Below are 57671 nucleotides of genomic sequence, written 5' to 3' on the forward strand. Positions count from 1 at the left end.
GCCTGAGCTGTTCGGCGTAGCCGTCGGCTGGGACGAAGACGGAAGCGGCATGTACGTCCAAGCCGAGTAGACTTACGATGCATAAGACGGCCCTCGATTTAGGATGCTATAGCTAGGGGGGATAAGATGAACCGAGCGTTAACAACCGCCGTCTTTACGATCGGGCTGGCCCAGCTTGCGAAGGTTCCGCTGGCTTATCAGCAAACCGGGCGTTGGGATTGGTCGAATGCCTTTAGAACGGGAGGGATGCCGAGCTCTCATTCCGCAGGCGTCGCTTCGTTGGCCGCTTATGTCGGCTTGAAACGAGGGATCACCTCCGTTCATTTTGCTACGGCCAGCATGCTGGGCTTGATCGTCATGTTCGACGCAATGGGCATTCGCAGGCAGGCCGGTATTATTGCAACCGAAGTCAACGAGCTTGGCAATACGGTTGCGCAGTTAGCGGAAAGCGCCCCGCCTTATATTCAAGCGAAGCGGCAGAAGCGGCTGGAGGAACGATTGGGCCATCTGCCCGAGGAAGTTTTGGGAGGGGCGCTCATGGGGATGTTTACCGGCGCGTTCAGCTATGTGATGGAACCGCGTCCCCCTAAACGAAGATGGCTGCCATGGCTTTAGGGCAGACGCAAAAACAACCCTGCAGCGCTTTGCGCCAAGCGGCAGGGTTGTTTGCGTCCGGATTTTATACCGTCATCCGGTTGTTTCCCGGCATCATGGCGGAGGAGGATTCCGGCTGGGAAACGGGAACGGTGATCGTAAATTTGGTGCCTTTGCCCGCTTCGCTCTCCACTTCCATAGTCCCTTCATGATCTTGAACGATTTTATGGCAAATCGACAGTCCCAGTCCAGTCCCCGATTCTTTGGTCGTGTAGAAGGGCAGAAAGATTTTATCCAGCTCCGTTTCGGGAATGCCTTCTCCCGTATCGGAAATTTCGATTACCGCCTGCTGATCGGCCTGATATAACCGGATGCGCACCTGACCCTGCTCCGTCATGGCTTCGAATGCGTTCTTGATAAGGTTTAGCAGCAGCTGAAGCATCTTATCTTGATCCATTAGCATATGTATCGGGGTCGGGGAAGCGTTAAACTCAATATGATGCCCAAGCCGCGCAGTCTCCGAATCCAGTAGCGAGATGACTCTATGTATACAGTCGTTAATCGAGTGTACTTTGAATTGAGAGGCGTGAGGCTTGGAGAATTGAAGAAACTCCGCGGTCAACATGCTCATGCGGGTAATTTCATCCATGATTAAATCGTACCAGGGACGGATATTATAATTATCCGACTTCGATATTTGCAGAAAGCCTTTGATCGTCGTCAGCGGATTGCGGATTTCATGCGCCATGCCGGAAGCAAGCTCGCCCACGACGCGCAGCTTTTCCGATCGGAGCATATGTTCCTCGCGCTTGAGCCACGATTCTCTCTTCATCGTGTACAGATTGCGCTCCGCATTAAAAAACAAATCGTCCTTGGACGTCCCGTCATCCGGATAAAACGCCATGCCGTAATTGATTTCGATGCCCGTTAGCTTGGGAAATTCCGAAGCAAGCATCTGAGTAATCGTATTCATCGCATGCTGAGAATTATCGTATTCCAGCACGATGGCGAATTCGTCGCCGCCGTAGCGGGAGATGGCCAGAGCTTCGGGAAACATAATCCGCAGCAGCTGCGCGGCCTGTTTCAAAATCCGGTTGACGCCGTGAAACCCGTTGATCGTATTAAGCGATTTCAAGTCTTTGCAATCGATCAGCACGATAACGACCGATTTGCCCGCCTGGACAAGCTGCTCCAGCTGCCGGTGACATTCCTCGTAGTTGTACAGTCCGGTCAGCGCGTCGTGCGTGGTCAAACGTTTCTTTTCGTTGTCCAATGCCTGGGTTTGGTGCTCCATTACATGAATAAAGCGGTTGAATAGAAAAGCAAAGACGAGACAGCTGAACGTGCTGAACACCAGAGTGAAGATGCCGTATTCGGAGTAAGGAATGTAAGTGGCGGCCACCAGCGCGTAAGACACCGCGTACAGCAGGCTGATTGCCGTAACTGAGCGCATGTTATGGTTTTTCATCAGCTGCTTGCCCATCTGGGCAAGATAAAGCGGCAAGCATAAATCCATTTCGCTGACATAGTGAAAGGCGATAAGCAGCCCTATTTGCAGCAGCGAAGCGCCGGCAATTTTGTTCTCGATAACATGAACGCCGAAATAAGCAATTGCGATAACTATGAGCAGCAATGGATTTGACGTCGTCTCAAAAATGATGGAAGAGGTACAAATAACGGATGCGTATAGTAGCAGGATCCAATTATAGCTCATGCTTTCATACTCCTTATCACAATGTAGGAATGAAAGGTTATTAATGGAATTCTCTATCTTCCTTACAAATCCTGCTGCTTTAGGCGGAAAAACTGCTTTTCTTGCATAAATTCTTTTTAATGGACGCAAAATAGGAGATAAGCCTTTCCGAAAAAGCGGAGGGGTGCTTGAAACCAACGAATAGAGGAGGAAGAGAAGCATGCAGCGCGAGAGTTTTGTAGCTGTTCAGAAAAACGGCGACGGCGACATTACCGCCTTCAAAACGTCGAGTGGCCGTGTCCTGCAATACGAGCAGGCTCTTCATGAAGTCCGCGGCGGAAATATCGAAGGGGTAAACGTATTTAAAGGAAAAGACGGCGATTTCTATATTCGAGGCGATGCCGACGGCGATCCGACGAACAATTTGGATCAGCTCCCGATGTTTTAAAGCATAAAAACCTGACCTCCACAGTGAGGCCAGGTTTTTTGGTTGCTGCTTCAGCAATGCGGCGTGCCGGCTCTAGCGAATTAACGGGGTTTCTTCGAAACGGGGATGGTTCCATGCTCTTATGAAAATGTGTACCATTTATGCTGCTCTACGAACGTCATTTCCCCGGTCTTCCCTATGAATTGTTCCATCGTATCGTCATAGTGCATCAGGTGCACCGTTCGCTGCAGCTCGGGAGGCAGCGTCAGCAGTTCGTCCAAACTGGCGTGGACAAGACCGGGGGAGGAAAGCTGGCAATCGTGCATAATGTAGCGGCAGCCCCTATGTTCGTACAGCCGGGTCAACAATTCGGCGTCAAACTTGCAGTCGGCGCTGTAGAACAGCATGTCGTTAATAAACAAGGAGTAGCTGGGTTTCGCGGGAATATGCTCCGTACGAATCAGCTCCACTTGGAGATTGGGGAAGACGGCCGAAGCTTCGCCTTCGTCCAGAAGCACGACGTCAAAATAATCGTCCAAGCCGGACATGCCTTCGGCCAAATTTTCCAATCCGCCGCGAAGCGAATGATTCCATAAGGAATCTGCGATTGCGGAAGGCACGTACAGCCTTGTTTTCTTTTTATAAGCGTATTTGAGGCGAAAGGCGAACTCTTCCATCCCTCCGACATGATCCGCATGAATATGAGTAATCAGGATGGCGTCTATCCGATCCAAGGGTATATTCAGCTTATGTAAGGCTTGCGGAGCAGTCGCTCCGCAGTCGACCAGCAGCATGCTTCCGTCGACGGTTATCAAGGCATTGTTATTATAATACTTTTTGGAAAAAGCACTTCCCGTGCCGATCATCTGGATTTGCAGAGCCACGAACGATCCTCCACTCATTGTTGGAAAAGCACATGTGTCTTTTTTTAGACTACCATGCGGCGGAGCCTCATTACAAGGAAAAATTAACCTCGTAAAATGTTAATTATTTCACCTTTTTCTGCATCATTTGCTGCAAAATAACGCGATCCAGTGTCTGGCTGAGCGCAAGAACTTCAGGATGTCCGAAGTTATATTGATGTTTTAACGCGATTTGCTCCAGAAGTTGTTTGAGTCTCTCGATTTCCGATTCGATACGGATTGCGTCGGACATGCAGCCATCTCCTTAGGGAAGAATTCATGCCATAGATGAAATATACCATGTTTATTCGGATAAACCAAGCTTTACCAGCTTGATATGGGAACAAATGTTCTGTATAATCGAGTTAATACATTATCTTTTCGAGGTGCGGGTAAATGGGTATGCTGAATCCTTCTATAGAACATGGGGTCTATCAATATGTGGTGACGCTGCATCTGCTCAAAGCGCTGGAGCTGGATCGACGGCAGGCGGACGGAATGAAGCTCTCCCGGATCTGGAACGGCGTGTTCGAGCATTTGTCGAAGGCGGCGGAGCGGGAGCATAGGGAAGCAAAGCGCAGCTTGAAGAAGCAAGGCTGCCGGATCGTTCTGGAGGAGTTAACGCCGGAGCGTAACTATCATGTTATGTATGTGGTTCGTGGTTACGAATTTCACTGCTCCATCATGCCTGTCGTCCTCAAGGGCAAGTGCGAGGAGAAGCTTCAAGAGCTGCTAAGCGGAGGAAGAGCGCAGCCGATCGGCCCGTAACCAATATCGGGCATCGATTGTTCCGTTAACGTCTCCGGTTGTCGAAGAAAGCTATATGTTGGCATATTTTGAGCAATGATCTTGTTTTTTTAATATATCTAGTAAATTCCGGTAAGCGAGTTTATGTTTTTTTAGGAAATGAGCGCAACTCTTTCCATTCGCCGGAGTATAAGCATATGAACAAAGTACAGGACACGATGGAGGTTGCAGGAATGTTTAAAGTGCCACGGATGTTAACGCTGGTGCTCTCGCTTTCGTTGTTTGGAGCTACGGGGGCAATGGCCAGCTCTGTTTGGGGCGAGTTTGAAGGCTACAGTAAAGTAAAAACGGTGATCAATGATGTGGAGAAGCAGTTCACGGATAGTGAAGTGCCTGCATTTTTAGTTAAAGGCAGTGCGGTACTCCCTGTACGCGCATTGTCGGAGTCGCTTCAAGCGCTCGTTCGCTGGGATAACAATACCAAGACGGTATCGGTTTACAAGCCGAACGTTCATATGTTCGTGGCGGAGAAGGTGAATGATGACTATTCGATCAAATCTCCTTTCGGAAGGGTGCCCAAAGGGAAGAAGATCGATTTTGCCGTATTTGCTCAGGTAGACAGTATGAAGACGCCTTTCTATTCTTTTAAAATCTCGATTGAAACGCCAAGCGGAGAGCAGGCGGTAGCGCCGCATGAGAAGGTCGTCAACGGACAGAAAGAAAACTTCTGGTATCCGTGGCCGTTCTCCGTATCGTTCGACGAGGCGGGAGACTACGTGATCAAGTTCTCTATTAAGCTGGACGAAGACGGAGACTATACGGTCGTATCGCAAAAAGTGATCGTTTCCGAATAATGGATATCCGGGCGCCGCGCTGCATTTGCGTTGACCTGTGTTCATGAAAATGTTACGATACGAGGGATGACTATTAAATTTAGGAAATGAGGTTTTCCCATGAGCGATCACGTACATGACGAATCATGTAATCATGACCACGACCACGAAGACGATATTTTTATTGTTACAGATAAAGATGGTGTTGAGCACGAAATGGTGATGGTATACACATTCGAAGCAGGCGAACAGCCTTATGCGGTTTTGCTGGATCGTAACGATCCTGAAGCTGACGGCGTTATTTTCCGGATTGAAGAAGAAGATGACGAAGCGTTCTTGGCCAGCATCGAGGACGAAGAAGAATGGGACCGCGTCGTTCAAATCTACAATCAAATCGTAGAAGAACAAGAGGCTGAATAAGCTAGCGGCGAACAAAAAAACCTTCCTGCAGGAAGGTTTTTTTATTGTACCGCCATAGGCAGAACCCTCTTATTTACGAGGATTAAAGTACATAATCCGGCCGTTGAACAAATGCAGCTCCGCCTTCCAAAGCTTGGCCAAATATTTGCAGAACTCGTTGCCTTTGGCCTTGTCCCCGTGCGTACAATCGTCGGGAAGCACCACTTGCACATAATTTCGCTCGATATCGCCGCTTTGTTCCTTGCCGGCCCCCATAACGATATATTTGTACAATGCGTTTTTACCTTTGAGGTAAAACCATGAGCCATCGGCTCCCGGTTTGGTTTCGATAGTATAGGGGAAACCTGCGTCGCCGTAATCCCAGCCTAACTGTTTGCCCGTGAGGTTCAGCTGTTCCTCGTAATGCAGCAGCTGTTCTTTGAGTTCATCCAAGGTCAAGGAAGAAAGAGTAGAGCCGTCAACAAACTTGATATAAGCGCTTTGAGCCATTACCTATACACCTGCCTGTATTGTGGACTGGAAAGGTTTTCATATACCGTATGACCATCATAGCATTTCGGGTATGGATTGACAATATGATGAGCGGTTGTATCATTATGGAGGGATGGTCTTCCGCGTTAACCGTCGGAAGAGTCAGGAGAGGGGAAGAGACGATGAGCAAAAGATTCGCAGGATATATGCTCGTTACCGATATGGACGGAACGTTATTGAACAGCGGTAAAATGATTAGTCCGGAAAATAAGCGGGCTATCGAACGGTTTGTCGAGCAGGGGGGGATGTTTACCCTTGCGACCGGGAGAATCGCCGGTTCCGTAAGGCGTTTTGCGGACGTGCTGCCGCTGACCGCTCCGGCCATTTTATATAATGGGGCGATGATGTACGATTTTGCCAACAATGAGGTGGTGTGGCAGAGAACGCTGCCCGAAGCGGCGCGTCGTGCGCTGCAGCAGGTCATGGACCGCTTTCCCGGGCTGGGCGTGGAAATTTACTGCGGCAGCGAGCCGTATTATTTGCGCGAGAACGAAGTGACGGATCATCACCGCAGCATGGAAAATTTCAAAAGGCCGGCGACCGAGAGCATGGAACTGCTGCCGGAGCCTTGGATTAAAGTGCTGCTGGCCTGGAATCCGGCGAAGTTAGATGAGGTGGAGGCTTTTACCGAACAGTTCAAGGAGAAGCTGACATGGGTTCGCTCGGACGATAAATATTTGGAAATATTGCCGGAGAACGCGACGAAAGGGCATGCGTTGGAGGAATTGATGGCGGCGAAAGGAATTGAGCGGGCGAAGTGCATCGCGATGGGCGATCACCTCAATGATCTGGAAATGCTGCGCAGAGCCGGCGTCGGCATCGCCGTAGCCAATGCGCACGCCTCGCTAACGGATGTATGCGATCGCACATGCAAGCATCATGACGACCATGCGGTGGCCGATGTTATCGAATGGCTGGAGAGAGAAGCAAATTAATAAGGAAGAAGCCTCCCAGTCGCCTTGCCGGCGGATTTGAGAGGCTTTTTCATTGAAGGAAGCCGCCGTTTAGAAGATAGCGGGCGTCTCCACGATCACTTTCACATTCTCGATGCTGCGGTCTTCAGGGCCTTTCACCGGAAGGCCTACCTCGACATGCTCGGTAATGTAGTCGATCAAATCTTGCGAGATGACTTCCCCGGGAAGCAGAATCGGAATGCCCGGAGGATAGACGTAAATAAACTCGGCGATGATCCGGTCGGCCGATTCCTTGAAAGGAATGATTTCCGTATCTCCATAGAACGCGTCACGCGGTGTCAGCGTAAGCTGCGGAATTTTCGGAATTTTAATGACCAGTTCGTTCGCCTGACGGATATTGTAATTTTGCCGAGACAGCTCGCGCAGCGCCTCAAGCAATGTGTCCACATTCTCTTTCGTATCCCCGGGGGTAATCAGGCAAAGAATATTGTACAAATCGCTGAGCTCCACTTCGATGTTGTAATGCTCGCGCAGCCAGTTCTCCGCGTCGTACCCGGTAATGCCGAGATGACGCACATGGACGTTGATCTTGGTCGGATCATAATCGTAGGTAGCTTCCTTGCCGAGAATCTCTTCTCCGAAGCAGCTCATCCCGGCAATTTCGTTAATGGATCTGCGGGCGTAATGAGCCAGCTCGATCGCCTGTTCGGCCATCTGCTTGCCGTTTAAAGCCAGATGTCTCCTGGCCGTATCGAGGGAAGCGAGCAAAATATACGAGGTGGACGTCGTCGTCAGCATGCTGATGATCGTCTTCACCCGGCGCGCGTTGATGCGTCCTTCCTTCACATTCAAGACGGAGCTCTGCGTCATCGAGCCGCCGAGCTTGTGGACGCTGGTTGCGGCCATATCGGCGCCCGCTTCCATGGCGGACATCGGCAGCTTGTCGCTGAAATGAATCAGCACGCCGTGCGCTTCGTCTACGAGCACAGGCATGTTGTAGCTGTGAACCAGCTCGACGATTTCTTTCAGGTTGGCGCATACGCCGTAATAGGTCGGATTAATGACCAGCACGGCTTTGGCATCCGGATGTCTCTCCAGCGCCCTTCTTACGGAGCGGGTCGTAATCCCGTGATCGATCCCCAGATTCTCGTCGCGGACAGGAGAGATGAAGACTGGCTTCGCTCCGGCAAAAATAATGGCGGCCATAACCGATTTATGCACATTGCGGGGAACGATGATCTTATCGCCCTGGGAGCAGACGGTCAATATCATCGTCATGATCGCGCCGCTCGTGCCTTGAACGGAGAAGAACGTATGATCGGCGCCGAAGGCGTCGGCGGCCAGCCGCTGGGATTCCTCGATGACGCCGGTCGGCTGATGCAGATCATCGAGCGGTGCTATATTGATAAGGTCGATGGACAGTGCGTTGTCACCGATAAACTGCCGGTACTCCGGGTCCATCCCGACTCCTTTTTTATGGCCTGGAATATGGAATTGAATTGGATTGCGCTCTGCGTGCTGCTTCAGAGCAGAGAACAGAGGAGTGCGACTATGATCCACTGTCATGCCTACCTTTCATAGTAAAATAAAGATAATCAGGGTCAAAATTTGACCCCAATCTTAGATATACTAAACCATACGGGGGGCGGATGCAAGCGGATTTTGCAATACCGGGAAAAACGCTGCCGCGAAAGCCGTTTTGCAGGCGCAAATGCCCCCGGATTTGTCCATTTTGTTAATCTTGCGACCGCTCATTTCCTTATAGAAAAAAGTTATGATACGATAGCTATATACTTTGGACTGGGAGGCTTTGGATACACTATGAAAAAACAGCTGGCCATTATTATGGTGCTGCTGATGACGATATTTATCGGCTTCGGCATCATTATTCCGGTGCTTCCCGACGCGGTGACGGGATCAGGAGCCAGCAGCTTTCACCTAGGCATGCTGCTGTCGATCTATTCTCTGGCTTCATTTCTGATGTCTCCGATCTGGGGAGGCATCTCGGACCGGATCGGCAGAAGGCCCATTATTATGATCGGAACGCTCGGCTTCAGCGCCAGCTTCTTTGTGTTCGGCATCGCCGACGGAAACCTGGCGCTAATGTACGCTTCAAGAATTCTCGGGGGGCTGTTCTCCGGAGCGGCAACCGCCTGCGCCGTCGCTTACGTCGCCGACATTACGACGGAGGAAAACCGGACTAAAGGAATGGGACTCGTCGGCATGTCCATCGGTCTCGGCTTCATCTTCGGGCCGGCGGTCGGCGGCATTTTGAGCCAGTGGGGCTTCCAGGTGCCGTTCTTTGCTTCCTCGCTGCTGGCGCTGGCTACGTTCTTCTTCGCGCTGGTCATGCTGCCCGAATCGCTCAGCCGCGACAAGCGGCGTCAGCCTCAGGCGGACAAGCCGTCGCGCTGGAGCGCTTTTGTCGGCTCGCTCAAATACTTGTATACCCTTTCGTTCTTCGTATCGTTTACACTGGCGGGCCTGGAGGCAACGCTGCTGCTGTTCGAGAAGGACAAGATCGGGGCCAGCTCGCTGGATCTCGGCATCATGTTCGCCGTTAGCGGCGTTGTCGGCGCCTTAATTCAAGGGGGCGTCGTTCGCCGGTTCATCAAGAGGGGGGATGAAGCCAAGGTCGTCGGCCTCGGCCTCGTATTGTCGGCGGTCGGCTTCGTGCTCATTTTGTTCTCGATGAACCTCACCACGGCATCGATTTATTTGTCCGTATTCGGGGCGGGCAATGCGCTGATTCGTCCTTGCGTAACCTCGCTGATCACGCAGAAAACGAAGGTAGGACAAGGCGTAGCGTCGGGCCTCAGCTCGTCGATGGATAGCCTCGGGCGGATTACAGGGCCGCTGCTCGGAGCGGGCATCTATCAATACAGCCAGCAGCTGCCGTTTTATATCGGCGCCGTACTGTCGCTCGCTGCGTTGTACTTGCTGTACCGTTTCATCGTCGTCGACCGGGAAACGAATCCATTGTCGCAGCGAGCCTAAGCCATAGAAACGAGAGTAAGCCGTTCAAGCTCACATGATGAGCCTGGACGGCTTTTTCATTGTTTTTCCATCGGGAGGATTAACCGCTCGTGTCCGGCTGCTCGCGACTGAACAATCGGTAGATGACGGCGACCGCTTCGGCCCGCGTCATCTTCTGGTCCGGCCGGAACGTTCCGTCCTCATAACCGTCAAACAACTTCGCTTCCCGTACCGCGCTGATGGCGTCTTTCGCCCAATATCCGGCCGGGACATCGCGGAACGCCGTTTCCTTGCCGGATTTCAGCATTTCGCTGCGCTCCAGAATGGCGGCGATTTCCGCCCGGCTGATCGTGGAATCGGGTCGGAACGTATGATCCGGATACCCGTTGACCAATCCGTAATCTACGGCCGTCATGATATAGGCTAGATCTTCCTTGTTCTTCCCGATGTCGGTTAGATCCGATTCGGTGCTGCCTGACAACGGGAGTTCCTTGGCTTTGACGAGATACCGCACGAATTCAGCTCTCGTAATCGGCTGATCCGGCTTGAAATCCAGTTGGCCCGTCGTTTCGTCACGATAGCCGTCAATGTAATTTTTGCGGAGCAGAGCGGTAATTTCCGCTTTCGCCCAATGGCTTGCGATATCGCGAAATTCGGGCAAAACGGCCGGACGGCCCGCAGCCTCCGTTGGAGAAGCGGCCTCCGCCGGAAGCGAGAGAGCGCCTAACCATACCGCAGCGCCTGTCAGAAGAGCAAAGATTAAATTGAAAGAGCGTTTCAAGGACATGAAAGCCGGCACCGCCTTAACATAGGTCGCTTTTTTTTCATTATAAACGAAAATAATGACGGAAGTGTGAAATATTTCGCATTTTTTGGCCGTATTTGCAGAAAAAAAGCCGTTCCCGTTTGAGCGGCGGAACGGCTACTGCATCTGTATCGTAAGCATCGGGCTTACTTGGATTCCTTCTTCTTGTCCGGCGCCTCGCCGCGCTTATGTTCGACCATTTTCTCGATCCATGGCGTCATCTCATCCTTGATCTTGACGATAAGCTGATCTTTGCTGATCCCTTTGGCCGCGGCGATTTCCGCCAATGACTTACCTTCGTGGAGCTGGGTCTTGAGCTGCTCCTCCGTTATGCCCAGAATGGCCGCGATCTTCGCGGGTTCGGGCAGCGCGCGGTGCTTCATCCGGTGATGACCGTGCCAGAAACCGCCCTTATGATTGACCATAAACGCGAGATGCTTGTCCATGCTCGCTTTGATCTTCTCCGCTTGGTCCGCCTGCAGTTTGCCTGCTTTAACCGCTTCGTCGATCTTTTGGATGCGGACGGCTTTCAGCTTGGCGATAAGATCCGCTTCGCTGATTCCTTTTTCCTTCGCGATTTCGGCGAGCGTTTTCTCTTTGAGCGCCGCGGAGAGGGCGGACGGCTCCATCCCGAGAATCGTCGCCGCTTCATCCAGAATCGGCAGCGCTTTATGCGAGCCTTTCTCGCCGGGCTGCAGCTTCTCGCTGCGCTGGTCGGACGGAGCCTGCTGCTTCGCCGGAGCGTCGGCATATACCTGCAGCTTGGAGCCGTACAGCGCCATACCGCCGAGCAGCATCGTGAAGGTCAAACCGGTGACGATCACTTTTTTCGTAGGAAAGCTTCTCATACTAGTGTTCACCCTTTCGCAAATAAGATAGGTCAGCCTCGAATGAAGATGGGCTAACTACCTTTAGCCTGTGCCGGATGTCTTAAAGTTAGTTTAACGCAACCTTAGAATTACATAAATTTTCCGGCGCGCTGTGTCGCGCTACAAAGTTAATCGTGCGCAGTTTTGGCCGGGATTATACAAAAAGGAATTAGATGGAAGCGTTTCGGGCCGTTTGATACAAAGGCATCAGCGTTCGAATCGTTTGTCTGACCAGGTCGAGTAACTGCTCTCCATCCGCCAGTACGGGATCGGAAGACAAGAGGGTGCGGCCGATCAGCAGCTCGGCTTTCTTCACATCGCGGAACCTCTCCAGCGCGGCTTGCAGCTCGTTGTCGCTAAGCTCGCCGAAGGCGACGGCGTCTTTCTTCATATGATCGAATGACAGCTTATAATCGCTTGGAATAATGTCGCGGAGCCGATCCAGCTCGTTCAAATAAGCCCGCGCGATCGCCTGCTTCTCCGGCAGCTCGTAGATGAGAGCGAGCCAGACGAACACTCTATCGTCGAAGAGGCCGACTTGAAAATGCGGATGCTGCTTGTAGCCGCGTTTATTATGGCAAAGCGCCATCCATGTATCGACCGGCGCGTTGACGGTTCTTCTCGCGTGCTTGGCGATATGCAGGAACATTTCATCCCCGGCGAGCACGGCCGTTTCATCGCACAGCGCGTCGCCTATCGCCTTGAATTTCGGTTGAATGAGACCTTGAATGCCCTCCATTCGAGCCTCCAGCCCCGGAGTCGTAAATACGTCGAAATCTGCTTGAGTAAAGCCTTGGAATGCCATGGGAGGTCCTCCTGAACGTATGAAAAATAATTGCTCTATGTATACGCATTTACTATACCATATGAGGATCGGAAGAGGCGAACGGGCTCATGCGGGCGACCTAAAAAAAACACAATTGCGATAAAAGGGATTCCATTGTTGAAAGCGGTTAAACACGGTAGGATAAAGCTGCACGATCGATCGCATCTGAAGAAACACTAAAAGGAGGGGCCGTATGGCTAGCAAAATTCAGGCGTCCGACAGGATCAGCTACAAGGCAATGACGCGGGCAAGCTTATCCAGCTACATGTGGAAGTATAAAACGCTGTATTTCATTACATTGCCGGCAATCGCTTACTTTATTATTTTCAAGTATATCCCGTTATTCGGATCGGTGATCGCTTTTCAGAACTACAATATTTTTCAAGGCATTTCCGGGAGCAAGTGGGTGGGACTGGCCCATTTCAAGCGGATGTTCGAGCATTACGATTTTTTGAACATTTTGAACAACACCTTGTTAATCGGCCTTTACGACCTGGTATTCGCCTTCCCGGCACCGATTATTTTGGCGCTGCTGCTCAATGAATTGCGAATCGTTTTTTACAAAAGAATACTGCAGACGATCGTGTACATGCCGCATTTTTTGTCCTGGGTTATCGTCAGCGGCATAGCGATCGGCATCTTGTCGCCGTCGACGGGGATCGTGAACCAGTTCGTCTCATGGCTGGGCCATGAACCGGTCTACTTTCTCGGGGAGGAGTCCTACATCCGCTCGGTGCTGATAGGCTCGGGCATTTGGCGGGATTCGGGCTACGGCACGATCATTTATCTCGCTGCGCTCGCCGGCATTAATCCCGATCTGTACGAAGCGGCCGAGGTGGACGGGGCGAGCCGCTGGCGTCAGACGCTGTCCATTACGCTGCCTTCGCTGATGCCTACCATTATGATCATGTTTTTGCTGCATATCGGTAAATTCCTCGATTTCGGCTTTGAGCGCGTATACGTATTTTTGAATCCGCTGAATATCAACAACGGGGAAATACTGGATACGTACATTTATAAAGCGGGTCTGCAAAGCCAGCAGTACAGCTATACGACGGCAATCGGCCTGTTCAAATCGGTCGTAGGGCTGCTGCTTATCGTCATCGGAAACGTGCTCAGCAAAAAAACGACAGGCGAGAGCCTCTATTGATCCGCTAGGCGGACCGACAAACAAGCGACGCTTACAGGTGAGGAGATGTTGGATATGAAAAAGACAAGCGTTGGCATGCAGCTGTTCGGCGGAGCCAATCTATTGTTTTTGACCGCGCTCGGTTTGGTAATGTTTCTTCCGTTTTTAAATGTGCTCGCACAATCGTTCAGCAGTTCCGAAGCGATTATTAGCGGGAAAGTCGTTTTTACTCCCGTCGATTTTACTTGGATTAACTATCAATATGTATTCAGCGACGCTTCGATCTGGAGATCGCTCGGCATTACCGTCTATATTACGGTCGCCGGAACGCTTATTAATTTGATCGCAACCGCTTCGCTCGCCTACCCGTTGTCGAGGCAGGAATATGTGGGACGCAAATATGTCGTCTTCTTCGTGCTCATCACGATGGTGTTCTCGGCGCCGCTCATTCCGAATTTCATTTTGATGAAAAGCTTGAATTTGACGAATTCGCTGTGGGCGCTGCTGCTCCCGGGGGCGATCAACGCTTTTAATTTCTTCGTCATGCGCGCTTTCTTCATGCAAATACCCGTGGAAATTATCGATTCGGGGCGAATCGACGGCTGTTCGGAGCTGCGGATGATTTCCAGCATCGTGCTTCCGTTATCCAAGCCCGTTATGGCTTCGCTAGGCATCTTTTATGCCGTCAACCATTGGAACACGTACATGGCGGCGCTGTATTACGTGAACAAGCCGGCCTTGTGGCCGCTGCAGGTCAAGCTGCGTCAGCTTATCGAAGCCGACGATATCAATATCGATCCTTCGGCGTCCCAGTTCAGCGGGCTGGCCCATTCGAACCCGGAAGGGATCAAGATGGCGACGATTATGATCGCTACCCTTCCGATCGTGCTCATTTATCCGTTTTTGCAGAAGCATTTCGTCAAAGGGATGATGATCGGCTCGATCAAGTCCTGATCGTTTCCGAAGAGCCGTTTCTAAAAAAATGACAATAGAAGCCAAAGCGATTCCATTGTTCGCTCGTGGCCGCTGCTTCTACAATGTAGCTATATTGAAAGCGCTGTTACAAAAGTTTCCGGCGCTGAATGTATACATCCTGACAGAAAAGGGGCAAACACAATGAAAACATGGATCAAGGCCGGAATGGCCTCCGTACTTGCGGCATCGGCATTGGCCGGCTGCGCGGGCAATAACGAACAAGCGCCGGCGGCGGAAGGCGGCCAACCGGCGGGAAAGGCGAAGTTCTCCATCTCGATGCGGACGCTCGCTTTTAACTACGTAGAGAAATCGCCCAATATTAACGAAGACAAGTGGGTCAAACGGCTGGAGGAGAAGACGAATACCGACCTGGACATCATTCTCGTCCCTCATAAGGAATTCGAAACGAAAATGACGCAAATGTTCGCGACCAACGATATTCCTGACGTCGTGCAAGGCAGCGGGGGCGTATCCGGGAAAGAAATGGCCGGTTCCGTACAGGCCGGCGTGTTCATGCCGCTCGACGATCTGCTGCAAAAATACGGTCAAAACCTGCTGAAAAAAATTCCGAAGGAAGCATGGCAAAAGGAAACGTATCAAGGGAAAATTTATGCGATACCCGAATTTCTGTCCAATCCTTCTCGCCGGGCTACGGCGATCCGCAAAGATTTGCTCGACAAGGCCGGTCTGCCGATCCCGAAAACGGTGGACGACTATTTGAACGTCCTGCGCAAATTTAAGGAGATGGGGGTCGAGAATCCGTATCAAGGACGGGAAAACTTCAAATACGCCGATACGTTCTTCGGACCTTTCGACGCTTATCCGTATTTGTCGATGATGATGCAGCAGGGCGACCAGATCGTGCCGAAGTTTTTCAACAGCGACAATATGATGAAGGCTCTGCAAACGTACAAGACGATGTACGACGAAGGGCTGATCAACAAGGAGTTCGCTACGATTAACCCGACGACGTATAAAAACTCGATTTTGGCGGGCAAATCCGGCATCTGGACGATGAACGCCAATGAAGTGCTGCAATGGGAGCAGCAGCTTAAAGCGAACGTGCCGGACGCCAAGGTGGAATTGATTCCTTCCCCTGTCGGCCCTGACGGCAAGGGTGGGTATTACTTGTACAACTCCGTCACGCGGGCTTGGTTCATCAATAAAAATGTGAAAAATCCCGAGAGCATCATCAAGTTTTTCGATTGGATGTTGTCCGATGAAGCGGAGCAGTTTTTCACCTTCGGCGTAGAGGGCGAGAATTACACGATGGAGAACGGCAAAATCAACTATAAGGCGCCGACCGATCCGCAGGCTGTCGATGAAGAGCGCTACCGCCAAGCATTTCTGTGGATGGTGCAGGATACGACGTATAATAAGGGAACGCTCAGCTTGACCGAAGAAGGAAAGAAACTGATGAACATCTATGATACAATGTTGTCCAAGGAAGGCCGGGACGGCATCCAGTTCGAGCCGCGTCTCGACGCTTATATCGCCAATCCGGACATTTCTCCGGAATCCGACTATGCGGCGCCTATCGTGCTTCAGCATATGGTGAAGATGGTATACGGCAAGGAGCCTATCTCCGATTGGCCTAAAGTGATCGAGGAATGGAAGAGCAAGGGCGGCAAAGACGTCGTCAAGGAAGCGACCGAGAAGTTTAATAGCAAAGACCCGAACGTAACAATCAGCATGCCGCGCCGTTAATTCGGGCGGACATAGGCCGGCAGGCCATGCGATTCGGGCGCGATGCTCCTCACGCCGGCCGGCGCGGGGAGCATGCTTGTACGTCGAGATGTACGCTGCAGACGGTAACAGCCGCAGATTGAAACATAAGGGGGCGCCTCATGTACAGAATATTGATTGCAGATGATGAACCGGTGATCCGTAAAGGGCTGCAAAAGCTGATCGAGCAATCGGGCCAGCCTATCGCCAGCTTGCGGCTTGCCGAGCACGGATGCGATGCGCTGCAGCAAATTCGGGAGGAACGGCCCCATTTTTTATTTACGGACATTCGGATGCCGAAGATGGACGGGCTCGAATTGTGCAGACGTACGGCGGAATGGGATTCGGACATACAAATCGTCGTCGTGTCGGGATACAATGATTTTGAATATGCGCAAAAGTGTTTGTCTTACGGCGTAAAGGAATATTTGCTTAAGCCGATCAGCAAAAAATCGGTGGAGGCGGCCTTGGAGAAGCTGGCCAAAGCTTATGCGAAGCAAGCCTCGCAGCCGTTCGTTTCCGTCTCCCGATTGGAGCAGTGGGTCAGCGCGGCGGAAGAAGCCGTGTGGAACCTGCAGCACGACCGGCTGCTGGAAATTATCGGATTCGTCAGGCAGGAGCTGGCCTCCTGCGGGTTGAAGTTATATCAGACGATCGAGGTGCTTGCGGAGTTCTCGGCGCTCTTGATCAAAAGATTGAACGTCAGGGATGTGTTCGTCTTCACCGATAAGCTCCGGCTGGATCAGGTGCAGTCGGAGAGCGAGGCCGTAAGCCTCTTTCAGAGCGATCTGGAGCTGATGCTGCAGGAGCTTAAGGCAAGGCGCAGAGGGAAGCTGCGGGATCATGTGGAGGAAGCGAAGCTCTATATTGAAGAGCATTTGAACGAGGAGGTGTCGCTGGAAGAGGTTGCCGACCGGATCGGGCTGAATCCGTCCTATTTCAGCCAACTGTTCAAGCAGTCGACCCAGGAGACGTTCGTGCAGTACCGCACCCGCCGGCGGATGGAAAAGGCCAAGAAGCTGCTTGCTCTGCCGCACTACCGGATCACGGACATATCCGGCGAGGTCGGCTACGCCGATCATCCGCATTTTACCAAGACGTTCAAGAAATATACCGGCGAGCTGCCTTCCGAATACCGAAGCAGGTTGGGGATTGACTAACATGAAAAAGCGAACGCTTTCAGGTCAAATGTACGTTTATTTTTCCATCATCATCGTATTGTCTCTGGCTACTCTCGGCATCGTGTCGTACTTGCAGTCATCCCGGGCGCTGGACCGCCAGGTGGAGCAGTACATGGAGCAAATGATCGAAAGCGCCGCTTATCAGACCGATATTTATTTGCAAACGTATGAGCTGTTGAACAACGCGTTCTCGTCGAACCCCGATGTCCGGGCGTTTTTCGATATCGGGCGCAACGATTCATACGAATATTACTACTATTCGGAGCGAATTAAGAAATTCGCCTCCCAGTCGGTACAGTCAATCGTGACGCTGTACAAACAGCTGAATTCGATTTATGTCGTAGGCTTGCAGGGAAGGGCGGTCATTTACGACAACCAGAACTTTCTCATTCAGGAGACAGGCCTTAGCGACCGCACGTATCAAATGCTTATGCAATCGATTCCAAGCGACGGCAGCATCGTGCTGCTCGACATGAGCATCCGGCCCGAGGATCAGGGAACGGTGGTGACGCTGGCGCGGAAAGTTCGGGGAGCCGCTTACGAACCCGAATTTAAAGGGATCGTAGCCATCGAATTCAAGCTGCAGGAGCTCGCCAAAATTTGGGACCGCGTCAATATCGGCAAGGACGGTTACTTCTTTATTATGCACGACAAAGGAAGCCCGATCTATCATCCGCCGTTTGTCACTCCCGATGAGTCCGTGCTGGGCGCGATTTCCCGGCATCTTGCCGACAGCGCCGACAAAGTGTTCGTCGAGCCGTACAACGGCGAGCAGCGGATGTTCGTCGCCCGCAAGTCGGACTACTCCAAGTGGACGCTTGTCGTCTCCATGCCGGTCAAGGAGCTGCGCAAGCCGATTTCGACGATCCGCAGCACGACGCTGCTCGTCGGCATGATCACGCTGCTGCTGGCGTTGTTTCTGGCGTTCCGCTTCGGGCAATCGATGCTCGCTCCGATCCGCGAGCTGAAGGAGAGTATGCGCGAGACGGAGAAGGGCAATTGGCAGCACATCGAAGAAATCGACCGCACCGACGAGCTCGGCGGGCTGATTCACAGCTACAATCTGATGGTTACCCGGCTGTCGGAAATGATCGACAAGGTGTATGCGGCCGAGCTTCAGCAGCAGAAGGACGCGCTGCAGATTCAGGAGAGCGAGCTGGAGCGGCACCGGGCGGAGTTCCAGGCGCTGCAGCTGCAGATCAATCCGCATTTTCTGTACAACACGCTGGAGACGATCAACTGCTACGCTATCGTCCAGGATTCCCACGAAATTACCGAGATGGTCGAGGCGATGGCCTTCATGCTGCGTTATTCGATCCAGACGAATCTGGAAGAAATAACGGTGGCGAACGAGCTGAATCATGTCCGCAATTATATGATTATTTTACAGCACAGAATCGACCGCGAATTCGAGATCGAAGTGGTTATTTCTCCGTCGCTGCTGCTGGAGAAGATGGTGCGGCTGACTCTGCAGCCCGTTGTGGAAAATATTTTCCAGCATGCCTTCGGCAATGGCATCGAGCCGCATCATTTCATCCGGATCGACGCCCGGAAAGAAAACGGTTACTTCCTGGTCACCGTCGAAGATAACGGCGCCGGCATTCCGCCGGAGCAGCTTAGCAAGCTGCAGGAGCAGCTCAGCCTGAACCGGCTATCGGAAGATCAGCCCAACTCCGGCGGACGCAGGGGAGGCATAGGATTGATGAATGTGCACCGGCGCATTCAGATGGTGTTCGGAGAGCAGTACGGGTTGCAGGTGGAGAGCGAATGGGGCAAAGGCAGCCGCTTTATTTTGACGATGCCCGATTTGCCCGATAAGATGCAAATCTAACAAATTTATTTTTAATAGGGAGGAATGAAGATGAATACGCAGTTAAACGGACTCATCGCATTGGTGACAGGCTCGAATACGGGCATAGGGAGGGCTATCGCCCTGCTGCTCGCCGCTAACGGCGCCAAGGTCGGGGTGACTTACTTGAACAATAAAGAGCAGGGAGAGGAGACCGTCGCGATGATTCGCGAAGCGGGCGGACAAGCGGCGCTGTTCCAGGCCGACGTGTCGGATACGGAGCAGATCGACAGGCTGGTCGCAGGCGTTGAGGAGGCGCTGGGCGGCACGGTCGATATTTTGGTGAATAATGCCGGGCATTTGATCAGACGCTGCCCGAATACCGAGATGACCGAAGAGCTGTACGACCAAATCATGAACGTCAACCTGAAAAGCACCGTGTTCATGTGCAAGCGCGTGCTGCCGGGCATGAAGGCCAAAGGCTTCGGCCGCATCGTCAACATGTCCTCGGTTGCCGCGCATAACGGCGGCGGTCCGGGCTCGAGCATCTACGCCGCGAGCAAGGCGGCGATTGCCAGCTACTCCAAGGGCTTGGCGAAGGAAGCAGCCGCAGACGGCATTACGGTCAATATCGTCTCGCCCGGGTTTATCGGACAGACGGCGTTCCACGCTACGTTCACGACGGATGAAGCCCGCAAAGCGACGGTAAGCGGCCTGCCGCTCAAGCGGGAAGGAACGCCGGAGGATGTCGCCGGCGCCGTGCTCTATCTCGTATCCGATCTGGCGTCCTACTTGACCGGGGAAACGATCGAAATTAACGGCGGCATGCTGATGAGATAACGCTTCTGGGAAGCGAGCAGATGCAAGAGACAGACATCCGGCCCGGGAGGCCGGAGCATGGAGGGAGATATACAACCGTGACTCAACCGTTATATCAGCCGCAGAGCGGCGTTCTGACCGTACAATATTCGCCCGACGAGCATACCCGGCTGATCGAGAATCCGCCGCGCTTCACCTGGATTCCCGCGCAGCTGGAGAATGACCGCTACACGCTGCAAATTTCCCGGTCGCCGCAATTTGCGCCGGAGGAGACCGAGACGGTACGCTCCGTACCGTACAATCTGTATACGCCGGATCATGCGCTTGCGCCCGGCGATTATTATTGGCGCTATGCGCTGCTGCTTAGCGGCGATGAGGAAGCGGCGGCGCATGGCGATGCCGGCGGCGAAGATGCGCCGCGCAGCGAGTGGAGCGCGGTGCGCCGCTTCACGGTGCCGGCAGGGCTGCCCGAGACGCCGCTTGCCGGGCGCGAGGAGCGCTACGCGCAGGCTGCCCCGGCGCATCCGCGCCTGTGGCTGCAGGCGGAGGAGCTGCCGGCGTTCCGCCGCAAGGTGCAGACCGATCCTGCCGGGACGGGCTGGGACGCGTTCTACGAGCGCTCCGTCGCTCCTTGGATCGGCCGCGAGCTAATCGCCGAACCGCTTCCTTATCCGGGCAATAAGCGCGTAGCCGGCTTGTGGCGTCAAATGTACATAGACTGCCAGGAAGCGCTGTATGCGATCCGCCACCTCAGCGTCGCCGGAGTCGTGCTGGAAGATCCGGCGCTGATCGCGCGCGCCAAAGAGTGGCTGCTGCATGTAGCCTCCTGGGATGTGCAGGGGCCTACCAGCAGAGATTATAACGACGAGGCGGCCTTCCGGGTTGCCGGCGCCCTGGCGTGGGGCTACGATTGGCTCTACGGCCATCTGACGGAGACGGAGCGGGAGGAGGTGCGCGGCAGGCTGCGGCGGCGCACCGAGCAGGTCGCGTTCCATGTAATCGAGCGCTCCAAGATCCATCATGTGCCGTTCGACAGCCATGCGGTGCGTTCGCTGTCCTCGGTGCTCGCCCCTTGCGGCATCGCCATGTTCGGCGAGGAGGACAAGGCCAAAGAATGGCTCGATTATACGCTTGAATATTACGCTTGCCTGTATACGCCGTGGGGAGGCGCCGACGGGGGATGGGCGGAAGGGCCGATGTATTGGACGACCGGGATGGCCTTTGTGACCGAAGCGCTGAACTTGCTGAAAAAATATACGGGGATCGATTTTTATGCCCGCCCGTTTTTTCAAAAAACCGGCGATTTCCCGCTGTACTGCTTCTCGCCGGACACGCTGCGCGCCAGCTTCGGCGACCAGTCCACGCTCGGCGATCCGGTCAGCCTGAAAACCGGCTTCAATATTCGCCAGTTCGCAGGCATTACGGGCAACGGCATGTATCAATGGTATTACGAGCAAACGCGCGCCATCGATACGGACTCGGAGATGAAATTTTATAACTACGGCTGGTGGGATTTCCGGTTCGACGAGATGATGTACCGCCACGACTATCCGGCCGTTGAAGCCGCGGCTCCCGAGCGGATCGAGCCGGTCAAATGGTTCCGCGATATCGGCTGGGTCGCGTTCCACGCCCATATGGACCGGCCGGACGACCATATTATGCTGCTGACCAAAAGCAGCCCTTACGGCTCGATCAGCCACAGCCACGGCGACCAGAACGGCTTCCTGCTGCATGCCTACGGCGAGCCGTTAGCCATCGAGAGCGGCTATTACATCGCCTTCGGCAGCACGATGCATCGGAATTGGCGCAGGCAGACCCGTTCGACGAACAATATTTTGATCGACGGACAGGGTCAGTACGCGGGGACGAACAAGGTGCTCAATATGGCCGCTTCGGGCGCCGTAGAAGCTGTGGAGCGGCATTCCGGATACAGCTACTCCCGCTGCAACGCGACGGCCGCCTACAAGGAGAACGTGCCTTATCTGGACCGCTATGTCAGGGAGCTGTATTTCTTCAACGAATCGTATGTCGTCGTCGTCGATACGATCGACCTGTCCGAGCCGGGCAGCGTCGACTGGCTGCTGCATACGCTGCATCCGATGAAGCTCGGCGCGCAATCGTTCCTGATGCGGGGGACGAAGGCGGATCTGGACGGACGGTTCGTGTATTGCTCCTCCGGCGATATGCGGCTCACGCAAAGCGACGAATTCCCGGATGTCGACCCGGCGGAGATCGAAGGGCTTGCCAAGCAGTGGCATTTGCAAGCTTCGACGCCGGCGGCGCGGAGCCATCGGATCGCCGCTCTGCTGGTGCCGCTGCGCAAAGGGGAACCGAAGTACGTATCGTATTTTATGGACGATCAGGATCACGGCGTTCATCTGTATTTTACGGAGGATGGCGTCACGCATAAAGTGGAAGTGTCCAAAGCGTATTGACGGGAAAGAAGGGAAGCGGGGGCTTTCTCATACAGAGGGCGCTAATCTAAACAAAAGAGGAACGGATCTTGGCATCCGCTCCTCTTTTGCGATTCGTCCGTTGTTGGCAACCGGCCGGTTATTCGGCCATGACAGCCGTTCTTATTTGCCGGCTTTGACTTCTTCCAGCAGGCTGAGGTCGACAAACTTGCTCAAGTCAAGCTCTTCTTTCTTCACGTCTTTAATATAGCCGGCATCGATCGATACTTTGGCCATTTCTTCAATCGCTTCCTTGCTGACGTCGGTCGTCAAGTTCAATCGGGACAGCGCGGCTTTGATCAGCGCAATGTCCATGCCTTTGCCGCTCAACGCTTTCAGGCGGTTGTTGATCAGCTCGTAGGACTCGTCCGGATTTTTCTTGATGTACTCGATCGCATCGGCGTTCGCTTGGATCGCCTGCTTCGCCATATCACGGTGCTCTTTGAGGAACTTATCGCCCGCTACGAGAATGGTCAAAGGATAGTTGCCGTTGTTCGGCGGAATTTTATCCCAGTCGACGATGATTTTGCCGATGCCTTCCTGTTCCATTTGCGTGCCCCACGGTTCGGGGATGAGCGTAGCGTCGATTTCTTTTTGACGCATAGCGACCAGCGTATCGGCCGGAGCGCGGGCAATGATCTGCACGCCGGATTTGTCGGTGGTGACGTTCAGGTTGTTTTGCTTCAGCAGCAGGCGCAGCGAAATTTCATTCGTGCTGCCTTTGGTCGGAATCGCTACGGTTTTGCCGACCAGATCTTTCGGGCTGGAGATGCCGGAATCCTTGCCCGCTACGAGCACCGCGCCGCCGTTGTTGGAGCCGGAGATGACGCGGAAGTTTTTGCTTTTGATGAATTGGTTGGTGGAAGGGCCGGGACCGACGAAGCCGAGATCGATTTCGCCCGTTGCGAGCGCCGTCGAGAAATCGGAGCCGTTATCGAACGGCGTCACTTCGATTTTGACGTTGTCGCCCCAGTATTTTTGGAACAAGCCTTTTTCCAGAGCGACGTAGCCGGCAGCGTGCGTGACGTTCTTGAAGATGCCGAGCTTGACGGTCGAAGCCGGTGCGGACTTGCCTCCGGCGGCTGCGCCGTCCTTGGCCGCTTCGTCTTTTTTGCCGCAAGCGGACAGTACCAGAACGGCGACCATAAGGATGGCGATAAGGACGGATACTTGTTTTTTCATTGTATAACTCCCCTTTTTCTTATGCGAATAGTTTGAATAAAGGCTTCGGAAAAGGAGCGGATTCCGCCGGTTAGCCCGGCGCCGCCCGTCTTGTTCAAGTTACTTCTGCTTGCCCGATAAACCGTAGCGAATCAGAATCGTGTCCTCCAGCCGCTTGAAGCAAAAATGGTCGGACAGCGTGCCGAGCACCGCGATAATGATGACGATCGACAGCATGAGCGCCGTGTCGGCCAAGTTCCGGCCGTCCTGCAGCAGCTGGCCGAGCCCGACGCCTTTGGCGATCAATTCGCCTGCGACGAGCGCGCGCCACGCGAAAGCCCAAGCGACGCGTACTCCCGTAATCATATGCGGGAACGCCGCGGGCACCATAACCTGATAGAACATTTTGAACCCGTTGCCGGTTCCCATCGTCTGCGCCGCCTTCAGGTAGAGCGGGGGGATGTTCATAATGCCCGTCCGGCTCGACATCGCCATCGTCCAGGTAGCGCCTAACGCCGTGATGAACACGACGGAGAAATCGTTCATCCCGAACCAGATGATGGCAAACGGCAGCCAGGCAATGCTCGGAATCGTCTGCAGGGCGACGACCAGGAAGCCGAGCGTATCGTCCAGGAAACGGTATCTGGCGAACAGGAAGCCGAGCACCGTGCCGAGCGCGATAGAAATAATGAAGGCGGTAAGCAGCCTGCGAATACTCTCAATCGTCGCCTCCAGCAGCTGGCCGTGGACGAAGCCGTCGTAGAACGCCTGGAAGGTCTGGGTGACGGAAGGGAATTTCCAGCCCCAATCGAAGATTCTAAATCCCGCTTCCCATGCTATCAACAGCAGAACCAGAAAGATCGTTCTTCTTAATGCTGTACTCATCGCCCATTTCCTCCTTTACCACTTTTTCCAGCTCGTCGGCCAGCGCGTCCATAATGCTGCTTTCGACGTGGTGGAGCACCGGGTCGGACAAGTCGCGCGGTCTGGCCGCCCGGACGGCGAATTCCTTCTTGATCGTTCCGGGACGCGTCGACATCACGAGCACTCTGTCGGAGAGGATAACCGCCTCGCGGATGTTATGGGTGATGAACAGTATCGTCTTGCGGGTGCGCATCCAGATTTCTTCCAGCTCTTTGTGCAAAATGAGCCGCGTTTGTTCGTCGAGCGCCGCGAACGGCTCATCCATCAGCAGTATTTCCGGGTCCATCGCCAGCGCTCTGGCAATGGCCGCTCTCTGCTTCATGCCGCCGGACAATTCATGCGGGTAGCGGTCGGCGAACCGGCTTAGGTGCACGGCTTTGATCTGCTCCATGGCCATCGCTTCGCGCTCTTTTTTGCCGATGCCCTTCTGCTTCAGTCCGAACGCGACGTTGTCGAGCACGGTCAGCCACGGGAACAGCGCATGCTCCTGAAAGACGACGACCCGATCCGGTCCCGGCGTGCTGCAAGGCTTGCCGCCAACCAGAATCTTTCCTTGCTCGGCTTGCTCCAGTCCAGCAACCAGATTGAGCAGCGTTGACTTGCCGCAGCCCGACGGGCCGAGCAGCGAGACGAATTCCCCTTTTTGAATCGTAAGCGATACGTTGTCGATGGCCGTAAACGACCCGCCCGTACGCTGATGAAACGTCTTGCTCACCTCTTTAATTTCGATCAATGACGTTCACTCCCCCTGAGATCCAGCTTCTGGTTCCAATGTCCTATAACAATGTAGGCCTTTTTATTCGATAAAATAGATAAGGTATGCCGATAAATGTATAATCCATCATTCCGACCGGCTTTGTGTGAGATGTTGCGAATAGTAAGCTGTAACAAGCGGACGCCGCATTCTTCCTATCGTGCGGAGCCGGGAATGGATCAACTTATACCAACCTATTTTATCGGAATTGAAATGTTTGTCAATATAAAGTTTTCATAAAAAGGAGAAATGTCGTTTCGTGGCGAATAAGTGGCGGATCGCTTGCGGCATTTTACCATGAATTTACCAATTTCGAGAAAGGTTTGACTGCAATGAAACGATGGAAACGAGTGCTGATCATGGGGGCGGTTTTGGGAGGTACGTTTACCGCGGGCGTCTATGCGGAGGATGTGCTGCAGAGAGTGGAAGCCTATTTGCGGCCGGACTTCAGCATTGTGCTCGACGGCAAAGCGATCCAGCTTGAAGGGCCGACTCTCGTGTATCAGGACAAGAGCTACTTACCGCTCAAAGAGCTGGGCAATATGCTCGGAGTGAATATTTTGTGGAAGGGCGACAACAAGACGATTTACATTAACAGCCGGATTAATCCCGAGCAGCCCGCGGAGGATGCCAATACAACTTATGAGGAATTTACGCTGCGCTCGCCTTCTTCGCAGATGGTCACTTATTTGGGAGCCGACTACCCGCTGTTGACGGTATATGCCGCGGAAGGCAGCACGGGTCCGTATTACCGGCTGTCCGATATCCGGAGGATGGGAATCGATACGGAAGGGCTGAAGAAATCCAAGGAGAAGCTGACCGGCGAGTTGTATGTCAGCGACGGCGAGGCCAGGAAGCGTTGGGGCAAGGGAGTGACGCCGAGCCGCACGAATAGGGACAACTATGTGATCGCGGGAGAGCTGAATTCCGATAAGACCGCCAAGCTGAAGGACTACGTGAAGAGCACAGCCAGCTTCAAAATCAAAGATTTCAGCTACACGACAAGGCCGATTATGATTGAAAAGATCGACGGCGAAAACCGCTACGAATATTTGGTGTACCAGACAATGTACGGCCGGGGCAACGGCTACAGCATTACGCAGAGCCATTATTTCCGCGCCATTCTGCGGCTGGATACATCCGGCTTCGGCGACAATCTGACGTATACGGTCAATGTGGAGTCGCGGACGGATTTGAACGACGAATTAGAGAAGAAAGAGAACCAGAAGGCCGAGGATTCGGCCAATCCGTAAAAATCCCTGCGAGAAATCGGCCTAAGAGCCGATAGGGGGTCGGAGCGGCGTCAGCGTTCGCCTGTTTCGCCTATGCAGACGAATTGTATCCGGAAATCCCTATCGGCCGCAGGCAGCGCATAAATCGCCACGGCGTCCCCGCAAAGCCCCTGAATCCGCTTCAAAGCTTAGGCCCGATATTGCGGGTTTTTTTTGCATGAAAAAAATGGATTAAAATAAACGAAAAAAAGTCAATAATCCAAGTTGCTAAATCATATGATTCATAATAAGATAGAATTAAGTAACTGAATTGTCTGAAAATTCTATCAACATTTGGAACGATCCGAAGAACAGCGGGTGAACCCGAGAAGGAGCGGATGGTTCGCGGGGGCTTACGTATCAATTGGGAGGGGATTGCCGTGAGTAAAAGTCATGAAGTGGAATACTGCAACCTTGAGTTACGATTTGACCGTCGGCTAATCCGTAACTTCATTAAAGCCTTAATTCAGGAAGGGTATTCGTTATATTGGAACGAGAGCGACCAGCAGTTCATTGTCTCGATCCGCACCGGGAGAAAGCTGGTGAAGCTGAAATTTCAGCGCATCGGCGAACGATATAAGATCGTCGGCAACTACTCGTTCAAGGACGAAAAACTGGCGGAATTAATGGAGAAAATGATCGGAGATACGCGAGGTCATGCGGTGGTGAAACGGTTTAAGGACAGACAAATTTTAATTGAAAATATTATGTTCGGTGAAATTATACGGATGGTCGAAATATCGGGTGTCGAGCACAAAGTACTGTTTCAGAAGGAGCCGGTGGTCACGGTGGAGGAAATGATGCAGGCGTTTCGGTCCAAGCGGCCCGACGATCGGATTCCCGTGCTTCGGTTAGAGCTCGACTACGAGCTGGCTACATTGCATGACGCTCTGAAGACGGGAGATGCTCAGGCAGTGAAAACATGCAAGGAAAGGTTGATGGAACTCAGGCATGAAATGCTTCAGCTGGAAATGTGAATACGCTTTTAACATGGTCTGTGTTTCATGCACAGGCCATTTTTGTTGCCGGTTCGGATGAAGCCATCCTCCGCGGAGGGGCTTGCGCGACCATGAGGCGCGCTGCCGGCAAAGCCGCAAAGCGGCGCGGCTGCTGGGAAAAAACGCAAAACAAATCAATATAACGCAAAAAATGTTCGTTGTTAACGTGTGCAGCTGTATGATATGATAAAACGGAGGTGGTAGGATTGAGCGTTACGATCAAAGACATTGCCAAGCTTGCGAATGTCTCGCATACGACGGTCTCCAGAGCGCTGAACGACAGCCCGTTGATCAACCAGGAGACGAAGGAGCGAATCCAGCAGCTGGCGGCCAGCTTGCATTACACCCCTAACTACAGCGCCAAAAGTTTGGTCCTTGATCGATCATACAACTTGGGATTGTTTTTTTCAACACTTCATACCGGTACGTCGGCCGGCTTTTTATACGAGGCGGTCAAAGGCGTTAACGAAGTGATCGAAGATCGGTATAATTTGATCGTAAGGGGTATTGACGATTATAAGAGCTTCCACAAGATCAACCGGAAAAGCTACGACGGCATCATCGTCATGAGCCAGAGCGCAACGGACCAGCCGTTCATCGATTACGTGACGGAACGGGAAATCCCGCTCGTGGTGCTCAACCGGCAGATCGAGCATGGGCAAGTGATGAATTTGATTCCCGACGACCAGCGGGGAGCCTACCGCGTCGTGGAATATTTGATTAGCCAGGGTCACACCAACATCGCGATCATCGAAGGGAAAGAAAATTTCAAATCGACGCAGGCGCGGCGCGAAGGCTACAGGCAAGCGATGGAGAAGCATCAAGTAATCGTAAGGGACGAGTACAGGGAACGTGGAAATTACGACGTGGAGAGCGGGTATGCCGCCATGTCGCGCCTTCTTACGCTGAAGCAGCGTCCGACGGCTGTTTTTTGCTGCAACGATGAGATGGCCCTCGGCGCGATTAAAGCGATCAACGAGAAGCAGCTCGCCGTGCCCGGAGACATATCCGTCGTCGGCTTCGACGATCAGCTGTTCTCGGCGTTCGTGACGCCGGCGCTGACGACCGTTCGCAGGCCCATCGAAGAAATCAGCAGAGAGGGAGCGGCCAAGCTGCTCACTTTTATAGAAAACAAGCATATCGAGAAAGAAACCATCTTCATCCATACGGAGCTCGTTATACGGGATTCCGTTAAAACGATCGCAGGAGGCGTGTAAGAAGCATGAGTATTTTGAGACAGGTTCTTGAAGAAATTCCGATTCCGCAAATGGTGCGCATCCGTCAAAAGTTCGACGACACGAAGATCGATAACTTGACCGAGGTGCTGGAGCAGGAACTGCAGAAGCCGGGCACGATCGACCGCATCAAGCCGGGCCAGCAGGTCGCCGTTGCCGTCGGCAGCCGCGGCGTGGCCAACATCGCCTTGTTCACCAAAGTCACCATCGACGCCATCAAGCGCGCGGGCGGCGAGCCGTTCATCGTTCCTTGCATGGGCAGCCACGGCGGAGCGACGGCGGAAGGACAGAAGGAAGTGCTCCATCATCTCGGCGTGTCCGAAGAGACGATGGGGGCGCCGATCCGCTCCTCCATGGAAGTCGTCAAGCTCGACGAGCTGCCTAACGGGTTGCCCGTCTACGTGGACAAGATCGCTTCGACCGCCGATGCGATCGTAGTCATCAACCGTGTCAAGCCTCATACCGCTTTCCGCGGCCGTATCGAGAGCGGGATTATGAAGATGATCTCCATCGGGCTCGGCAAGCAAAAAGGCGCGGAAGCATGCCATCAGCTCGGCTTTAAGTACATGGCGGAGAACGTTCCGGCCATGGCCAATATTATGCTCAAAAAGCTGCCGATTATTTTCGGCGTCGCGCTTGTGGAAAACGCCTATGATCAGACCTGCCGCATCGAGGTGCTCCCGGCCGAACAAATCGAATCCCGCGAAATGGTGCTGCTGGAGGAAGCGAAAGCTCGCCTGCCGAAAATTTTGTTCGATCAAATCGACGTGCTCGTCATCGATTATATCGGCAAAAACATCAGCGGCGACGGGATGGACCCGAACATTACCGGTCGTTATCCGACGCCTTACGCTCACGGCGGTCCCGACGTGTCGAAGATGATCGTGCTCGATTTGACCCCGGAAACGAAGGGCAACGCGAACGGCGTCGGTACGGCCGATTTCACGACGCAGCGCTTGGTCGACAAGATGGACCGCGCCGCTACCTTCGTCAACGGCTTAACGTCCACCGTGTGCGCGCCGACTAAGATTGCGACTACGCTCGATAACGACTTCTATGCGATTAAAGCGGGAGTCAAAACTTGCAACATTTTGGATTACACCAAATGCAGGCTCGTGCGGATTCAAGATACGCTCCATTTGGGCGAAATCGAAATTTCGGTCAACTTGCTGGAGGAAGCGAAGCTTCATGCGGATATCGAGATTTTGAGCGAGCCTTACGACTTGCAATTTGACAGCGAAGGGAATTTGGCGAAATGAGTTTGACTTTACAAAAGCCTTATATCATTGCGGCCGACCTCGGCACGACCAGCGCCAAAACGCTGGTCATCGACCGGGACGGCCGGGTTCTAGCTTCGAATTCCAACGAATACCCCCTGCATACGCCGAGACCCGATATGGCGGAGCAGGACCCGGATGAAATTTTTCAAGCGGTTGTCAGCGGCATTCAGGCCGTCGTCGCCAAAGCGCGGATTTTGCCGAGCCAGGTGCTGTGCGTGTCGTTCAGCTCGGCCATGCACAGCCTGATCGCCGTAGACCGCGACTTGAACTTGCTGACGCCGTGCATTACGTTCGCGGATAACCGCAGCGTAGCCTACGTCAAAACGCTCAAGGAAGAACTGAACGGGCATCAGATTTATATGAATACCGGAACGCCGCTGCATCCGATGTCTCCGCTGCTTAAGCTGATGTGGTTCCGCGATCATCGTCCCGACATTTTCGAACAGGCTTATAAGTTTATCGGTATTAAAGAATACGTTTTTGCCAAGCTGTTCGGCCAATTTGTCGTCGATTATTCGATCGCGAGCGCAACCGGGCTCTTCAACCTGCGCAATTTGCGCTGGGACGAGCAGGCGCTTGAAGCTTGCGGAGTGCGCGAAGAGCAGCTCTCCGAGCCGGTATCGACCGTGCATCATCTCTCGGGAATGAAGCCGCAGTATGCCGAGGCGATGGGGCTGCATGCCGATACGCCGTTTGTCGTCGGCGCGTCCGACGGCGTGCTGGCGAATTTGGGCGTCGGCGCCTTCGAGCCAGGCGTGTATGCGGTGACGATCGGCACGAGCGGCGCGGTGCGCGGCGTCGTGCGCGAACCGGTGACCGATCCGAAAGGCCGTTTGTTCTGCTACGCGCTGAAGGAAGATTTCTGGGTTGTGGGCGGAGCCATTAACAACGGCGGCATCATGTTCCGCTGGGTGCGCGACCAGCTCGCCACCGCGGAAGCGGAGGAAGGTCGCCGCAGAGGGCTTGATCCTTACGACTACCTGACCTCGCTGGCCGAGGAAGTAGCAGCCGGCTCGGACGGGCTTATTTTCCTTCCGCTGCTTGCTGGCGAGCGCGCTCCGTATTGGAATGCGAACGCGCGCGGCGTATTTTTCGGGCTGTCGCTGTATCATCAGAAGAAACATATGATTCGCGCGGTGCTGGAAGGCGTCGTATACCGGATCCATTCGGTGCTCGGGGCGCTTGAGGAGCTATCCGGCCCGACGAAGGAAATCCGCGCGTCCGGCGGGTTCGCGAGATCCCCGTTCTGGCTGCAGTGTATGGCCGACGTCACCGGGAGCTCGGTAGCCGTACCGAACTCCATCGAAAGCTCGGGGCTTGGCGCCGCTCAGCTCGGCATGCTGGCTATGGGCGAGATCAAAGACTTCTCCTCCGTGCACAACTGGATGCAAATTCAGCACAGTCACCGGACGGACGACGGGAATTATCAGTTGTATAAGCAGTTGACAAATATTTATAATCGTGTGTACCATCAGTTGAAGGATGAATTTGATGCGATTGCTGCGTATCAGCAGGAGCACGCGAAGTAATCCGCTCCAAGGAGTTGCGGCTGCTGCGTCGGGGCTTGCCGATGTCGGTTGTCAACCGATGGTACATATGGATTACCTATACCTTGAGGAGGCTCATCATGAATTTATTCGATTTGACAGGAAAAACAGCGGTAATTATCGGGGGAAACAGTACGCTTGGCGGAGCTATGGCGGTTGCGCTCGGCGGACATGGAGCCGACGTGGCTGTTGTCGGCCGCAATGCGGAGAAATCCGAAGCGGTCGCTAAAAGAATTGAAGAAGCGGGCGGCAAGGCCAAATGTTTCACGGCGGATGCGACCAAAGCAGAGGATTTGCAAAAGGTGCTTGAGGACGTTCTCGCTTGGACAGGCCGCTGCGACATCTTGATGAATTGCCCGGGGATGAACAGCACGACGCCGTTCTTCGAGCTGAAGATGGAAGAATGGGACACCATTATGGAAGTCAACTTGAAGAGCGTCGTGTTAGCTTGCCAAGTATTTGGGAAACATATGGTGGACAAAGGCGAAGGCGGCAGCATTATCAACATTTCGTCGGTATCTTCCGAGCCTCCGCTGTCCAAGGTGTTTACTTACTCCGCTTCCAAAGCGGCCGTAAACAACGTAACCAAGTTCCTTGCGCGTGAATTCGCTCCTGCCCGCGTACGCGTCAATGCCATCATTCCGGGCTTTTTCCCGGCTGAGCAAAACCGTAAAATCTTGTCTCCGGAGCGTACGGAATCGATCCTGCGCCACACTCCGATGAACCGTTTCGGTGAAGCGGAAGAACTGCAAGGCGCAGCGGTATACCTTGCCTCCGACAAAGCTTCGAGCTTCGTTACCGGTTCGCTGCTTCGCGTAGACGGCGGTTACGGGTCGATGACGATTTAATAAACGTTGGAACGGACCGCCGCCGCAAGGGAACTCTCATTTCCTTCTTGGCGGGCCGGTTCGGGCCGCTTTAGCGAGTCGTACACTATATCATTATCAGGAAGGAAGAGAAACCAAATGTCCAAACAACAAGTCGGCGTTATTGGATTGGCTGTCATGGGTAAAAACCTGGCATTGAATATCGAGAGCAGAGGCTTTACGGTTTCTGTGTTTAACCGTTCCCGCGAGAAGACGGATGCGCTGATTGAGGAAGCCAAAGGCAAAAACCTCGTTGGTACATACAGCATCGAAGAATTCGTTGCATCGCTGGAAAAACCGCGCAAAATCCTGATCATGGTGCAAGCAGGAGCTGGCACCGACGCAACGATCAATTCTCTTGTTCCGCATCTGGAACAAGGCGACATCATCATCGACGGCGGCAATGCTTACTTCCCTGATACCCAGCGCAGAAATAAAGAGCTGTCCGCTCACGGTCTCCGCTTTATCGGCACGGGCGTATCCGGCGGCGAAGAAGGCGCGCTGAAAGGCCCTGCAATTATGCCGGGCGGACAAAAGGACGCTTATGAACTGGTGGAGCCGATCTTGACGGCGATTTCCGCCAAAGTGGGCGGCGATCCTTGCTGCACGTACATCGGACCGGATGGCGCGGGACATTACGTAAAAATGGTGCATAACGGCATCGAGTACGGCGACATGCAGCTGATCTGCGAAGCATATCAACTGTTGAAGGACGTACTGAACGTCAGCACCGACGAATTGCATGAAATTTTCGCTGAATGGAATAAAGGCGAGCTCGACAGCTACTTGATCGAGATCACAACCGATATCTTCACGAAGAAAGATCCTGAGACGGGCAAAGCGATGGTTGACGTCATTCTTGACTCCGCCGGACAAAAAGGCACGGGTAAATGGACAAGCCAAAGCTCCCTGGATCTCGGCGTTCCGCTTTCGATCATCACCGAGTCCGTATTCTCCCGCTTCCTGTCCGCTATGAAGCAAGAACGCGTAGCGGCAAGCAAAGTGCTGAGCGGCCCTAAAGCGTCCGCTTTCGACGGAGACCGCAAGCAGTTCATCGAGGCTGTGCGCCAAGCGCTGTACGCGAGCAAAATTTGCTCCTACGCTCAAGGCTTCGCTCAAATGAGAGCCGCTTCCGAAGAGTACAACTGGGGATTGGACTACGGCAGCATCGCGATGATTTTCCGCGGCGGCTGCATTATCCGCGCCCGCTTCCTGCAAAACATCAAGGATGCTTACGACCGCAATCCGGAGCTGAGAAACCTGCTTCTGGACGAATATTTCAAAGGCATCGTTGAAAACTATCAGGATGCATGGAGAACGGTTGTAGCCGCTGCGGTTACGCGCGGCGTTCCGGTTCCTGCTTTCGCATCGGCGCTGGCTTACTATGACAGCTACCGTACGGAGCGTCTGCCGGCTAACCTGCTGCAAGCGCAAAGAGACTATTTCGGAGCGCATACGTTCCAGCGTTTGGATAAAGAAGGCACATTCCATTTCAACTGGATGGAGAACTAATCTTTTCTTGTTCTCCGGCTCGGCTTGGGAGGATGCAGGCCGAAGGATGCTTCGTAGATCCAGTCTTTCAGGCGGTCCGCCTCCTGATCGAAGCCGTTGCGCCGCTGGATCAGCATTAGAGATATTTCGGCGAAATAACGAAAGTTTTGCAATAAGCGTGGTTGAGAAAGGTCCGCTAATGCCGGATCTTCTTCAGCCACCTTTTTTTTAATAAATTCCAATATCCATACGACATCGTCCCTGCAGAGCGGATGGGCGGGATCGAGGATTTGTTCGAGCTTCCGCTGCGCGGCGTTGGGAACGGGATTCTGCGACTGAGATAAGGCCGAATGCATCAACGATTCATCTCTCCTTATAATCAATTCATAGTACCATGATAGCAGAAACGTCTGGAATTTATTCACAATCCATCATATGATTTTGTCGAAGTTTCTATTCATTAAGTTGAAATAATGATATGATGATAAGGTTAGAAATGAGCTGTCAAGAGGTGTGAACGTATTGGAACCATCGAATATTGTGCTGGTAGGTTTTATGGGCACGGGAAAATCTACGGTAGGCAAGACGCTGGCGTCCCGGCTGGGATGGAAGTTTGTCGACACGGACGCTTTGATTGAGGAGCGGCAGGGCATGTCGATCAGCGATATTTTTGCGACTGCGGGAGAGAAGGCATTTCGGGACATCGAGAGCGAGACGATCGCCATAACGCTGGACGGAACCCGTCAGGTTATCGCCACCGGAGGCGGTGCGGTTTTGGCGGAGCAAAACCGCAAGGTCATGCAAGCAAGAGGATGGGTCGTCGCTTTGACAGCGGATGCCGAGACGATTATCAGCCGGGTCAGCCAGGACCAGAACCGCCCTTTAGTTCAGGGCGATGTGAAGGAGCGCGTGCATACGCTGCTGGAAACCCGTAAGCACGCATACGATTTCGCAGGAAAGCGGATCGATACCGGCTCTTTGTCCGTAGAAGAGATTGTGGCTGAAATCGTCGCGGCTATGCCGAATTAAAGCTTGTCCCACTCCAGCATGCCGCCGCTCATATTTTTCAGATTGGCGAATCCCTGCGCCGTTAAGAAGTCGTAGGCTCTTCCGCTGCGATTGCCGCTTCGGCAGACGAGGATCGTTTCCCTGTCTTTGGGAATGTCGGCGAGCCGGTCGGGAATTTGCATCAGAGGAATGTGGACGGCTCCTGGGATGATGCCTTGAGCGACTTCTTCGTCTTCGCGAACGTCGATAATATCGAGCTTTTCGCCTTGCTCCAGACGTTTTTTCAGTTGTTCGGGGGTAATGGTTTGCATTGAAATAAACCTCCATCAGGCTTCAAGTTTGATGTGTGGGCATCTGTATCCATCATATAGAGAAACCGGTTTCGGTGTCAAACTTGCGGTTTTCATCCTTTGCTAAGGTATGGTAAACTGGCAGTATTTCCGAAAAGCAACCTATTGATTTCTTCACTTTTTATGCGGAACAGGAGAGATACATATTCATGAAAGCTATTGTGAAACCGACCAATCAATTAGAGGGTACGATTAATGCGCTCTCTTCAAAAAACTATACGACCCGTTATCTGCTGATCGGCGCATTGGCGGAAGGGACAAGCACGATCTATTACCCTGCCCATAGCGAAGACAGCGATGCGATGCGCCGCTGCATCCGCGATTTGGGGGCCGTCGTGGAAGAAGACGACGAGAAGATGACGATTCAAGGCTTCGGAAGACATCCGAAGCATGTCAAGGAGCTTAACGTAGGCAATGCCGGGGCGGTACTCCGCTTTCTGATGTCGATTGCGGCTTTCTGTCCGGAGCTTACGTTCGTCAATACATATCCCGATTCTTTGGGCAAACGTCCGCATGACGATTTGATCGACGCGCTTCAGCAGATGGGAGTGGAGGTCGAGCATCGGGAGGGCAAGCTGCCCATTACGATCCGCGGCGGCCGTCCGCGGGGCGGAAAGATCCGGGTATCCGGCAATGTGAGTTCGCAATTTTTGAGCTCGCTGCTCTTTATGACGCCGCTGCTTGAAGAAGACAGCGAAATAGAGGTGCTGCACGACCTGAAATCGAAAGTGATCGTCGGGCAAACATTGGAGGTTATCGCGCAGGCCGGCATCAAGATCGAGGCTTCCGACGATTTGATGCATTATAAAATCCCGGGCCGGCAAAAGTATCAGCCGCAAAAGTACGTCGTTCAGGGCGATTACCCGGGCTCCGCGGCTATTTTGGCCGCTGCGGCCGTTACGAACTCCGACGTAAAAGTGCTCCGGCTCGAAGAGCAGAGCAAGCAGGGCGAGAAAGCGGTCGTCGACGTGCTGCGCGCGATGGACGTCAATCTGACGCATGAAAACGGCGTTGTGCATGTTAAAGGCAATCAGAAGCTGAAAGCCGGGGAGTTCGACGGAGACCACTTTACGGATGCCGTGCTGGCTATGGTGGCTGCGGCGGTGTTCGCCGAAGGCACGTCCCGCTTCTATAACGTCGAAAACTTGCGATACAAGGAATGCGACCGCATTACCGATTTCTTGAACGAGCTGCGCAAGGCCGGAGCGGATGTCGAAGAAAGACAAAGCGAGATCATCGTTCACGGCCGTCCGCAAGGCGTAACGGGGGGAGTAGAGATCAACGCTCATTACGATCACCGGGTCATTATGGCGCTTACCGTCGTGGGGCTGCGTTCCGAGCAGGGCTTGATCATCAAAGACGCTCATCATGTGGCCAAATCGTATCCTCATTATTTTGAGCATTTGCTCTCGCTGGGCGCGCACATCGAATTGGTTAAGGAATAATCGGAGCCGGTTTGGTCCAGCGGTAGTTATCGCTTGTCTTTGCTTCAAAAGGCGGCGACACGAGTTTTTTCATCATACACAAGCGGGTTGATTTCCTCATGAAGGTACTGAAGGTACTATGGAAGGGCCTCCAGGTTACGTTCGGCTTTTTCTTGGTCGGAGGACTTGTTTTTGCCAGCGGAGTATTCGGCGTGCTGCTCTATGCCAAAATAACGGGGCAGGCTTGGTTCGAAGACGAGGTGGCCGTCGTCTATGCCGAGACGGGCGCGAATAAGCCTTCCCAGAACGTCCATGCTCCGGCGGTTGCGGCTGTTGCTCCAGAGACGCCGCCTCCGGCCGCATCGGCGATGCTGGATGCTCCGGCGGTGAAGCAATATCCGGAGCTGCCGTCAGGCTGCGAAGTGACCAGTCTCACGATGCTGCTGCAATTTGCCGGCATTCAGAAGGATAAGATGGAGCTTGCCTCCGAAATGCCTAAGGACCCGACGCCTTTCAAAACGAATTCGGACGGCTCCATCGCATATTGGGGCAATCCGAACACGGGCTTTGTAGGCGAAGTTACGGGAGCCGCCAAAGGCTTCGGCATTTATCATAGCGCCTTGTACGGGCTGCTCGCCCAATATGTTCCCGGGGCGCAGGATTTTACGGGCAAACCGTTCGAGAAGCTGGAACAGCAGCTGAGGGAAGGCATTCCTTCGGTAGTATGGACCACGATCGATTACAGGGTGCCGAGCAAATGGGTCGTCTGGGATACGCCGATCGGTCCTATTCAAACGACGTTTATGGAGCATGCCGTCCTGTTGGTCGGATTTGACGAGCAGAACGTGTATGTCAACGACCCTTATAACGGCAAAAGCAAAGTGAAAATAGATAAAGAACAATTTATACAAACTTGGGAAGCGATGGGTCGTCAGGCGCTTTCTTATACTCAATCTTAAATCAAGGAGCTGGTTGTCATGGCATTCGAAAATCCTTCCCGCGAGCGTATTAAAGAACTGCTGATCGGCGCGGGCAACGTGGCGGTCGTCGGCTTGTCGGATAAGCCGGACCGCGTTTCGTATATGGTGGCTGAAGCGATGCAGAAGAAAGGATACCGGATTATCCCGGTAAATCCCAATGCCGACAGCATTTTGGGCGAAACCTGCTATCCGTCGTTGTCGGATATCCCCGAGCCCGTAGATATCGTGAACGTATTCCGCCGCAGCGAGACGGTCGTCCCGGTTGCGGAAGAAGCGGTTAAGATCAAGGCGAAGGTGTTCTGGCTGCAGCAAGGCATCTTTAATGAAGAAGCGGCAGATATTGCCAAAGCCGGCGGGTTGGAAGTCATCATGGACCGCTGCATTAAAGTGGAAGACTCCATCCTGCTGCCCGGAGGAAGATAAACGTGTATCGCGAACATATTTCCGCTTATATGCCCGTTTATCTCGTTATGGGACTGGAAGGCCATGGCGGACGAACGGCGCTTGAGATTGCCCGCGAGGCGCTTGAAGGCGGGGTGACGATCCTCCAGCTGCGTGAAAAGAACGCTCCATTGAAGCAGGTTTTGGAGCAGGGCGCCAAATTGCGCGATTTATGCCGCGAGTACCGCGTTCCTTTTCTCGTCAACGACCGCGTCGATGTGGCCGTGCTGCTGAACGCCGACGGCGTGCATGTCGGGCAGGACGATATTCCCGGGCTTGCGGCCAGGCAGCTGCTCGGCGGCGATAAGATCGTCGGCATTTCCGCCGGATCGATGGAAGAAGCCGAATGGGCTATGGCTCAAGGAGCCGATTATTTGGGAGTGGGTCCCGTCTATGCGACCTCGACCAAGCCGGATGCCGGAGAGGCGATCGGTACCGGCTTAATCGGCGACATTGCCCGGCGCTGGAGCGTTCCTACCGTCGGTATCGGCGGCATCCATAGCGGCAACGCCGCCTCCGTCATTCAAGCCGGAGCGGGAGGCGTCGCCGTCGTATCCGCCATTACCAAGCAATCGAATCCGCTGCAGGCCGCAGCGGAATTGAAACGTATCGTGCTTCAGTCGACCGGCGGAAGCCGTTAGAAAAGCCAAGAGCTTCCATAAATAAAATAAATCCTCCTTAGAGACAATAATAAAGGCTTCTGGAAGAGCAACGGTTACATGAACCGATCCCGGAAGACTTTAACAACTTCCTAAGGAGGATTTTTCACATGTATCAAAGCTATCAGCAAAATTCCTTTCAGCCACAAATGGGTGCCGGGAACGTAATGTCCCAATACCGCGGGCTTGAGACGAAATACCAACCGATCGGTTTTGTGCAATCGCAGTACAACCAATCTTTAAACAGCGGCATGGGCGGTCAATTCCAAAATCAACAACATCAAAACCAGGCGCAATTCTCCAGCTTCCAAAGCCAAAGCCCGCAGTCGTATCATACGGCAAGCTACCGCGGCAATCAACAAGGCCATGACGCTTACTTGAGAAGCGACTCGGCACAACCGGCGCAAAGCCAATTTGGCGGCAGCTACATGAATCAAGCTCCTTCTTACAGCAGCTTCAATTCGTTCTCCGGCCAACAACAGTTCAATCAACAACAACAACAACAACACCCGGAATCGTATCATACGGCAAGCTACCGCGGCAATCAGCAAGGCCACGACGCTTACTTGAGAAGCGATTCTTCCCAACCGGCGCAAAACCAATACGGTATCGGCGCTTCCGCTATGCATTCTTATAACACGGGAATGAACAGCAACTCGTTTGCATCTTCCCAGCAATTTAACCAATTCCAAGCTCCGCAGTCGTATCATACGGCGAACTACCGCGGAGATCAGCAAGGTCACGACGCCTACTTGAGAAGCGATTCGGCGCAGCCTGCGCAAAGCCAATTCGGTTCTTCCGGCATGAACATTAACAGATACCAATTCTAAAATAGCTGCTTTAGCAAATGGCGGGCCTCACGGCCCGCTTTACACATGGAGGAGGTATGTACAGGTGAACAATCAGCAAAATATGACGTCCGACCGCAGCTTGCTATCGGAAAAGGAGTTCAGCTACATTAAGGACTTCTTGTCCTGGGAGCTTCTGGCGATGAAAAAATGCAAAGAATCGGCTGAGCAATGCCAGGATGCCGAAATTAAGCAGCTAATTGAAAAAACGGGCCGCCAACATCTCGATCATTACCAAACATTGCTTAACCATTTGCAATAAATAAGGAGGGAACATCCATTATGCCTACGATGGAAATTGCTAAACCGCAATCCGGCGAGCTCCCGCAAGTGAAAGGTCCGGAGATGAACGACCGGGATCGCGTAAATGACATATTGTCGATGCAAAAATATTTGACGACCGGCTTCAATACGGGACTGAGCGAAGTGCAAAATCCGCAGCTGCGCAAGAGCGTCGCGTCGATTTTGACCGCCCAGCAGGAGGCGCAATGGGAGCTGTTCAATCTCATGTTCGAAAAAGGCTGGTACAAGATGAAAGCGGCCGATAAGCAGGAAATTTCCCAAGCAAAGCAGCAGTTCAGCGGCTATTCCTCCCAATTCCCAAGCTTTTCATAAATCATGCGAAGCAGCCCCGAACAATTGGTTTGGGGTTGTTTGACAAAAAGGGACATTGGCCTTACCATCGAGATAGAAAGGAGGGTGCGGTTGGTTTGAACTGGATGGGGAATTTGCAGCAATTGGGCCGGTCACTCATGCTTCCGACCATTACCATCCCGGTTGCGGCGGTATTGCTGCGGCTCGGCACGCTGCCTTGGCAAGACGTACATATGTCCCGTTTCGGGGAGCTCATGCTGTTTTTCGGCAACACGATATTTACTTATTTGCCTATGATCTTTGCCGTCGGCGTCGCCTTGGGCTTGACGGAGAGCGCAGGGATCGCCGGCATGTCGGCGCTGATCGGGCAAATCATGTTCAATCAGGCGACCCGGCATTATATGGGGGACGAGTTCCATCTGGGAATCCCCGGGGGGATACTCATCGGGCTGATTGCCGCGATTTTGTATCATCGCGTCAAAGATATTCAATTGCCGGAATCGATTCAATTTTTTGGCGGGCCCCGCATGGTTCCGCTGCTTATGGGATTATCCATTCTGGCGCTTAGTTTGATCACGATCCAATTTGGCCCTTATATGGAATTATTCATGCAAACGCTCTCTAATGCCGTTCTCGGATTAGGGGGATTCGGCACGTTCGTGTACGGAGTCATCCATCGTCTGCTAGTTCCTTCAGGGCTTCATCACGTGTTCAACAACTTTTTCTGGTTCCAGCTGGGCGCATACGAGAAACCGAGCGGAGAGATGGTGTTCGGGGATTTGCCGCGCTATTTTGCCGGAGACCCGAAAGCGGGCATCTATATGGCCGGGCTTTATCCGATTATGATGTTTGCTCTGCCCGCCATCGCGATGGCGATCATTCACGAGGCGAGGGAGGACTTGAAGCCAAAAATCCGCGCCACGTTCTTGACTGCGGCGCTCGCTTCCTTTCTGACCGGAGTTACGGAGCCCATAGAGTTCGCCTTCTTGTTCGTCGCTCCTTATCTTTTCATCGTTCACGCCATTTTGTCGGGATTGTCGATGTGGATCGCGTATGCGCTGGACATTCATCACGGCTTCTCCTATTCGGCGGGAGCCATCGATTATTTGATCAACTTCCATCTGTCGCATAACGGCTGGATGCTGATTCCTATCGGACTCGGCTATTTCCTTGTCTATTATTTTCTGTTCCGCTGGGCGATACGCCGTTTCCGGATTCCGACTCCCGGCAGGGAGGAAGGCTCGCAGCTCGAAGAATGGGCGGGAGATATTCCATACCGTTCGCCGCTGATTTTGCAGGCGCTGGGAGGCAAGAACAACATCAAGAAGCTGGAAGCCTGCATTACGCGGCTCCGATTGACGCTCGAGAACGACCGTCTGATGGACATTGCGGCGCTGAAACATCTTGGGGCCGCCGGAGTCATCCGCCTGGGAGGCGGGAACGTTCAAGTCGTTTTCGGCACGTACTCGGAGCTGATTCGCGAGGAGATCAAGAAGGTGCTGGTGAAGGATGTCCATCCCGTGCTGTTCAGCGCTCCGATGCAGGGCAGGATGATTCCGCTGGAGGAGGTCCCCGATCCGATCTTCGCCGGAAGGCTGGTCGGCAACGGCGTGGCGTTCATGCCGGAGAAAGGCGAGTTGGTCGCTCCGGTATCCGGCAAGATTATGATTCTGTATCCGTCGCTGCATGCGGTAGGCATTCAAACGGAGGAAGGGCTTGAGGTGCTGCTGCACATCGGTATAGACACTTCGCAATTGCAGGGAAAATGGTTTACCGCGCTTGTGAAGGAAGGCGATCAGGTAGAGGCGGGGCAGCTGCTCATTCGCTTCAACCTGCAGAAGGTGAAAAAGAATTGCAAGTCTTTGGCTACGCCGATGATTATAACCAATGTGGACAAAGTGAAGTCTTGGAGCTTCGCGCCGTTCAAAACGGTTAAAAAAGGACAGGCGTCCGTCATGTCTGTCGTCTTGAAGGATGCTACAGGGGGAGGGAACACTTTTGGCTGAGGGGATCGGAGCTTCATCAGGGATCGCGATGGGAAAAGCTTTCGTCATTCCGACCTGGGAATGGGACTTTCCGGAGAAGCTGATCGATGTCACCGATTTGGCTTATGAATTCGAAAGGCTGTACGATGGCATTCGTTCGTCCAAGGATGAAATTGAAACGATAAAGCAAGAATTCGTCTCGGTATTAGGGGAAGAACAGACATCGATTTTCGATGCGCATTTGGCGATTTTGGAGGACCCGATCTTTATGAACGAGGTTCAGGGCATTATGCAGCGCCAATATAAAGCGGCCGAGGTCGCAGTCAAAGAGGCGATAGAGAAATTCGTCAATATGTTCGATCTGCTGGACGATCAGTATATGAAAGAGCGGGCGCTCGACATCAAGGACGTCGGCAACCGCCTTCTGAAGCATTTGCTCGGGGCGCTTGAGGAGACATTCCCTCCGAAGGACCAGCCCTACATTCTGGTCGCCAAAGAGCTGTCTCCGTCGCAAATGGTCCATCTGGACATCAACCTGGCGCTCGGACTCGTGACGATGCTCGGAGGGAAAACCTCGCACGTGGCCATCATGGCCCGCGCGATGGGTGTCCCCTATGTGCTGGGGCTCGAAGGCAAGCTGAATACGCCGATTCAAAACGGCGATTACCTCATCATCGACGGGGACGAAGGCAAAGTCTATATCAATCCGTCCGAAGCGCTGATCGAGGAGTATAAGACGCGCAAGGCGATACTGCAAAAGCTCAAAGACAAGCTGCAAACGCTCGCTCATCTGCCCGCGCAAACGTCGGACGGCGTCGATTTTCAATTGGCAGCCAATATCAGCTCCGTCAAGGAGCTCGATCAGGTGCTGAAAAACGGGGCCTCCAGCGTCGGCCTGTTCCGGACCGAATTCGTGTACATGGATCGGGACAGTCTGCCTCTCGAAGAAGAGCAGTTCGAGATTTACCGTCAGGTCGCCGAAAAGATGGCAGGCAACCGGGTCGTCATCCGAACGCTCGATATCGGCGGGGACAAGAGCCTCGACTATATCGAGCTGCCGGAGGAAGACAATCCCTCGCTCGGCTACAGGGCGATCCGCATCTCGCTTGACCGCACCGACTTGTTCAAGACGCAGCTTAGAGCCATTCTGCGCGCCAGCCATTACGGGAATATCAAAATATTGTACCCGATGATCTCGTCGCTGGAGGAGCTGCGCAAGGCGAACGATGTGCTGGAGACGGCCAAACGGGAGCTGAGAGAGCAAGGGATGCCCTTTCAGGAGGAGATTGAGGTGGGCATCATGATCGAGGTTCCCGCCGCGGTCATCATTGCGGATTTGCTCGCCGAGAAGGTCGACTTTTTCAGTATCGGAACCAACGATCTGGTTCAGTACATACTGGCCGTAGACCGGATGAATGAAACGGTCGCCCATTTGTACGATCCTTTCCACCCTGCGGTGCTGCGGATGCTGAAGTCGACGGTGGAGGCCGCCAGGTCGGCCAATATTCATGTGAGCGTCTGCGGGGAGCTCGCGGGCGACATCCGCGCGCTGCCGATATGGATCGGACTCGGCATTACGGAGCTGAGCATGTCGGTCCAATCGATCCTGCGCGTCAAGAACAGCCTGCTGCAAAGCCGCTTCAGCGAAGGAGCGGGAATATGGAGCGAGCTGCTGCGCTGCGCGAACAGCAAGGACGTCATGGAAGTGCTCAACCGCCATTTGCGGCAGGACGTGCTGACGAAATAAAGAGAATTTTATAAGGATGGAGTGAAGGCAATGGAATTGAAAGGCTATAAAGTGCTTGCTTTCGTAGATGAAGAATTCGAGGATTTGGAGATGTGGTATCCCGTGCTTCGGCTGCGCGAGTCGGGGGCCGAGGTGCATTTGGCGGGGCCCAAGTCGGGGACCGTCTATCACGGGAAATACGGCGTTCCGTTAACGACGGAATACGCGATAGAAGACGTCCGATCGGAGGATTATATCGGTTTGTATGTTCCTGGCGGCTGGGCGCCGGACAAGCTGCGCCGCTATGCCGACGTGCTGCGCTTGACAAGAGAATTCCACGAGGCTGAGAAGCCGATTGCTCATATATGCCATGCAGGCTGGGTGCTCGCTTCGGCCAAAATTTGCGCCGGATACACGATGACGTCCACTCCGGGCATCAAGGATGATTTGGAAAATGCGGGCGCCGTTTGGGTCGATCAGGAGGTCGTAGTGGACCGCAATATCGTCTCCGGGCGCAGACCGCCCGACCTGCCTGCTTTCACCAAGGAGTTCGTGAGAGTGCTTGCCGAATTTACGAAGCGTTAAAAGCCCGGCGAAAGCTCGCGGCTCTCTCATGCGCTTCCTGCCCGCCGAGCCAAGAGGCAGCGGTGTGGTTAATATTACTAGCCTCGTTCCAGCAGGAGAATGCATCCGTAAGTAGAATTTGTACTCTAAAGAGCATTAGTCTAATGATCCCGGACCTAATCGTCAATATCCGAAACGAAGTCGCTTGACGGGGGCTACGGCCGTATAAAGCAGCGTACGGAGCCTGATGATGCCGGTTCCAGACGGGGTCGTTATAATGCCGCTACAATGCGTTGTTGTTGGAATGAAGGAGTGGTAAGGTTGCAGAAGCAGTGCAAGTGTGGCAGCGCGATGAGCATAAAGCTGCGTACTGTCATCTATCAGAACAAAGTGGAAATCGAGAACGTTCCTGTTTATTCATGCGAATCTTGTCAGCGAAGCGAAGTATTCGCAGAAGTGAAGCCGGAGCTCACCGGCATCATCGGGAAACTGGGACATCTGCCGGAAAAGCAGCAGTTGTCATTTAACGACATTAGCGAAATCGCCTATTTGTTGAAGAAGGTGACGGAAAAAGAGCATGCGGCAGATCCGGTAGAAAAAATTATAGAGAATCGGATCAACGAGCTGCTGGATCTGTTATTGCTTGCTCAATCCTTGAAGGATGAAGCCTGGACCGAGGAGATCCGCACCCGGCTCGGCCAAATCGCCAAGCACGCCGTCTCGGTCAACGACTTGCCCTGACACTCCATACATACGGAGCCTTAGCGAGGCGCCTGCCTGTGCCGAAGAGGCACGGTTTTATTGCGCTTGCTTTCAGGGAAAAACGTAACTGTCGTATGCCGTAAATTTCCTGTAAAAAACGTTGATAAACGGTTTTTTCTAAGCCTTCTGCGCCGCAGTTGGCTTTTTTTGCTTTTTTTTGTTACTATAGCAGGTAAGACGATGCCTAATTCATTGCGTAAAACCGTATTTTGTCGTATGATAAGGCTTAATAGTATATGATCGCAGCATTATACATTTTAATATAATGGAGAGAATGACCGTGACTGTAACTATTTATGATGTAGCCAGAGAAGCAGGCGTTTCCATGGCAACCGTTTCACGGGTTGTCAATAATAATCCTAACGTGAAGCCACAAACCCGGAAGAAGGTATTCGAAGCCATTGAACGGCTGGGATACCGGCCGAACGCTGTCGCCAGAGGCTTGGCCAGCAAGAAAACCACTACGGTCGGCGTAGTTATTCCGGATATCTCGAACTCGATATTTTCCGAAGTCGCCCGGGGCATCGAAGATATCGCGAATATGTACCATTACAACATCATTTTGTGTAATGCGGACAAGAAGAAAGAGAAGGAAATCCGGGTCATCAACACGCTCCTGGAGAAGCAAGTCGACGGGCTGCTGTTTATGGGCGGCGTTGTAACGGACGAGCATATTCAAGCGTTCAAAACTTCCGCCGTGCCGATTGTTCTTTGCGCCACAACCGACGAGAACAACACGATCGCGTCGGTCGATATCGATCATGAGAAAGCGGCGTTCGACGCCGTCAACCATCTGATCGCGAACGGCCATCGCGATATCGCGATGATCTCGGGAACTTTGCAGGACCCGGCCAACGGCTTCGCCCGTTATCAAGGATATAAGAAGGCGCTGGAAGCGGCCGGTATTCCGCTGCGCGAAGAATACGTCAGAATCGGCAACTACCGTTACGAATCCGGGCTGGAAGTAACGAAGCATTTCCTCGAGCTGAGCGAGCGGCCAACGGCTATTTTCGCGGCTACGGACGAGATGGCTATCGGAGCGATCCATACGTTGCAGGATAACGGCTTGAAGGTGCCGGAAGATATGTCCGTCATTAGCGTAGACAACATTCGCATGGCGTCGATGGTTCGCCCTCAATTAACGACGGTGGCGATGCCGATGTACGATATCGGAGCCGTTGCGATGAGACTCTTGACGAAGCTGATGAATAAAGAAACCAAGGATGCATCGGAGCAAATGCAGGTGATTTTACCGCATGAGGTCATTCATAGAAACTCGGTGGCTCATCGTTAATGAGCCTCTTTCTTTTGTAGTCCATGGTCCGCATGCTCTGATCAAGGATGTTATTAGGGGGAAGCGAATTTGTCTTATCAGAAAATTGGCGTGATCGGCGCCATGAAAGAAGAGATCGAGCTGTTTGTCCAACACATGCAGCAGGTTCGCGACTCGGAGAAAGCGAAGATTCATTTCCGTGAAGGAAGCTTTCACGGAAAAACGATCGTACTGTGCAAGTCGGGGGTAGGCAAAGTGAACGCCGCCGTGACGACGCAAGTACTGATCGATACATATGGCGTGGACGCTATCATTTTTACGGGCGTAGCGGGAGCGGTCGATCCCGAGCTGAATGTCGGGGACATCGTCGTAGGCTCCGAATCCATGCAGCATGATATGGACGTAACGGCGCTCGGCTTTCCGCGGGGGACGATCCCTTACGAGGAAACGTCGCTGTTCGCGTCGGACGATAAACTGCGCGAGCTGGCGGTTCATGCGGGTCAGGAGCTGTTTGACGGGCGCGTGAAGGCCGGCAGGGTATTGTCGGGCGATCAGTTTATCGCGAGCCGCGAAACCGTTTCACGGCTGTATACGGAGCTTCAGGGAGCCTGCACGGAGATGGAAGGGGCGGCCGTAGCGCAGGTTTGCTCAATGAACGGCATTCCGCATGTCGTCATCCGTTCGATGTCCGATAAGGCGGACGGTTCCGCGCACGTGAATTTCGCCGAATTTACCGTCCAAGCATCGGAGAATTCGTACGCAATCGTTGAGCATATGCTTAAGCATCTGTAGAACATAGAAGGAGAGAACATTCAATGACAGTAACTATGGATCAAGTTGTAGCGTTAGCGAAGCATCGGGGATTTATTTTCCCGGGCTCCGAAATATACGGCGGTTTGGCTAACACATGGGATTACGGCCCGCTCGGCGTCGAGTTGAAAAACAATATTAAACGCGCTTGGTGGAAAAAGTTCATTCAGCAGTCTCCGTACAACGTCGGATTGGACGCCGCCATTTTGATGAACCCGCAAGCCTGGGTCGCTTCCGGCCATGTCGGAAACTTCAACGATCCGATGATCGACTGCAAGCAGTGCAAATCGCGTCATCGCGCGGATAAAATTATCGAAAACGCGCTTGCCGAAAAAGGCATTGAGATTGTCGTTGACGGCATGACTTTCGACCAAATGATGGATTTGATCAAAGAGCATCACATCGTTTGTCCCGACTGTGGAGCGTTCGATTACACGGACATCCGCCAATTCAACCTGATGTTCAAGACGTTCCAAGGCGTAACGGAATCGAGCTCCAATGTCGTTTATATGCGTCCGGAGACGGCGCAAGGCATTTTCGTCAACTTTAAAAACGTCCAACGGACGATGAGAAAGAAGCTGCCGTTCGGGATCGGCCAAATCGGCAAAAGCTTCCGCAATGAAATTACGCCGGGCAACTTCACGTTCCGCACGCGCGAATTCGAACAGATGGAGCTTGAGTTTTTCTGCAAGCCGGGAGAGGATCTGCAGTGGTTTGAATATTGGAGAAGCTTCTGCTATCAATGGCTGCTTAGCTTGGGACTGAAGGAAGCGAATATCCGCCTGCGCGATCATTCCGAAGACGAGCTGTCCCACTACAGCAACGCGACGACCGATATCGAGTTCAAATTCCCGTTCGGCTGGGGCGAGCTGTGGGGGATTGCGGACCGTACCGATTACGACTTGAAGCAGCATATGGAGCATTCCGGCGAAGATTTCAATTATATCGATCAGGAAGGAAACGAACGCTACGTTCCTTACTGCATCGAGCCATCGCTTGGCGCAGACCGCGTTACGCTGGCATTCCTGATTGACGCGTACGAGGAGCAGCAGCTGGAAGGGGACGACAAGCGGACGGTGATGCATTTTCACCCGGCGCTGGCGCCGATCAAGGCTGCGATCTTCCCGCTGTCCAAGAAGCTGGCTGAAGGCGCGCAAAGCATCTTCGCGGACTTGTCTCAGCACTTTATGGTCGATTACGACGATACTGGTTCGATCGGTAAAAGATACCGCCGCCACGATGAGATCGGCACGCCGTTCTGCATTACGTACGATTTCGAGTCCGAGCAGGACGGTCAAGTTACCGTGCGTCACCGCGATACGATGGAGCAAACGCGGATGCCGATCAGCGAGCTGAAATCGTTTATCGAAGCGAATATTCAATTCTAATAAGCACGAAACATAAAAAAGCCCGCGGTAAGGGGAAGCGCAAGAGCGTTCCCTTTGCCGCGGGTTTTTGGCATGAAGTCCCGCAGAGTTAAGGCAGCTTGCTGCCGGCCAAGATGCGGTTAGCCGGTGCGGATGTGTCCCGGCAATGACTTCCTCGTTTCTTGTTTACGTGACTGACGATCGCCCAGACCGAAGCGTGAATGCGGTGGTTATACGTGTTGCGCCAAACCGATTAGAAGTCCTTCATTTCCGCGAATGTAGCAGAGCCGATACGAGTCCCCGTACTGAACGATTTCGCCAACGAGCTGAGCACCATACTTAGTGAGTCTGGATACCATTTCATCAATGTCTTCAACGGTGAACATGACGCGTAAATAACCGAGAGCATTTACAGGAGCAGTTCGGTGATCTGATATGGCAGGAGGGGTGAGAAATCGCGAAAGTTCAAGTCGGCTGTGGCCATCCGGGGTAACCATCATAGCAATCTCTACGCACTGCGAACCCAGCCCGGTTACGCGACCCGCCCATTCACCTTCGACAGTAGTTCGCCTTTCGAGCTTCAAGCCAATCTCCTCAAAGAAAGAGATTGCGTCATCAAGGGATTCTACAACGATGCCAACATTATCCATTCGTAGTAATTTGTTTTTTGCCATAGCTTTAATCTCCTCGTATGTACAAATTTTGATTACCTGTTCCTCTTCATATTTTATTCTATCAACAATTACTGCTTCCCTCCAAATGATGAACAAGGGCAGGAAAGTTGAACCATACTGACGAAATTAATTAGGAGAAGTTTGCCTTTAATCGCTTGCCCCTTAAAACCCAAATTTTAAGGAGCGGAGCTAAAATGAAATATATGAACGCAGTTACCGTCCTTCCTGAAGAGTTGGTAAAGGAAATACAGAAGTATATAAAAGGCGGAATACTGTATATTCCCTTCCCCGAAGAAACGCATAAAAAGTGGGGCCAAAATTCAGGAAGCAGAAAATATTTGCATAAGAAAAATCATTTACTCCAAAAAGTAAAGTAGGATCAAGTCGCATCATGTTAACAAATAATTCAAGGCAGGTATCGACATGGATAATGTAAAAAGAATATGGAATGAATGGTCTGAAACGTGGTATCAAAGGTACAGGACAGACAAGGCGATAGCAAAAATAATACAAAACCCCGAATCGGCGTTTCACCGCACAACATTCTCCATGATCAAAGCGGCTTTGCCGGATTTGAAGGGAAAGAAAGTACTTGTTCCTTCAAGCGGGGATAACCTTGCCGTGTTCGCTCTTCATATGATGGGGGCGAAAGTAACGTCGTGCGACATATCGGAAAAACAAATTGAACACAGCTCGAATTTAGCTGGCAAATATGGTTGGGACATTGAATTTATTTGCGATGATACCATGAGGCTAAGCAGTGTGAAAAGCGATGAATACGATTTTGTATATACGTCCAATGGAGTCCATGTATGGATTGCCGATTTGAATTCCATGTACAGCAGCATTAGAAGAATTCTTAAAAAGGGCGGCGCTTATATCATGTTCGATATACACCCGTTCCTTCGCCCTTTTGAGCTGGATAAAGGGAAGCTAACGCTAGTCAAGCCATATGATGCTGCGGGGCCTTTTCTTATTGATGAAGTTCCAAGACTTCATTGGCGTATGCAAGATATAGTCAATGCTATAATTTCATCAGGTCTAAGTGTCAAGCATATCGAAGAAATGTTTGCGGAAGATGGCTCATTTTGGGTCGATGAGTCAACGAGTGAAGGGGATTCGCTCTCAGCACAAGAACTGGAGGATTTGCGCAATTGGAAATTGAATTCGATGGCAGGCCTTCCTCAATGGGTTTCGATACATGCGGTTAAGTAAAAGCGAAGGAGATATTAACTCGTTCCGCTCTCATCCTATGGGGAAACGGCGGCTCGACAAGCTTTTATTATGTCAGAATAAAACGGCGAGAGGCGCAGCGGTAAAAGCGGCGCCTCTCGTGCGGTTAAGATAAATAGAGCATCGCCAGTTCCTTCGTTTGGCGATTTTTGGCCGTGATCTCGGTGCGCCGCGGCATCGGCGTCCAGCTGTTGTCGTCGAGCCACGTCTTCGGCAGCTCGACCGGGCTGTGGGGCTGCCAGCGCGCGAGCCACGCAGCGGGCAGCTCCAGCGCCGGCTCGCGCTCGAGACGGGCGACCATCGGATGGTCGCTCATCTCGAGCCAGAGCAGGCTCCAGGCGCGCGGTACGACGCGCCAGAAGTCGTAGCCGCCGCCGCCGAGCGCGACCCAGCGCCCGCCGCTGTACCGGTGGGCCAGGCGGTGGATCAGCCGCGGCATCGCTTGGTAAATGTCCATGCTGCAATGGACATGGGACAACGGATCGTAAGCATGCGCGTCGCAGCCATGCTGCGATACGATGAGGTCCGGCCGGAAATGGGCCGCCGCTTTATCGAGCACTTCTTCCAGACATTCCAGCCAAGACGCATCCTCGGTGTACGGCTCGACCGGAATGTTAATACAGGTGCCGAAGGCGCTGCCTTCGCCGCGCTCGTTGACCGCGCCCGTGCCCGGAAACAAATATTTTCCGGTCTCGTGAATGGACAGCGTGCACACTTCGGGCTCGCTGTAGAAGCTCCATTGGACGCCGTCCCCGTGGTGCACGTCCGTATCGATGTACAGCACGCGCGCACCGTATTGGTTGTTAGCGTGTTGAATCGCCACGGAGGCGTCGTTATAGATGCAGAAGCCGGCTGCTTTATTGCGCAGCGCATGATGCAGCCCGCCGCCCATATGCAGCGCATGCTGGGTGCGGCCGCTCATCACTTCGTCGACAGCGCGGATCGAGGCGCCGACGAGCAGCGAAGTGACTTCGTGCATTCCCTTGAACATCGGCGTATCTTCGTCGTCGAAGCCGTACTTGGCGGCCTGCTTCAGCCACGCCTCTTGAGGGGCCTCCTGGCTAAGCGCTTTCACGGCTTCGATGTAGTCGGTACTGTGCGCAAGCCGCAGCTGCTCCTCGGAGGCGGCTGCCGGACGGCGCAGCGCCGTCTCCGGCAGCGCTCCGAGCTTGCGAAGCAGGTCTACGGTAAGCAGCAATCGTTCTTGATTAAAAGGATGCTCGTTATGAAACCGATAGCCGGTTTCATGTTCGTCATAAACGAAGAGTGATGACTTTGTCATAATTTCCGCCCCCATGGCTCGTTCCTCTCAAACGGTGTTGGAATTGGCTGCAGCCGGCTCAATACATGAACCGCTGCCGAAAACGAACACGGTCGAACTGTTCGACCGAAGAAAGCGGAACCTGTTTGCCGATTTTCACCATCAGGCAGTTGGCGGGATGAGAGCAAATCTCCGGATCATCCGTCGCAAACCAGACCATATCCACGCTTTTCATCAGCTTTTCCATCATCTGTCGATAATCCCATACGCTTAGACCGCTTTTCTCCAAATCCCAATGCCAGTAATATTCGGTCGTAAAAGTAATCATATTTTCCAATTGGCCGTCTTCGAAGGCGAGCTGGATCATCCGCTTGCCGAGCCCGAGCCCGCGGTAGTCGTCGGCCACTTCTATGGCGCCGAGCTCTATGAGGTCCTCCATATTGCCCTGGGACCACTGCTCCATTTCGTCAGGGTAATGAAATGTGACATAGCCGACGATTTCATCGTCCAGCCGGGATAAAATAATGCGGCCTTCCGGCAGCTCGGCTATTTCAACCAGCGCTTCGAACTGGTCTTTGGGACGCCGGAACGCGTCCAGATCGCGGTGCATCCGGTACGTTTTGAGCTGCGCAGGAGGTACGGGGCCTTCCACTATAATCTGCGAATCGCGATAGGGGACGCGGCGGGAATGATATATTTTATGATGCTCCATAGCTAGTTGTCTCCCTTCTTGCGGATCGAGCGGAGGTACTGTTGTCCATTGTTTTTTTGAGTTATCCTGCGCACCCATGCTTGTCTGATACTATACCAAAAAATCGGCGGCAAGAAAAGAAATAGTCTAATAAGCGGAGTCTGTGGTATAATATTCGTTGTGGAAATCGAAGACTGCTTACTTCGGATGTAAGCGTTTCAATGAAAATGGGAATTATTGATAGCACATATTAGGAGGTAGTAGCAAATGGATCACGCAAACGTTGAGAGTATTGAAGCCGTTTCCAAAACATCGAACATGAAAAATTACGAAGAAGAGCGCGCCCAGTTTAGCTGGGAAGCCATAGAAAAGCAATTTTCCTGGTCTACTACCGGCAAAGTCAATATGGCCCATGAGGCGATTGACCGTCATGCCGATTCGCAGAGACGGGATAAAGTCGCCCTTTATTACAGCGACGACAAGCGGGATGAGCAATATACGTATCAAGAGATGAAGCTGCAGTCGAATCGCTTCGGCAACGTGCTGCGCAAGCTGGGCATTGCCAAAGGCGACCGTGTGTTCATCTTCATGCCGCGCACGCCGGAGCTGTATTTCTCCTTGCTTGGATCGATTAAGATCGGCGCCGTCGTGGGCCCGCTGTTCGAAGCGTTTATGGAAACGGCCGTCAGAGACCGCCTGCAGGACAGCAGCGCGGTAGCGATCATTACGACGCCGGCTCTCGTACACCGCGTACCTGTGAGCGAACTGCCCGACTTGAAGCATGTGATTCTCGTCGGCGATAATATCGATCTGGCCGAAGGCCAAGTCGATTATCATAAAGAAATGGCGCAGTCCTCGGATGAGCTGGAGCTGGAATGGGTGGACCGCGAAGACGGCATGCTGATTCATTACACTTCGGGATCGACGGGTAAACCGAAGGGCGTCTTCCATGTCCATAACGCGATGCTTCAGCATTATTATACGGGTCGCGTCGTGCTCGACCTGCAGGATAACGACGTATATTGGTGTACGGCGGACCCGGGTTGGGTAACGGGCACATCGTACGGTATATTCGCTCCTTGGCTCAACGGAGTTACCAACGTGATCCGCGGCGGCCGTTTCAGCCCGCAGGACTGGTACGCAACGCTGGAGAAGTACAAGGTGACCGTTTGGTACAGCGCTCCGACCGCATTTCGCATGCTGATGGGCGCTGGAGACGACGTATCGAAGCAGTTCGATCTATCCGCGCTGCGCCATGTGCTTAGCGTAGGGGAGCCGCTGAATCCGGAGGTTGTCCGCTGGGGATTGAAGGTATACAATCAGCGCATTCACGATACATGGTGGATGACCGAAACCGGCGGACAATTGATCTGTAACTATCCTTGCATGGCGATTCGTCCGGGCTCGATGGGCAAGCCGCTTCCCGGCGTGGAAGCCGCCATTATCGACGACGCGGGCAACATTTTGCCGCCGTACCGGATGGGGAACCTGGCGATCAAGACGCCATGGCCGTCGATGATGCGCAAAATTTGGAACAACCCGGCCAAATACGAGGAATACTTCCGCATCAGCGGGTGGTATATTTCCGGTGACTCGGCTTACTGTGACGAGGACGGCTACTTCTGGTTCCAAGGACGTATCGACGACGTAATTAATACGGCCGGCGAACGCGTAGGCCCGTTCGAGGTCGAGAGCAAACTGGTTGAGCATCCTGCCGTAGCGGAAGCCGGGGTTATCGGCAAACCGGACCCGATGCGCGGCGAGATCATTAAAGCGTTTATCGCCCTGCGCGAAGGCTTCGAGCCGTCGGAAGAGCTGAAGGCGGATATTTCCAAATTCGTCAAAGTCGGATTGTCGGCGCATGCCGCTCCTCGCGAGATCGAATTCAGAGATAAGCTTCCCAAAACGCGCAGCGGTAAAATTATGCGCCGCGTGCTGAAAGCGTGGGAGCTGAATTTGCCGACAGGCGATCTGTCCACGATCGAAGATTAGATTAGAAAAATAAACGGTCAATAGTTAAGCACCCTGCCGGAGATAGAGCGCAGCCAGCCGCTAAGATCGCTCCTTCGAGCAGGGTGTTTTTCGCGGTTTTCTTATTATGCTCGCGATTTTCATACGGCGCATCAAGCCCAAAAAAAGGATGGTTCTACGAAGCTCTTCGTTGTCTCAAGAGCCTGTAAACCATCCTTTTTTGCTTCTTCGTACCGGAGAGCTTCCGCGGCGCATTAGATCCGGTACGGCGTTCCTTTACTTCTTATATTTGATAGCCGCTGAAGCTTTGGATTCGCCAAGCTCGTTGACGGCAGTAATTTTGTAGTAACCTTCATAGCCGGATGCGTAATACCTGAATTCAGTAGCGTTGTTGACGCTGCCCAGCTTTGCATAATCTCCGTTTTCTTTTTTGCTGTAGTAGACGATGTACTGTTTGACCTTATCTTTATCCGCGTTAGCTTTCCAGTTTAGCAATATCCCTGCGCCGCTAGATTTGACCGTCAAGCCCGACGGAGCGGCGGGAATGTCCTTGGCCGGTCCATCGTTTTTCTCATTCGGCTCATTCGGATTTTGACCTTTTCCATCGTTACCTGCTTCAGGACTGCCGCCCTGTACGATTCCGCCGTTCTCATCCGGCGTAAGGAAAAGCAGATCCATGCTGGTGCCGTCCGTATAGGCGCCTTTGCTTGGAACGGACTCCTTGCCTGCAACGTCTACGGCGGTAATGTAATAGCCGATCGGTCCGGAAGCCGAAGTCTGGTCCGTAAATTTCGTTTCGGTGCCAGCCTCCACGACTTTGCCTACTCGCTGGAAGGAGGCATGATTGACCGAACGGTACAGCCTGTAACCGACGACATCCTCGCTTGGACTCGCTTGGAAAGTAATCGTGCTCGTGTCGCCCGAATGCGTCGCTACGACCGTCGTAGGGGCGCTAGGCGCCTTGCCGTCATCGACACGAGGATCGGTCTCGGACGGCGCGTCATCTTCGTAATCGGTAGGCCGGTACGCATCCAGCGAATGCTGGCGGTCTTTGGGCAGCTTGCCGACGACGGCCTGAAGCTCCTGCATTAACGAAGTAAGCGACTTCTGGCGCTTGATGACCGTCTTCTCCTGCACGAATTCCGCTGGAGTCTCGGCTTGGGCGATATAGTTAATGCCGTTGTATTGAATGATCGGCAGCTTCACCATGACATCGTCCTCTTCGGTCGGAATGTCCTTTTTGTTGAACAGATCGGTGACCAGCTTGCCGGCCTTGGTCGTCGCCTCGCTCGGAAGCTTGCCGGATAAACTGGATACCGTCATTTCCACGATATTGTCCGGACGCTTGAACTGCTTGGTCGGGAAATATTCCGGCTTCTTGTCGATCGCCGCGTCCATGGCAAGCGCCCATATATCTTTGGCGCGGTTGGTGCCCCCCGTTTTTTTGCTCAGCTTGTATGCGGGAGAGTCATAACCTGCCCATACCCCGAGCGTAATGTCGGGCGTATATCCCATATACCAGGCGTCCGCGTCATCCTGCGTAGAGCCCGTTTTGCCGACGATCGAGATTTTGCCGTAATGCTTGAATTTGCTCATCAGATCCGTCGCAGTCCCTGCGGTAACAACGGTGCGCATCATATCCGTCATCAGATAAGCCGTCTGCTCGGAGAACGCCGTTGTCGGCTTCAACTCCTGCTCGAAGACGGTTTTTCCGTTGGAATCGGTAATTTTACGGATCATAAACGTTTCATTATAAACGCCTTTGTTGGCGATCGCCGCGTAAGCGCCGGTCAGCTCTTTGACCGATAAGCCGTATTTCAGACCGCCGATAACCCCCGTTTGGGCGACGTAATCTTCCGGGGAAATGGTGGTGATGCCGAGCTTTTTGGCGAAATCCCAGGCGTTCTTGATGCCGACGACATCAATGAACAGCTTGATGGCCGGAATATTGTACGACTGGTTCAGCGCGCGGCGCGCTGTAATCAGGCCGTGATACTGGTTATCCCAGTTTTCCGGAATGTGATAACCGACTTTCGTGCCGTCCTTCAAAATAATCGGAACGTCGTCGATGATCGAGGCGGGCTGAATCGCCCCTTTCTCAATCGCCGGAACATAGGCCGCAATCGGCTTCATGGTCGAGCCGGGCTGACGGTAAGCTTGGGTCGCATGATTAAGCTGTTCCGTGAAAAAATCGCGCCCTTCGATCATGCCGAGAATCGCGCCGGTTTTGTTGTCGATCATGACCGCGCCGATTTGCTCCACCCCTTTGGTCGGATCGTCCGGAGTAAAGTTTTTGGGATTCTCGGAAATGACATGCATCGCGTCGTAAATGTCTTTGTCGATCGTCGTATAAATATGATAGCCGCCGCGGTACATTTGCGCCTGTACGTTTTTCAGCGCTTCACTGTAGGCATCCGTATCCGGCTGTGCCGCAAGCTTCGGATCTTGCGCCTTAAGCAGAGCTTTGGCCGCCTCTTTTTCGACCTCAATCATAAGATAAGGATAGGTGGAATACGCCTTCTTGGACGGCTCGGCGAGCGAGCTTTGCAGATCGAAGCTCAGCGCCTCCTGATACTGCTGCTGGTTGATTTTACCTTCTTCGAGCATCCGGCGCAGCACCAGCTGCGCTCTGGAGACAGCACGCTTGAAGGCGGCTCCGTCGAACTGCCCTTTGCTCGTGAACGCCGAATAGTTGCTCGGCTGCTGCGGCAGACCGGCCAAATACGCCGCCTGCGCAATATTGAGATCATGCAGATCGTTAATGTTGAAAATGCCTTTGGCCGCCGCTTTAATACCGTATAGATTATAGCCTGTCGAACCGTTGCCGTAAGGAATTTTGTTTAAGTAAGCAAGTAAAATTTCATCCTTGGACATGAGCCTTTCCATGCGCAGAGCGAGGAAAATTTCCTTCGCTT

The 57671-nt window shown here is 53.1% G+C and carries 57 protein-coding genes (2 of these 57 cut by a window edge); 40 read left to right on the plus strand and 17 right to left on the minus strand.

Annotated elements, in window-relative coordinates; genetic code table 11:
• Together N0M98_RS04335 and N0M98_RS04340 are read left to right on the plus strand one after the other, a co-directional pair.
• A protein-coding gene (locus N0M98_RS04335; RefSeq protein ID WP_259617045.1) for a stalk domain-containing protein crosses the window boundary here: on the plus strand, positions 1-70 show its final stretch. 1394 nt of this gene lie to the left of the window's left edge; only the last 70 of its 1464 coding nucleotides appear in the window; its start codon lies beyond the left edge, outside the window; its stop codon occupies positions 68-70.
• A 56-nt stretch (positions 71-126) separates the two neighbouring features.
• Positions 127-615, plus strand: a complete 489-nt coding sequence (locus N0M98_RS04340) for a divergent PAP2 family protein (protein WP_259617046.1) — start codon at positions 127-129, stop codon at positions 613-615.
• Positions 616-679: 64 nt separating this feature from the next.
• Here N0M98_RS04340 and N0M98_RS04345 read toward each other — a convergent pair whose 3' ends face one another.
• Positions 680-2308 carry an ATP-binding protein gene (locus N0M98_RS04345; RefSeq protein WP_259617047.1) on the minus strand — a complete coding sequence of 543 codons (1629 nt, stop codon included), beginning with the start codon at positions 2306-2308 and terminating at the stop codon, positions 680-682.
• A 199-nt stretch (positions 2309-2507) separates the two neighbouring features.
• Here N0M98_RS04345 and N0M98_RS04350 point away from each other — a divergent pair, with 199 nt between their 5' ends.
• A complete protein-coding gene (locus tag N0M98_RS04350) occupies positions 2508-2735 on the plus strand; it encodes a DUF3892 domain-containing protein (RefSeq protein ID WP_249862644.1) in 228 nt (75 codons plus the stop codon).
• A gap of 119 nt (positions 2736-2854) precedes the next feature.
• Here N0M98_RS04350 and N0M98_RS04355 read toward each other — a convergent pair whose 3' ends face one another.
• The gene (locus N0M98_RS04355; RefSeq protein WP_249862645.1) at positions 2855-3598 is read right to left on the minus strand and encodes an MBL fold metallo-hydrolase; all 744 of its coding nucleotides are present in this window, start codon (positions 3596-3598) and stop codon (positions 2855-2857) included.
• Positions 3599-3701: 103 nt separating this feature from the next.
• On the minus strand, positions 3702-3869 hold the full coding sequence (locus N0M98_RS04360) for an aspartyl-phosphate phosphatase Spo0E family protein (RefSeq protein WP_249862646.1): 168 nt from the start codon (positions 3867-3869) through the stop codon (positions 3702-3704).
• Positions 3870-4012: 143 nt separating this feature from the next.
• Between N0M98_RS04360 and N0M98_RS04365 the strand changes: the two genes are divergently transcribed.
• The 3 genes from N0M98_RS04365 (at position 4013) to N0M98_RS04375 (ending at position 5616) form a co-directional block, all read left to right on the plus strand.
• A complete protein-coding gene (locus N0M98_RS04365; protein ID WP_259617048.1) occupies positions 4013-4384 on the plus strand; it encodes a YhjD family protein in 372 nt (123 codons plus the stop codon).
• A 176-nt stretch (positions 4385-4560) separates the two neighbouring features.
• Entirely contained in the window at positions 4561-5217 is a 657-nt protein-coding gene (locus N0M98_RS04370; RefSeq protein WP_249862648.1) for a stalk domain-containing protein, read from the plus strand.
• Positions 5218-5316: 99 nt separating this feature from the next.
• Complete coding sequence (locus N0M98_RS04375) at positions 5317-5616, plus strand: DUF1292 domain-containing protein (RefSeq protein ID WP_249862649.1); 300 nt, start codon at positions 5317-5319, stop codon at positions 5614-5616.
• 69 nt (positions 5617-5685) lie between these two features.
• Here N0M98_RS04375 and N0M98_RS04380 read toward each other — a convergent pair whose 3' ends face one another.
• A complete protein-coding gene (locus tag N0M98_RS04380; protein WP_249862650.1) occupies positions 5686-6105 on the minus strand; it encodes a DUF1885 family protein in 420 nt (139 codons plus the stop codon).
• 164 nt (positions 6106-6269) lie between these two features.
• On the opposite strand from N0M98_RS04380, the gene N0M98_RS04385 reads away from it, so the two are divergent.
• The gene (locus N0M98_RS04385; protein WP_259617049.1) at positions 6270-7082 is read left to right on the plus strand and encodes an HAD family hydrolase; all 813 of its coding nucleotides are present in this window, start codon (positions 6270-6272) and stop codon (positions 7080-7082) included.
• 69 nt (positions 7083-7151) lie between these two features.
• On the opposite strand, the gene N0M98_RS04390 is transcribed toward N0M98_RS04385, so the two are convergent.
• Positions 7152-8621 (minus strand): aminotransferase class I/II-fold pyridoxal phosphate-dependent enzyme, encoded by a 1470-nt coding sequence (locus N0M98_RS04390; protein WP_445933605.1) that lies wholly within the window; start codon positions 8619-8621, stop codon positions 7152-7154.
• A 261-nt stretch (positions 8622-8882) separates the two neighbouring features.
• Here N0M98_RS04390 and N0M98_RS04395 point away from each other — a divergent pair, with 261 nt between their 5' ends.
• A complete protein-coding gene (locus N0M98_RS04395) occupies positions 8883-10058 on the plus strand; it encodes an MFS transporter (RefSeq protein ID WP_249862653.1) in 1176 nt (391 codons plus the stop codon).
• A gap of 79 nt (positions 10059-10137) precedes the next feature.
• Here N0M98_RS04395 and N0M98_RS04400 read toward each other — a convergent pair whose 3' ends face one another.
• The 3 genes from N0M98_RS04400 to N0M98_RS04410 form a co-directional block, all read right to left on the minus strand.
• Positions 10138-10824: an S-layer homology domain-containing protein gene (locus N0M98_RS04400; RefSeq protein WP_259617050.1), complete on the minus strand. Its 687-nt coding sequence runs from the start codon at positions 10822-10824 to the stop codon at positions 10138-10140.
• 164 nt (positions 10825-10988) lie between these two features.
• Positions 10989-11690 carry a hypothetical protein gene (locus N0M98_RS04405; RefSeq protein ID WP_259617051.1) on the minus strand — a complete coding sequence of 234 codons (702 nt, stop codon included), beginning with the start codon at positions 11688-11690 and terminating at the stop codon, positions 10989-10991.
• Between the two features lie 190 nt (positions 11691-11880).
• Positions 11881-12516 (minus strand): YktB family protein, encoded by a 636-nt coding sequence (locus N0M98_RS04410; RefSeq protein WP_259617052.1) that lies wholly within the window; start codon positions 12514-12516, stop codon positions 11881-11883.
• A 214-nt stretch (positions 12517-12730) separates the two neighbouring features.
• Here N0M98_RS04410 and N0M98_RS04415 point away from each other — a divergent pair, with 214 nt between their 5' ends.
• The 7 genes from N0M98_RS04415 (at position 12731) to N0M98_RS04445 (ending at position 22590) form a co-directional block, all read left to right on the plus strand.
• Positions 12731-13687: an ABC transporter permease gene (locus N0M98_RS04415; RefSeq protein WP_259617053.1), complete on the plus strand. Its 957-nt coding sequence runs from the start codon at positions 12731-12733 to the stop codon at positions 13685-13687.
• A 54-nt stretch (positions 13688-13741) separates the two neighbouring features.
• Positions 13742-14620 (plus strand): carbohydrate ABC transporter permease, encoded by an 879-nt coding sequence (locus N0M98_RS04420; protein WP_259617054.1) that lies wholly within the window; start codon positions 13742-13744, stop codon positions 14618-14620.
• A 162-nt stretch (positions 14621-14782) separates the two neighbouring features.
• Positions 14783-16348 (plus strand): extracellular solute-binding protein, encoded by a 1566-nt coding sequence (locus tag N0M98_RS04425; RefSeq protein ID WP_249862659.1) that lies wholly within the window; start codon positions 14783-14785, stop codon positions 16346-16348.
• A 140-nt stretch (positions 16349-16488) separates the two neighbouring features.
• A complete protein-coding gene (locus N0M98_RS04430) occupies positions 16489-17526 on the plus strand; it encodes a response regulator transcription factor (RefSeq protein ID WP_249862660.1) in 1038 nt (345 codons plus the stop codon).
• A 1-nt stretch (position 17527) separates the two neighbouring features.
• Positions 17528-19378: a cache domain-containing sensor histidine kinase gene (locus N0M98_RS04435; protein WP_259617055.1), complete on the plus strand. Its 1851-nt coding sequence runs from the start codon at positions 17528-17530 to the stop codon at positions 19376-19378.
• A 30-nt stretch (positions 19379-19408) separates the two neighbouring features.
• Entirely contained in the window at positions 19409-20176 is a 768-nt protein-coding gene (locus tag N0M98_RS04440) for an SDR family NAD(P)-dependent oxidoreductase (RefSeq protein ID WP_259617056.1), read from the plus strand.
• A gap of 20 nt (positions 20177-20196) precedes the next feature.
• Positions 20197-22590, plus strand: a complete 2394-nt coding sequence (locus tag N0M98_RS04445) for a DUF4962 domain-containing protein (RefSeq protein WP_445933606.1) — start codon at positions 20197-20199, stop codon at positions 22588-22590.
• 141 nt (positions 22591-22731) lie between these two features.
• On the opposite strand, the gene N0M98_RS04450 is transcribed toward N0M98_RS04445, so the two are convergent.
• From N0M98_RS04450 to N0M98_RS04460, 3 genes are all read right to left on the minus strand, one after another.
• Positions 22732-23790, minus strand: a complete 1059-nt coding sequence (locus tag N0M98_RS04450; RefSeq protein WP_249862664.1) for an ABC transporter substrate-binding protein — start codon at positions 23788-23790, stop codon at positions 22732-22734.
• Positions 23791-23889: 99 nt separating this feature from the next.
• A complete protein-coding gene (locus N0M98_RS04455) occupies positions 23890-24654 on the minus strand; it encodes an ABC transporter permease (RefSeq protein ID WP_249862665.1) in 765 nt (254 codons plus the stop codon).
• Complete coding sequence (locus N0M98_RS04460) at positions 24587-25426, minus strand: ABC transporter ATP-binding protein (protein WP_249862666.1); 840 nt, start codon at positions 25424-25426, stop codon at positions 24587-24589. The genes N0M98_RS04455 and N0M98_RS04460 overlap by 68 nt, the downstream gene beginning before the upstream one ends.
• A gap of 353 nt (positions 25427-25779) precedes the next feature.
• Here N0M98_RS04460 and N0M98_RS04465 point away from each other — a divergent pair, with 353 nt between their 5' ends.
• From N0M98_RS04465 to gnd, 7 genes are all read left to right on the plus strand, one after another.
• Positions 25780-26700 (plus strand): stalk domain-containing protein, encoded by a 921-nt coding sequence (locus N0M98_RS04465; protein ID WP_259617058.1) that lies wholly within the window; start codon positions 25780-25782, stop codon positions 26698-26700.
• A gap of 398 nt (positions 26701-27098) precedes the next feature.
• Positions 27099-27695, plus strand: a complete 597-nt coding sequence (locus tag N0M98_RS04470; RefSeq protein WP_249862668.1) for a YkzI domain-containing protein — start codon at positions 27099-27101, stop codon at positions 27693-27695.
• A 227-nt stretch (positions 27696-27922) separates the two neighbouring features.
• On the plus strand, positions 27923-28933 hold the full coding sequence (locus tag N0M98_RS04475; RefSeq protein WP_259617059.1) for a LacI family DNA-binding transcriptional regulator: 1011 nt from the start codon (positions 27923-27925) through the stop codon (positions 28931-28933).
• 5 nt (positions 28934-28938) lie between these two features.
• Positions 28939-30210: a nickel pincer cofactor-dependent isomerase, group 22 gene (locus N0M98_RS04480; protein ID WP_249862670.1), complete on the plus strand. Its 1272-nt coding sequence runs from the start codon at positions 28939-28941 to the stop codon at positions 30208-30210.
• The gene (locus N0M98_RS04485; protein WP_259617060.1) at positions 30207-31760 is read left to right on the plus strand and encodes a gluconokinase; all 1554 of its coding nucleotides are present in this window, start codon (positions 30207-30209) and stop codon (positions 31758-31760) included. Before N0M98_RS04480 ends, N0M98_RS04485 begins: the two co-directional genes overlap by 4 nt.
• 98 nt (positions 31761-31858) lie before the next feature.
• On the plus strand, positions 31859-32626 hold the full coding sequence (locus tag N0M98_RS04490; protein ID WP_249862672.1) for an SDR family oxidoreductase: 768 nt from the start codon (positions 31859-31861) through the stop codon (positions 32624-32626).
• Between the two features lie 87 nt (positions 32627-32713).
• A complete protein-coding gene (gnd, locus tag N0M98_RS04495) occupies positions 32714-34156 on the plus strand; it encodes an NADP-dependent phosphogluconate dehydrogenase (RefSeq protein WP_259617113.1) in 1443 nt (480 codons plus the stop codon).
• Here the strand turns inward: gnd and N0M98_RS04500 are convergent.
• On the minus strand, positions 34153-34491 hold the full coding sequence (locus tag N0M98_RS04500; protein WP_249866508.1) for a hypothetical protein: 339 nt from the start codon (positions 34489-34491) through the stop codon (positions 34153-34155). The genes gnd and N0M98_RS04500 overlap by 4 nt on opposite strands.
• Positions 34492-34648: 157 nt before the next feature.
• On the opposite strand from N0M98_RS04500, the gene N0M98_RS04505 reads away from it, so the two are divergent.
• Entirely contained in the window at positions 34649-35164 is a 516-nt protein-coding gene (locus N0M98_RS04505; protein WP_310943096.1) for a shikimate kinase, read from the plus strand.
• Here the strand turns inward: N0M98_RS04505 and N0M98_RS04510 are convergent.
• Positions 35161-35454 (minus strand): rhodanese-like domain-containing protein, encoded by a 294-nt coding sequence (locus N0M98_RS04510; protein ID WP_249862675.1) that lies wholly within the window; start codon positions 35452-35454, stop codon positions 35161-35163. The genes N0M98_RS04505 and N0M98_RS04510 overlap by 4 nt on opposite strands.
• A 188-nt stretch (positions 35455-35642) precedes the next feature.
• On the opposite strand from N0M98_RS04510, the gene aroA reads away from it, so the two are divergent.
• The 14 genes from aroA to N0M98_RS04580 all read left to right on the plus strand — a co-directional run bounded on the left by aroA (position 35643) and on the right by N0M98_RS04580 (position 48947).
• Entirely contained in the window at positions 35643-36938 is a 1296-nt protein-coding gene (aroA, locus tag N0M98_RS04515) for a 3-phosphoshikimate 1-carboxyvinyltransferase (protein ID WP_259617061.1), read from the plus strand.
• Between the two features lie 98 nt (positions 36939-37036).
• Entirely contained in the window at positions 37037-37876 is an 840-nt protein-coding gene (locus N0M98_RS04520) for a C39 family peptidase (RefSeq protein WP_259617062.1), read from the plus strand.
• Between the two features lie 18 nt (positions 37877-37894).
• The gene (locus N0M98_RS04525; RefSeq protein ID WP_249862678.1) at positions 37895-38320 is read left to right on the plus strand and encodes a CoA-binding protein; all 426 of its coding nucleotides are present in this window, start codon (positions 37895-37897) and stop codon (positions 38318-38320) included.
• Positions 38321-38322: 2 nt separating this feature from the next.
• A complete protein-coding gene (gene thiE, locus N0M98_RS04530) occupies positions 38323-38979 on the plus strand; it encodes a thiamine phosphate synthase (protein ID WP_259617063.1) in 657 nt (218 codons plus the stop codon).
• A 128-nt stretch (positions 38980-39107) separates the two neighbouring features.
• Positions 39108-39827, plus strand: coding sequence for a hypothetical protein (locus tag N0M98_RS04535; protein WP_259617064.1), 720 nt, complete (start codon positions 39108-39110; stop codon positions 39825-39827).
• A gap of 64 nt (positions 39828-39891) precedes the next feature.
• The gene (locus tag N0M98_RS04540; RefSeq protein ID WP_249862681.1) at positions 39892-40107 is read left to right on the plus strand and encodes a hypothetical protein; all 216 of its coding nucleotides are present in this window, start codon (positions 39892-39894) and stop codon (positions 40105-40107) included.
• A gap of 20 nt (positions 40108-40127) precedes the next feature.
• Positions 40128-40460 (plus strand): spore coat protein, encoded by a 333-nt coding sequence (locus tag N0M98_RS04545; RefSeq protein WP_249862682.1) that lies wholly within the window; start codon positions 40128-40130, stop codon positions 40458-40460.
• Positions 40461-40555: 95 nt separating this feature from the next.
• Positions 40556-42445, plus strand: coding sequence for a glucose PTS transporter subunit IIA (locus N0M98_RS04550; RefSeq protein ID WP_259617065.1), 1890 nt, complete (start codon positions 40556-40558; stop codon positions 42443-42445).
• The gene (ptsP, locus tag N0M98_RS04555) at positions 42438-44171 is read left to right on the plus strand and encodes a phosphoenolpyruvate--protein phosphotransferase (protein ID WP_249862683.1); all 1734 of its coding nucleotides are present in this window, start codon (positions 42438-42440) and stop codon (positions 44169-44171) included. Before N0M98_RS04550 ends, ptsP begins: the two co-directional genes overlap by 8 nt.
• A gap of 30 nt (positions 44172-44201) precedes the next feature.
• Positions 44202-44735: a type 1 glutamine amidotransferase domain-containing protein gene (locus N0M98_RS04560; protein WP_249866509.1), complete on the plus strand. Its 534-nt coding sequence runs from the start codon at positions 44202-44204 to the stop codon at positions 44733-44735.
• A 300-nt stretch (positions 44736-45035) separates the two neighbouring features.
• Positions 45036-45455, plus strand: a complete 420-nt coding sequence (locus N0M98_RS04565) for a hypothetical protein (protein WP_249862684.1) — start codon at positions 45036-45038, stop codon at positions 45453-45455.
• Positions 45456-45756: 301 nt separating this feature from the next.
• Complete coding sequence (gene ccpA, locus N0M98_RS04570; protein WP_259617066.1) at positions 45757-46770, plus strand: catabolite control protein A; 1014 nt, start codon at positions 45757-45759, stop codon at positions 46768-46770.
• A gap of 69 nt (positions 46771-46839) precedes the next feature.
• Positions 46840-47541 (plus strand): 5'-methylthioadenosine/adenosylhomocysteine nucleosidase, encoded by a 702-nt coding sequence (locus N0M98_RS04575; RefSeq protein WP_259617067.1) that lies wholly within the window; start codon positions 46840-46842, stop codon positions 47539-47541.
• A 23-nt stretch (positions 47542-47564) separates the two neighbouring features.
• Positions 47565-48947, plus strand: coding sequence for a glycine--tRNA ligase (locus tag N0M98_RS04580; RefSeq protein WP_259617068.1), 1383 nt, complete (start codon positions 47565-47567; stop codon positions 48945-48947).
• Between the two features lie 209 nt (positions 48948-49156).
• On the opposite strand, the gene N0M98_RS04585 is transcribed toward N0M98_RS04580, so the two are convergent.
• On the minus strand, positions 49157-49600 hold the full coding sequence (locus N0M98_RS04585) for a VOC family protein (RefSeq protein ID WP_259617069.1): 444 nt from the start codon (positions 49598-49600) through the stop codon (positions 49157-49159).
• Positions 49601-49794: 194 nt separating this feature from the next.
• Here N0M98_RS04585 and N0M98_RS04590 point away from each other — a divergent pair, with 194 nt between their 5' ends.
• Both N0M98_RS04590 and N0M98_RS04595 read left to right on the plus strand, forming a co-directional pair.
• Positions 49795-49977, plus strand: a complete 183-nt coding sequence (locus tag N0M98_RS04590; RefSeq protein ID WP_259617070.1) for a CD3324 family protein — start codon at positions 49795-49797, stop codon at positions 49975-49977.
• Positions 49978-50023: 46 nt separating this feature from the next.
• Entirely contained in the window at positions 50024-50815 is a 792-nt protein-coding gene (locus tag N0M98_RS04595; RefSeq protein WP_259617071.1) for a class I SAM-dependent methyltransferase, read from the plus strand.
• 124 nt (positions 50816-50939) lie between these two features.
• On the opposite strand, the gene N0M98_RS04600 is transcribed toward N0M98_RS04595, so the two are convergent.
• Both N0M98_RS04600 and N0M98_RS04605 read right to left on the minus strand, forming a co-directional pair.
• Complete coding sequence (locus N0M98_RS04600) at positions 50940-52115, minus strand: acetoin utilization protein AcuC (RefSeq protein ID WP_249862691.1); 1176 nt, start codon at positions 52113-52115, stop codon at positions 50940-50942.
• Between the two features lie 58 nt (positions 52116-52173).
• Positions 52174-52806 carry a GNAT family N-acetyltransferase gene (locus N0M98_RS04605; RefSeq protein WP_249862692.1) on the minus strand — a complete coding sequence of 211 codons (633 nt, stop codon included), beginning with the start codon at positions 52804-52806 and terminating at the stop codon, positions 52174-52176.
• A gap of 246 nt (positions 52807-53052) precedes the next feature.
• On the opposite strand from N0M98_RS04605, the gene acsA reads away from it, so the two are divergent.
• Positions 53053-54777, plus strand: coding sequence for an acetate--CoA ligase (gene acsA, locus N0M98_RS04610; RefSeq protein ID WP_249862693.1), 1725 nt, complete (start codon positions 53053-53055; stop codon positions 54775-54777).
• Positions 54778-55032: 255 nt separating this feature from the next.
• Here the strand turns inward: acsA and N0M98_RS04615 are convergent, their stop codons facing one another.
• Positions 55033-57671: the 3' portion of a transglycosylase domain-containing protein gene (locus tag N0M98_RS04615; protein ID WP_259617072.1), read on the minus strand. It continues 496 nt past the right edge of the window; only the last 2639 of its 3135 coding nucleotides appear in the window; its start codon lies off the right edge, out of view — the gene reads right to left on this strand; it ends in the stop codon at positions 55033-55035.

Origin of the sequence: Paenibacillus doosanensis (assembly GCF_025060755.1) — a bacterium.
GTDB classification, from domain to species: Bacteria; Bacillota; Bacilli; order Paenibacillales; family NBRC-103111; genus Paenibacillus_S; species Paenibacillus_S doosanensis.

Coding starts and splice junctions, on each gene's coding strand:
- N0M98_RS04375 (WP_249862649.1), top strand. CDS start 5,317: ATGAGCGATCACGTACATGACGAATCATGTAATCATGACCACGACCAC.
- N0M98_RS04400 (WP_259617050.1), bottom strand. CDS start 10,824: ATGTCCTTGAAACGCTCTTTCAATTTAATCTTTGCTCTTCTGACAGGC.
- N0M98_RS04520 (WP_259617062.1), top strand. CDS start 37,037: ATGAAGGTACTGAAGGTACTATGGAAGGGCCTCCAGGTTACGTTCGGC.
- N0M98_RS04500 (WP_249866508.1), bottom strand. CDS start 34,491: ATGCATTCGGCCTTATCTCAGTCGCAGAATCCCGTTCCCAACGCCGCG.
- N0M98_RS04340 (WP_259617046.1), top strand. CDS start 127: ATGAACCGAGCGTTAACAACCGCCGTCTTTACGATCGGGCTGGCCCAG.
- N0M98_RS04525 (WP_249862678.1), top strand. CDS start 37,895: ATGGCATTCGAAAATCCTTCCCGCGAGCGTATTAAAGAACTGCTGATC.
- N0M98_RS04600 (WP_249862691.1), bottom strand. CDS start 52,115: ATGACAAAGTCATCACTCTTCGTTTATGACGAACATGAAACCGGCTAT.
- N0M98_RS04410 (WP_259617052.1), bottom strand. CDS start 12,516: ATGGCATTCCAAGGCTTTACTCAAGCAGATTTCGACGTATTTACGACT.
- N0M98_RS04395 (WP_249862653.1), top strand. CDS start 8,883: ATGAAAAAACAGCTGGCCATTATTATGGTGCTGCTGATGACGATATTT.
- N0M98_RS04450 (WP_249862664.1), bottom strand. CDS start 23,790: ATGAAAAAACAAGTATCCGTCCTTATCGCCATCCTTATGGTCGCCGTT.
- N0M98_RS04405 (WP_259617051.1), bottom strand. CDS start 11,690: ATGAGAAGCTTTCCTACGAAAAAAGTGATCGTCACCGGTTTGACCTTC.
- N0M98_RS04385 (WP_259617049.1), top strand. CDS start 6,270: ATGAGCAAAAGATTCGCAGGATATATGCTCGTTACCGATATGGACGGA.
- N0M98_RS04380 (WP_249862650.1), bottom strand. CDS start 6,105: ATGGCTCAAAGCGCTTATATCAAGTTTGTTGACGGCTCTACTCTTTCT.
- N0M98_RS04455 (WP_249862665.1), bottom strand. CDS start 24,654: ATGAGTACAGCATTAAGAAGAACGATCTTTCTGGTTCTGCTGTTGATA.
- N0M98_RS04595 (WP_259617071.1), top strand. CDS start 50,024: ATGGATAATGTAAAAAGAATATGGAATGAATGGTCTGAAACGTGGTAT.
- N0M98_RS04490 (WP_249862672.1), top strand. CDS start 31,859: ATGAATTTATTCGATTTGACAGGAAAAACAGCGGTAATTATCGGGGGA.
- N0M98_RS04415 (WP_259617053.1), top strand. CDS start 12,731: ATGGCTAGCAAAATTCAGGCGTCCGACAGGATCAGCTACAAGGCAATG.
- acsA (WP_249862693.1), top strand. CDS start 53,053: ATGGATCACGCAAACGTTGAGAGTATTGAAGCCGTTTCCAAAACATCG.
- N0M98_RS04560 (WP_249866509.1), top strand. CDS start 44,202: ATGGAATTGAAAGGCTATAAAGTGCTTGCTTTCGTAGATGAAGAATTC.
- N0M98_RS04590 (WP_259617070.1), top strand. CDS start 49,795: ATGAAATATATGAACGCAGTTACCGTCCTTCCTGAAGAGTTGGTAAAG.
- N0M98_RS04440 (WP_259617056.1), top strand. CDS start 19,409: ATGAATACGCAGTTAAACGGACTCATCGCATTGGTGACAGGCTCGAAT.
- N0M98_RS04445 (WP_445933606.1), top strand. CDS start 20,197: ATGCAAGAGACAGACATCCGGCCCGGGAGGCCGGAGCATGGAGGGAGA.
- N0M98_RS04360 (WP_249862646.1), bottom strand. CDS start 3,869: ATGTCCGACGCAATCCGTATCGAATCGGAAATCGAGAGACTCAAACAA.
- N0M98_RS04370 (WP_249862648.1), top strand. CDS start 4,561: ATGAACAAAGTACAGGACACGATGGAGGTTGCAGGAATGTTTAAAGTG.
- N0M98_RS04425 (WP_249862659.1), top strand. CDS start 14,783: ATGAAAACATGGATCAAGGCCGGAATGGCCTCCGTACTTGCGGCATCG.
- N0M98_RS04585 (WP_259617069.1), bottom strand. CDS start 49,600: ATGGCAAAAAACAAATTACTACGAATGGATAATGTTGGCATCGTTGTA.
- N0M98_RS04480 (WP_249862670.1), top strand. CDS start 28,939: ATGAGTATTTTGAGACAGGTTCTTGAAGAAATTCCGATTCCGCAAATG.
- N0M98_RS04580 (WP_259617068.1), top strand. CDS start 47,565: ATGACAGTAACTATGGATCAAGTTGTAGCGTTAGCGAAGCATCGGGGA.
- aroA (WP_259617061.1), top strand. CDS start 35,643: ATGAAAGCTATTGTGAAACCGACCAATCAATTAGAGGGTACGATTAAT.
- N0M98_RS04510 (WP_249862675.1), bottom strand. CDS start 35,454: ATGCAAACCATTACCCCCGAACAACTGAAAAAACGTCTGGAGCAAGGC.
- N0M98_RS04430 (WP_249862660.1), top strand. CDS start 16,489: ATGTACAGAATATTGATTGCAGATGATGAACCGGTGATCCGTAAAGGG.
- N0M98_RS04435 (WP_259617055.1), top strand. CDS start 17,528: ATGAAAAAGCGAACGCTTTCAGGTCAAATGTACGTTTATTTTTCCATC.
- N0M98_RS04605 (WP_249862692.1), bottom strand. CDS start 52,806: ATGGAGCATCATAAAATATATCATTCCCGCCGCGTCCCCTATCGCGAT.
- N0M98_RS04365 (WP_259617048.1), top strand. CDS start 4,013: ATGGGTATGCTGAATCCTTCTATAGAACATGGGGTCTATCAATATGTG.
- N0M98_RS04485 (WP_259617060.1), top strand. CDS start 30,207: ATGAGTTTGACTTTACAAAAGCCTTATATCATTGCGGCCGACCTCGGC.
- N0M98_RS04420 (WP_259617054.1), top strand. CDS start 13,742: ATGAAAAAGACAAGCGTTGGCATGCAGCTGTTCGGCGGAGCCAATCTA.
- N0M98_RS04545 (WP_249862682.1), top strand. CDS start 40,128: ATGCCTACGATGGAAATTGCTAAACCGCAATCCGGCGAGCTCCCGCAA.
- N0M98_RS04350 (WP_249862644.1), top strand. CDS start 2,508: ATGCAGCGCGAGAGTTTTGTAGCTGTTCAGAAAAACGGCGACGGCGAC.
- N0M98_RS04465 (WP_259617058.1), top strand. CDS start 25,780: ATGAAACGATGGAAACGAGTGCTGATCATGGGGGCGGTTTTGGGAGGT.
- N0M98_RS04345 (WP_259617047.1), bottom strand. CDS start 2,308: ATGAGCTATAATTGGATCCTGCTACTATACGCATCCGTTATTTGTACC.
- N0M98_RS04535 (WP_259617064.1), top strand. CDS start 39,108: ATGTATCAAAGCTATCAGCAAAATTCCTTTCAGCCACAAATGGGTGCC.